Source organism: Actinotignum sanguinis (genome assembly GCF_003957255.1).
Lineage (GTDB): Bacteria > Actinomycetota > Actinomycetes > Actinomycetales > Actinomycetaceae > Actinotignum > Actinotignum sanguinis.
Map to the genome: position 1 here is coordinate 1 of NZ_QDIE01000018.1, position 43,847 is coordinate 43,847.

General features: G+C 61.2%; 34 protein-coding genes and 1 tRNA gene. 9 read left to right on the forward strand and 26 right to left on the reverse strand.

Annotated elements, in window-relative coordinates; genetic code table 11:
* Window position 1: 1 nt before the first annotated feature.
* Window positions 2-169 (forward strand): IS3 family transposase, encoded by a 168-nt coding sequence (locus DDD64_RS09185; protein WP_164545931.1) that lies wholly within the window; start codon window positions 2-4, stop codon window positions 167-169.
* A gap of 427 nt (window positions 170-596) precedes the next feature.
* Here DDD64_RS09185 and eno read toward each other — a convergent pair whose 3' ends face one another.
* The 6 genes from eno to DDD64_RS05625 form a co-directional block, all read right to left on the reverse strand.
* Window positions 597-1,877 carry a phosphopyruvate hydratase gene (gene eno, locus DDD64_RS05600; protein WP_126135420.1) on the reverse strand — a complete coding sequence of 427 codons (1,281 nt, stop codon included), beginning with the start codon at window positions 1,875-1,877 and terminating at the stop codon, window positions 597-599.
* 219 nt (window positions 1,878-2,096) lie between these two features.
* Window positions 2,097-2,441: a hypothetical protein gene (locus DDD64_RS05605; protein ID WP_126135421.1), complete on the reverse strand. Its 345-nt coding sequence runs from the start codon at window positions 2,439-2,441 to the stop codon at window positions 2,097-2,099.
* A gap of 138 nt (window positions 2,442-2,579) precedes the next feature.
* Entirely contained in the window at window positions 2,580-4,265 is a 1,686-nt protein-coding gene (locus DDD64_RS08920; protein WP_126135422.1) for an LPXTG cell wall anchor domain-containing protein, read from the reverse strand.
* A 298-nt stretch (window positions 4,266-4,563) separates the two neighbouring features.
* On the reverse strand, window positions 4,564-8,220 hold the full coding sequence (mfd, locus tag DDD64_RS05615) for a transcription-repair coupling factor (RefSeq protein WP_126135423.1): 3,657 nt from the start codon (window positions 8,218-8,220) through the stop codon (window positions 4,564-4,566).
* A 160-nt stretch (window positions 8,221-8,380) separates the two neighbouring features.
* On the reverse strand, window positions 8,381-8,968 hold the full coding sequence (pth, locus tag DDD64_RS05620) for an aminoacyl-tRNA hydrolase (RefSeq protein WP_126135424.1): 588 nt from the start codon (window positions 8,966-8,968) through the stop codon (window positions 8,381-8,383).
* 161 nt (window positions 8,969-9,129) lie between these two features.
* Complete coding sequence (locus DDD64_RS05625) at window positions 9,130-9,771, reverse strand: 50S ribosomal protein L25/general stress protein Ctc (protein ID WP_016443226.1); 642 nt, start codon at window positions 9,769-9,771, stop codon at window positions 9,130-9,132.
* Between the two features lie 1,562 nt (window positions 9,772-11,333).
* On the opposite strand from DDD64_RS05625, the gene DDD64_RS05630 reads away from it, so the two are divergent.
* On the forward strand, window positions 11,334-11,720 hold the full coding sequence (locus tag DDD64_RS05630) for a putative endonuclease domain-containing protein (RefSeq protein ID WP_126135425.1): 387 nt from the start codon (window positions 11,334-11,336) through the stop codon (window positions 11,718-11,720).
* A gap of 86 nt (window positions 11,721-11,806) precedes the next feature.
* Here the strand turns inward: DDD64_RS05630 and DDD64_RS05635 are convergent, their stop codons facing one another.
* The 4 genes from DDD64_RS05635 to DDD64_RS05650 form a co-directional block, all read right to left on the reverse strand.
* A complete protein-coding gene (locus tag DDD64_RS05635; protein WP_231366724.1) occupies window positions 11,807-12,568 on the reverse strand; it encodes a sulfite exporter TauE/SafE family protein in 762 nt (253 codons plus the stop codon).
* Window positions 12,569-12,810: 242 nt separating this feature from the next.
* Window positions 12,811-13,794: a ribose-phosphate diphosphokinase gene (locus DDD64_RS05640; RefSeq protein ID WP_016443229.1), complete on the reverse strand. Its 984-nt coding sequence runs from the start codon at window positions 13,792-13,794 to the stop codon at window positions 12,811-12,813.
* A 109-nt stretch (window positions 13,795-13,903) separates the two neighbouring features.
* Window positions 13,904-14,986 carry an NTP transferase domain-containing protein gene (locus DDD64_RS05645; protein ID WP_126135427.1) on the reverse strand — a complete coding sequence of 361 codons (1,083 nt, stop codon included), beginning with the start codon at window positions 14,984-14,986 and terminating at the stop codon, window positions 13,904-13,906.
* 68 nt (window positions 14,987-15,054) lie between these two features.
* Window positions 15,055-15,125, reverse strand: a tRNA-Gln gene (locus DDD64_RS05650).
* 70 nt (window positions 15,126-15,195) lie between these two features.
* On the opposite strand from DDD64_RS05650, the gene DDD64_RS05655 reads away from it, so the two are divergent.
* The 3 genes from DDD64_RS05655 to DDD64_RS05665 all read left to right on the forward strand — a co-directional run bounded on the left by DDD64_RS05655 (window position 15,196) and on the right by DDD64_RS05665 (window position 18,351).
* Window positions 15,196-15,936, forward strand: a complete 741-nt coding sequence (locus DDD64_RS05655; RefSeq protein ID WP_126135428.1) for a TetR/AcrR family transcriptional regulator — start codon at window positions 15,196-15,198, stop codon at window positions 15,934-15,936.
* Window positions 15,937-16,135: 199 nt separating this feature from the next.
* Window positions 16,136-17,161, forward strand: a complete 1,026-nt coding sequence (locus tag DDD64_RS05660) for an ABC transporter ATP-binding protein (protein ID WP_126135429.1) — start codon at window positions 16,136-16,138, stop codon at window positions 17,159-17,161.
* The gene (locus DDD64_RS05665) at window positions 17,161-18,351 is read left to right on the forward strand and encodes an ABC transporter permease (protein ID WP_126135430.1); all 1,191 of its coding nucleotides are present in this window, start codon (window positions 17,161-17,163) and stop codon (window positions 18,349-18,351) included. The genes DDD64_RS05660 and DDD64_RS05665 overlap by 1 nt, the downstream gene beginning before the upstream one ends.
* A 115-nt stretch (window positions 18,352-18,466) precedes the next feature.
* Here DDD64_RS05665 and DDD64_RS05670 read toward each other — a convergent pair whose 3' ends face one another.
* The 8 genes from DDD64_RS05670 to DDD64_RS05705 form a co-directional block, all read right to left on the reverse strand.
* On the reverse strand, window positions 18,467-20,323 hold the full coding sequence (locus DDD64_RS05670; protein ID WP_126135431.1) for an ABC-F family ATP-binding cassette domain-containing protein: 1,857 nt from the start codon (window positions 20,321-20,323) through the stop codon (window positions 18,467-18,469).
* Between the two features lie 27 nt (window positions 20,324-20,350).
* The gene (gene rsmA / locus DDD64_RS05675) at window positions 20,351-21,352 is read right to left on the reverse strand and encodes a 16S rRNA (adenine(1518)-N(6)/adenine(1519)-N(6))-dimethyltransferase RsmA (protein WP_407706479.1); all 1,002 of its coding nucleotides are present in this window, start codon (window positions 21,350-21,352) and stop codon (window positions 20,351-20,353) included.
* A 90-nt stretch (window positions 21,353-21,442) separates the two neighbouring features.
* Complete coding sequence (locus DDD64_RS05680; protein WP_126135432.1) at window positions 21,443-24,115, reverse strand: hypothetical protein; 2,673 nt, start codon at window positions 24,113-24,115, stop codon at window positions 21,443-21,445.
* Window positions 24,116-24,223: 108 nt separating this feature from the next.
* A complete protein-coding gene (locus DDD64_RS05685; RefSeq protein WP_126135433.1) occupies window positions 24,224-24,859 on the reverse strand; it encodes an ABC transporter ATP-binding protein in 636 nt (211 codons plus the stop codon).
* 72 nt (window positions 24,860-24,931) lie between these two features.
* Window positions 24,932-25,243, reverse strand: a complete 312-nt coding sequence (locus DDD64_RS05690) for a hypothetical protein (protein ID WP_126135434.1) — start codon at window positions 25,241-25,243, stop codon at window positions 24,932-24,934.
* A gap of 32 nt (window positions 25,244-25,275) precedes the next feature.
* A complete protein-coding gene (locus DDD64_RS05695; protein ID WP_126135435.1) occupies window positions 25,276-25,674 on the reverse strand; it encodes a Fic family protein in 399 nt (132 codons plus the stop codon).
* Complete coding sequence (locus DDD64_RS05700) at window positions 25,674-25,865, reverse strand: hypothetical protein (RefSeq protein ID WP_126135436.1); 192 nt, start codon at window positions 25,863-25,865, stop codon at window positions 25,674-25,676. The genes DDD64_RS05695 and DDD64_RS05700 overlap by 1 nt, the downstream gene beginning before the upstream one ends.
* Window positions 25,866-25,963: 98 nt before the next feature.
* A complete protein-coding gene (locus DDD64_RS05705) occupies window positions 25,964-27,103 on the reverse strand; it encodes a resuscitation-promoting factor (protein ID WP_126135437.1) in 1,140 nt (379 codons plus the stop codon).
* A 329-nt stretch (window positions 27,104-27,432) separates the two neighbouring features.
* On the opposite strand from DDD64_RS05705, the gene DDD64_RS05710 reads away from it, so the two are divergent.
* Window positions 27,433-28,287 carry a hypothetical protein gene (locus DDD64_RS05710; protein WP_126135438.1) on the forward strand — a complete coding sequence of 285 codons (855 nt, stop codon included), beginning with the start codon at window positions 27,433-27,435 and terminating at the stop codon, window positions 28,285-28,287.
* Window positions 28,288-28,317: 30 nt separating this feature from the next.
* On the opposite strand, the gene DDD64_RS05715 is transcribed toward DDD64_RS05710, so the two are convergent.
* Together DDD64_RS05715 and metG are read right to left on the reverse strand one after the other, a co-directional pair.
* Window positions 28,318-29,316, reverse strand: a complete 999-nt coding sequence (locus DDD64_RS05715) for a TatD family hydrolase (protein ID WP_126135449.1) — start codon at window positions 29,314-29,316, stop codon at window positions 28,318-28,320.
* 75 nt (window positions 29,317-29,391) lie between these two features.
* Entirely contained in the window at window positions 29,392-31,203 is a 1,812-nt protein-coding gene (gene metG, locus DDD64_RS05720) for a methionine--tRNA ligase (protein ID WP_126135439.1), read from the reverse strand.
* 137 nt (window positions 31,204-31,340) lie between these two features.
* On the opposite strand from metG, the gene DDD64_RS05725 reads away from it, so the two are divergent.
* The gene (locus DDD64_RS05725; protein WP_126135440.1) at window positions 31,341-32,153 is read left to right on the forward strand and encodes an isochorismatase family protein; all 813 of its coding nucleotides are present in this window, start codon (window positions 31,341-31,343) and stop codon (window positions 32,151-32,153) included.
* A 30-nt stretch (window positions 32,154-32,183) separates the two neighbouring features.
* Here the strand turns inward: DDD64_RS05725 and DDD64_RS05730 are convergent, their stop codons facing one another.
* The 5 genes from DDD64_RS05730 to rsmI all read right to left on the reverse strand — a co-directional run bounded on the left by DDD64_RS05730 (window position 32,184) and on the right by rsmI (window position 38,330).
* Window positions 32,184-33,149 carry a helix-turn-helix transcriptional regulator gene (locus tag DDD64_RS05730; RefSeq protein WP_164545932.1) on the reverse strand — a complete coding sequence of 322 codons (966 nt, stop codon included), beginning with the start codon at window positions 33,147-33,149 and terminating at the stop codon, window positions 32,184-32,186.
* Between the two features lie 225 nt (window positions 33,150-33,374).
* Window positions 33,375-35,105, reverse strand: coding sequence for a YfcC family protein (locus DDD64_RS05735; RefSeq protein ID WP_126135442.1), 1,731 nt, complete (start codon window positions 35,103-35,105; stop codon window positions 33,375-33,377).
* Window positions 35,106-35,123: 18 nt separating this feature from the next.
* Complete coding sequence (arcC, locus tag DDD64_RS05740) at window positions 35,124-36,080, reverse strand: carbamate kinase (protein WP_126135443.1); 957 nt, start codon at window positions 36,078-36,080, stop codon at window positions 35,124-35,126.
* 124 nt (window positions 36,081-36,204) lie between these two features.
* Window positions 36,205-37,200 (reverse strand): ornithine carbamoyltransferase, encoded by a 996-nt coding sequence (gene argF, locus DDD64_RS05745; protein WP_016443245.1) that lies wholly within the window; start codon window positions 37,198-37,200, stop codon window positions 36,205-36,207.
* Between the two features lie 278 nt (window positions 37,201-37,478).
* On the reverse strand, window positions 37,479-38,330 hold the full coding sequence (rsmI, locus tag DDD64_RS05750; protein WP_126135444.1) for a 16S rRNA (cytidine(1402)-2'-O)-methyltransferase: 852 nt from the start codon (window positions 38,328-38,330) through the stop codon (window positions 37,479-37,481).
* Window positions 38,331-38,392: 62 nt separating this feature from the next.
* Here rsmI and DDD64_RS05755 point away from each other — a divergent pair, with 62 nt between their 5' ends.
* Together DDD64_RS05755 and DDD64_RS05760 are read left to right on the forward strand one after the other, a co-directional pair.
* Window positions 38,393-40,162, forward strand: coding sequence for a dolichyl-phosphate-mannose--protein mannosyltransferase (locus tag DDD64_RS05755; protein ID WP_126135445.1), 1,770 nt, complete (start codon window positions 38,393-38,395; stop codon window positions 40,160-40,162).
* A 159-nt stretch (window positions 40,163-40,321) separates the two neighbouring features.
* Entirely contained in the window at window positions 40,322-41,896 is a 1,575-nt protein-coding gene (locus DDD64_RS05760) for a S1C family serine protease (protein ID WP_126135446.1), read from the forward strand.
* A gap of 182 nt (window positions 41,897-42,078) precedes the next feature.
* On the opposite strand, the gene DDD64_RS05765 is transcribed toward DDD64_RS05760, so the two are convergent.
* Complete coding sequence (locus DDD64_RS05765; protein ID WP_126135447.1) at window positions 42,079-43,269, reverse strand: cobalamin-independent methionine synthase II family protein; 1,191 nt, start codon at window positions 43,267-43,269, stop codon at window positions 42,079-42,081.
* Window positions 43,270-43,847: the final 578 nt, after the last annotated feature.

Below are 43,847 nucleotides of genomic sequence, written 5' to 3' on the forward strand. Positions count from 1 at the left end.
GATGAAAACCGAGATTTATTACGGGAAGAAGTGGGCTACAACTGATGAGTTATGCGAGGCGATAGACGAGTATATGCTCTTTTATAACCAGAAGCGTATTACCTTGAAGTTCGATGGTTTAACTATCGCGGAGCACCGTCAAACGGTTTTAAGCAATAATGTCCAATAAACAGTCCGCACCCCCTAATGTAGTTGCCGTTGCACTTTGATTTCGGGCAACCGCGACGACCAGCCCCCGAGAATCTCACGAGTCTCACGAAGCGCAACAGCCACACGAACCCCTGCCGGGGCGGTATGTGTTTTCTGAGCTGTAGTGCAGATGTCGTACATGCGAAGTACACCTCAGAAAAACACCTCTTCCCCGCCGGCATGCCGAGCCGGCATGCCGAGCCGGCACAGCGACTCTGAGCAGTGATTCGGCTTTACGCACCACCGGCATGGCACACACCAAACGCACCACCGGCACGGCGCACACCAAACGCACCACACAACAAAGTGCCGCCCCTTCCCGATCAGGGAAAGAGCGGCACTCAGCGCTATGAGCAGGCCAGCAACACTGGCCAACTAACCGGCTAGCTAAACCCTAAGCCGTAGCCTTAGGCCTTGAAGCGCGGAAAAGCGGCACGACCGGCGTAGACTGCGTCCTCACCGAGTTCATCTTCGATGCGCAGCAGCTGGTTGTACTTGTTGATGCGCTCGCCGCGGGCCGGAGCACCCGTCTTGAGCTGGCCTGAGTTGGTGGCCACCGCGAGATCCGCAATCGTGGTGTCCTCGGTTTCGCCGGAGCGGTGCGAGGTCATCGTGCGGAAGCCGTTGCGGTGCGCGAGCTCCACGGCCTCGAGGGTCTCGGTCAGCGAACCGATCTGGTTCACCTTCACCAGGAGCGCGTTCGCGGCCTTGGTTTCGATGCCCTTCTGGAGGCGGGTGGGGTTGGTGACGAAGAGGTCGTCGCCAACGATCTGAACGCGGTCACCGATTTCGGAGGTGAGCTTCTTCCAAGCGTCCCATTCGTCTTCCGAGAGCGGATCCTCAATGGACACGAGCGGGTACTTCTCCACGAGCTCTTCGTAGTAGGCGATCATTTCGTCCGAGGACTTGGTGCCGCCTTCGAACTTGTAGGAGCCGTTCTCGAAGAATTCGGTGGCGGCAACGTCCAGGGCGAGGCCGAAGTCCTTGCCCGGGGTGTAGCCGGCGCGCTCGATAGCTTCGACGATGAGGTCCAGAGCTTCGGCATTGGAATCTAGGTTGGGAGCGAAGCCGCCCTCATCGCCCAGGCCGGTGGCCAGGCCGCGTTCCTTGAGAACGCTCTTGAGGGTGTGGTACACCTCAGCACCCCAGCGCAGCGCTTCCTTGAAGGTTTCCGCGCCGATCGGGGCGATCATGAATTCCTGGATATCAACGTTGGAATCGGCGTGCGATCCACCGTTGAGGATGTTCATCATGGGAACGGGCAGGATGTGCGCGTTCGGGCCGCCAATGTAGTGGTAGAGCGGCAGGCCTGCCGATTCGGCGGCGGCGTGCGCCACGGCGAGGGACACACCCAGGATGGCGTTCGCGCCGAGCTTGCCCTTGTTATCCGTGCCGTCCAGGTCAATGAGCAGCGCGTCGAGAGCGCGCTGATCGTTGGCGTCCATGCCAATGATTTCCGGAGCGATGATTTCGTTCACCGCTTCCACTGCCTGCTCGACACCCTTACCGAGGTAACGACCCTTATCACCGTCACGCTTTTCCACGGCTTCAAAGGCGCCGGTGGACGCGCCGGAGGGAACCGATGCGCGCTTGTAGGTGCCATCATCCAGGACAACTTCAACCTCAACGGTGGGGTTGCCACGGGAGTCGAGAATTTCGCGGGCGTTAACTGCCTCAATGAATGCCACAGGTACTCCTTCATATAGACCGTGCCACATAGTTGTGGCTACCTGCGCGGAATATCCGCTGTTTCTATTGTCTCTCAAAACACCCGCGCGCGTCATGTTCAGGCCGTGATTAACTCGGCGTTTTCGCCCTGAGCCGCGAAGATTTTCGCACACTCGGGACTTTGGCACCGCGCGCGAACCGCCCGGGTGCTAACTAGCTCACGCACTTGCGCGGAGAGTTTAGTGCGCCGCGGTTTCTTCCCCTGCGCCGTTAGGTACGACGACGCCGCCCGCCCCGCTTTCTTCCTCTTTGACCACCGAGGTCAGCACGGGGTGGGCCAGGAAGGCAATCAGCGCAGCAATCCCGACCAACTGCAGGGTAAAGATGTCCATGAGCACCTTGACCACATAGGCCAGGCCAACCTTGACCGGATCCGCGGTGCCAGCGGGAAGCTCATTGAGCTCCAGCATGGCGAAGGGCCCCGCAATCTGGAGGAAAATCGCGATGACCAGCAGCGCCCCCGCGACGCCGTACGTGCGCCGCGCAAAATTTTTTAGAAGATTCGGACTCACGTTCATCGTCATAACAACTCTTTTGTTGTAGTTCCCATCATCCTAAAGCAAAAAACGAAACGCCACCATTGTTCAAAAATGGGCCCGGCACGCGCTTATATTTCGCACGTGCCGGGCCCACCCGAGCCTCAGCTCATTTAATGGCCGCGTTTAGGCAGCACGACGACGCCGCACCGCGAGCGCCCCACCGGCGAGCAGAGCGCCGGAGAGGAGCGCCAAGGAAGCGGCTTCCGCACCGGTATTCGGGAGCTTCTTCGCCGACTTCTTCACCACGGTCTTGCCGGGCTTAGCAGGAGTGGCCGGTTTGGCGGATCCTGCCGGGGCCGGGTCCGCGGGTGCCGGCGCAGTGGGCTGCGCCGGCACGGTCGGATCTGCGGGCTGGGCAGGCTTGGTCGGATCCGCCGGCGTAGTCGGATCGCTAGGCTGGGTCGGATCCGCGGGTGCGGTCGGATCCGCCGGCGTAGTCGGTTCCGTGGGCTGCGTCGGTTCGGCAGGCTGCGTGGGTTCGGCAGGCTGGCATTCCTTGAGGGAAGCGACATTATGCACCGCACCGCGTACGGTGGCGGCATGCTCGGCGCTGATCGCAGCAAGCACGCCTTCGTCCACAACCGGCTTGAGCTTATCGAGCGCCGCCGCCGTGGCTGCCTTAATATCCGTTTCGGCCTGGGTACGCGCGGCTTCCGGAGCGCACTCCAGCGCTGCCAGCGCCTTGAGCTGGGCAGCCTGTTCGGCTTCAATAGCGGCCTTCGCCTCCCCGAGCTTAGTAGCCCAGGCATCGAGAAGCGGAAGCACCGTGGAGAAGGTATCGGCAGCGTAATTATCCGGCGCCGCATCGAAAAGCTGCTGGGCGGCCGCGCGCACCACCGGGTTCTTCAAGCTGGCAATAAGCGCCGCAGTATCGGCATTGGCTTTGAGGGCACCGGCCTTACGCACCAGATCGCGCACTCGGTTCGAGCTCTCCCCGTAGGTGGTTTTTACGCCGTTGAATTCTTTTTCACCGGAGATAATCCAGCGCAGCTGCTCGAGGCGAGCGTAATCGGCATCGCCAAGCGGGGTAATGGTAGCCGGATCAATATCCTTCCACCAGGTCTTACCGGTCAGCTTCTCAGCTTCGGGGCGGTAGGCAGCCGCTTCACGCAGGTAGGCAACGTCTTTCTTGAGCTGGGCGAGGGTTTCCGCGTCGATGTAGGAAACATCCCCGTTAAGCACCGCATCACCGGCGATAATCATCTTCTCGTAAGCTTCGAGGTTCTGCAGCACGATAATGCCGTTGAGGCACTGGTTGAATTCCTTGCTCTTGCCCTGCTTAGCGAGGTCAATACAGGAACGAATCTTCTGGACAACTTCGCTCTTATTTCCAGCTGCGGACTTCTGGAATTCTTCGTTGACACGCCGATCCATTTCCGCAACGGTCTTGGCCGTTTTGGTCACTTCAACGATGGCCTTATCCAGATCGGAAACCCCGTTGGAGTAGGCGTTGACATAAGCCTGCGCAGCCTTGACAAAGCGCTGGTCCACATAGGCTTTCGAGTAGTGCGAGGCCTGATTCTGCAGCGCACCTACCATCCAGGCATCGGCCTGCTCGGCAGGGGTAGCACCCAGGGCTTCATTAATCTTTCCGGCAGCGTACTCAGCAGTACTGGTATCCGCAGCGGCCGGGGTCTGCGCGCCCGGATCGGTTGCGCCCGCATCGCCGGCACCGGAAGGCCCTTCCGCACCAACAGGAGTGGTAGCCCTGGCCGGGTCGGCCGGTTCTGCAAAAGCTGCACTCGCTCCGCCCAGCAGCACCGTGCAGGCGGTCGCGGCAGCCACGACACCTCTGAGAATTTTCTTCATATTCTTCCTTACGCTAAAAGCAGCCACGCCACAGGTAGCCGCCACCATCGGTGCCGTTGCGTCATCCCATTTCTTGGACTTAGGCGCCTTAACGAACATAAGCACACGAGCACGCCAGCTTTCCATGCGGGTGCCGCAGCCCATCCCATCTATTCCACCGCCACAACGTACGGTTTAATTTATCAAATTACGACAGGATTAATAAAGGTACGTCAAATACAAAACCGTCACAGAGGAAACAATATCGGCAGGTCAGCGAGCCGGGTATTCCCGCGGCACGGCCTAGAACAGCCCGGAGCTAGCCCACCGAGGAAATAAACACCGCCGTCACGAGCCGGGATACCCACTCGAGTAATTCGTCACCTTCCATGGGAGCTCCGGTTCCCAGGCGCGCGGACGTCTGCGCGGCACCCATAACGCCCGGGCGCGCACTCATCGCCCCGCCCACCTGCGCCGGCGGCACCGGAACCATGAGTACCCGCACGGCGGGCTTGAGCATGGCACCCGGGTACAGGCGCTTGAGGCGGGCTTGCCGTGAATCCGGCAGCGCCACCGGCGCGAAACGCACATTGCGCCCCATCTGGGTAATTTCCTCCAACCCGGCGCTGCGCGCCAGGTCACGCAGCTGCGCGATCCGGAAAAGCCGCGCGGCCACCTCGGGAATCTCCCCGTAGCGGTCGCGCAATTCCGCGCGAATTTCCTCGCGTTGGTCCTCCCCGCGCGATGCCGCCAACTTGGTGTAAATTTCCAGCCGCAACCGCTCGGACGGCACGTAATCTTCGGGTAGGTAGGCTTCCACCGGCAGCTCGATGCGCACATCGCTGCTGGCGTCGTCGTCGCTAGGAATCTCCCCACGTATTTTCGCGACCGCTTCGGAGACCATGCGCACGTACAAATCGAAACCAACGCCCTCGATATGGCCGGATTGTTCCCCGCCGAGCATATTGCCCGCCCCGCGAATTTCAAGATCCTTCATCGCGACCTGGGTGCCGGCCCCGAGGTCGGTATTCGCGGCGATGGTGCGCAGGCGTTCCAGGGATGTTTCCGTGAGCGCGCGGTCCGGGTCGTACAGGAAATACGCGTAGGCGCGCTCGCGCCCGCGGCCCACTCGCCCGCGCAGCTGATGGAGCTGGGAGAGCCCGAGCTTATCGGCATTATCCACGATAAGCGTATTCGCGTTGGAAATATCGAGCCCCGTTTCCACGATGGTGGTGCAGATGAGGACGTCGATCTCATGCTCCCAGAAATTCTGAATAACATTTTCCAGATCGCGTTCGCTCATTTTTCCGTGGGCGACGGCGATGCGCGCCTCGGGCACCAGCTCACCGAGCTGCGCGGCCACCCGGCCCATATCCCCCACCCGGTTATGCACGTAAAAGACCTGGCCGTCACGCAGCAGCTCGCGGCGAATCGCAGCGCTGATCTGGCGATTCTCCCGCGCGCCCACGTAGGTGAGAATCGGGTGGCGTTCTTCGGGCGGAGTGGCCAAGGTGGACATCTCCCGCACCCCCGTGACCGCCATTTCCAGCGTGCGCGGAATCGGGGTGGCCGACATCGACAGCACATCGATATTTGGGTACATCTGCTTGAGGGTCTCTTTATGTTCGACGCCGAAACGCTGCTCCTCGTCGATCACCACCAGGCCGAGGGCTTTGAAACGCACATTCCCCGTGAGGAGGCGGTGGGTACCGATCACCACATCAATGGTGCCGTCCGCGAGCCCGGCGATGACCTCCTCTGATTCGCGCGCGCTCTGGAAACGCGAGAGCGCCGCCACCCGCACCGGGAACCCGGCGTAACGCTCCTCGAAAGTTTCCCGATGCTGCTCCACCAGCAGGGTTGTCGGCACCAGGACCGCCACCTGGCGGCCATCCTGCACCGCCTTGAAGGCCGCCCGCACCGCGATCTCCGTTTTGCCGTAGCCCACATCCCCGGAAATAAGGCGATCCATGGGGACCGGCTTTTCCATATCGGCTTTCACTTCGTCAATGGTGTGCAGCTGATCGGGGGTTTCCACGTAGGCGAAAGCGTCTTCGAGCTCGCGCTGCCACGGGGTATCCGGCGAAAATGCGATACCCGGGGTAGCCATACGCTGGGCGTAAAGGCGAATAAGCTCAGCAGCAATTTTGCGGGTGGCCGCGCGGGCCTTCGACTTCGTTTTCTCCCAATCGGCCCCGCCCATTTTATTGAGGCTCGGGGATTCTCCGCCCGAATACTTGGAGACCTGGTCGAGCTGGTCGGTGGGCACCCAGAGCTGATCGGACGGCCCGCCGCGCCGCGAGGGCGCGTACTCCAGCACAATATATTCGCGCTGCCCGCCTTTACCGCCAATTGCGCGCTTTTCCATACGCACGAAGCGGCCCACCCCGTGCCGATCATGCACCACAAAATCCCCGGGAGTAAGAGACAGCGGATCGACAGCATTCTTGCGGCGCCGCTTGGGCAGGGCACGCATATCCCGAGTGGAAGAACCGCCCCGCCCGGTCAGATCCGCGCCCGCGTACACCCCGAGCTGCTGGCCTTCCAGCACGAAGCCCTCCGCGATAGGTGCGGCCACCACGTAGACCACCCCGGAGTCGAGATGCGCGGGAACCTCCGCTACCGCACTAGCGGGAACGCCCAGCTCACCGAGCTGTTCCGCGTAGCGGCGCGCCAGGCCCGGCCCGTCCACCACGAGCACCTGGCGCACCCCGCGCCGTGCCTGCTCCCCGATAGCGGCGAGAGCCTCATCAACTTTCCCGAGGAATTTGCGCGGTTCGCGCGCCGCGACCGCGGCGCCGGCGTCGTCGTTCCTGAAAGTACCGGCGGTGGAGGTGACGTGCCCAGGTAAAGCGTTCCCGGATAAAGCGTTCCCGGAAAAGCCGCCGAGCGTCCACCACGCTTGCCCGCGCGTGAGCGCCGCTTCCCGAGTAGCCGCCACGCTCGCGAAACTCGCCGCATTGGCCTGCACCGGAGGCGTGCCCCCGGCTGCCGCCGCGCTCCACGCTGCCGCCAGGAATTCCTCCGTGGTGGCGATAAGGGATTCAGCGCGCTGGTCTACGCGCTCCGGCTCGATGATGAGGAGGCGGGCATCCGCGGGAAGCACATCCACCACCGCGTCCATGCCGTCCACGAGCACCGGCGTGAGGGATTCCATGCCTTCCGGAGCGATGCCGGCGGCGATTTTGTCGAGCATATCGGTGGCGCCGGGCAGTTCGCTGATAAGCGAACGGGCGCGGGTACGCACCGATTCGGTGAGGAGAATTTCGCGGCAGGGCGGGGCGTAGAGTTCCTCGCGTTCTTCCATGGAGCGCTGGTCACCCACGGAGAAGGTGCGGATTTCATCCACGGTATCGCCGAAGAATTCCACGCGGATCGGGTGGCGTTCCGTGGGCGGGAAGACGTCGAGGATTCCGCCGCGCACCGCGAACTGGCCGCGGCGTTCCACCATATCAACCCGGGTGTAAGCGGCGTTCACCAGCGCGTTTTCCACCTCTTCCATGGGGGCATCCTCACCGAGGCGGATCCGCACCGGCGCCAGATCGCCCAGGCCGCGGGTAATGGGCTGAAGCAGTGCGCGCACCGGCATAATGAGGAGGCGCAGCGGCTCGAATTCCTCCGGGTGAGCCAGGCGGCGCAGGCTGAGCAGGCGCCGGGCCACCGTATCCGAACGCGGGGAAAGGCGCTCGTGCGGGAGCGTTTCCCAGGAAGGGAACACCGCGATCTGCTCGGCCGGAAGGTAGGCGCGCATCGCGCCCTCAAGGATTTCGGCCTCCCGCCCGGAAGCGGTAATGGCCACGTGGAGAGGATGTGCGGCGGTCGAGCCTGTTGGGCCGCCGCTGCCGGCGAGGTACGCCAGGGCCGGGGGCACAACCCCGCGCGGCATCGGAATATCCAAGCGGGTGGCGGTCGAAGCTGCGGCGCTGCTCAGGGCGGGATCCGCGCCGATGAGCGGCAGCAAGGATTCTAATTGCACGGGACGCTCGTTTCCTTCCTCGTCCTTCTAGGGTTGTGGTTCTCGCGTTACGGTTCTCGCGTTACGCGGCGCGGCGCCGCGCTACTCGCAGCGGTGCCCGCCGAGGCGCCGCACTACTCGCCGCGGTTCCAGCGCGGTTACGCCCCGGTTCCACGGCGCGCTAGTGCTTCGTGTGCAAGCGCATCGTGGCGCTTTCCAACCCGGTGCGCAGCACATCCTCCACGGCATCCGCTGCCTGCGCGATGAGCACGTCAAGTTCCTTACGCTCCGCCGAGCTAAAGGGGCGCAGCACAAAATCCGAAGGGTCCTGGCGCCCGGGCGGCCGGCCAATGCCGAATCGCAGCCGAATATAATCCTTCGAGCCCGTCGACTGCGAAATCGACTTGAGTCCGTTGTGCCCGCCTTCGCCCCCGCCGCGTTTGAGACGCAGGGTCCCGAATGGCAGATCAAGTTCATCGTGAACCACAATAAGGTTCTCCACCGGGCAGTCGTAATAGCGCAACAGCGCGCTCACCGGCCCGCCCGAGGTATTCATATAGCACTGGCACGTCGCAAGAATGACCTGCTCACCTGGCTGGCCGGGCGCCACACCCACCCGCGCGGAGAGCTGGTTCGTCTGGGTGGCGCCGTGCGAGCGCAACTGCCCCCCGCAGCGCGCGGCAAGCTCCGCCACCACCATATGCCCACAATTGTGGCGAGTTCCGGCATAGGTAGCACCGGGATTACCTAATCCAACTACAGCGTACATGCGTTCCTCCTGTGCATCTTCAACCGTACCCGCTTACCCGAGATTGTTCCGCACCTGCGTGCCTCGTATTTTTCACGACGACGCCGAATGGCACGCGGCCGCGGACATTGCGTCCGCGGCCGCGTGAGAGTCACTCCTGGCGAGTGAGGTGCATTGCTGATTTACTCGCCGGCACCTTCGGAAGCTGCCGCTTCTTCGGCTGCTTCTTCCGCCTGGGCTTCGGCCATAGCGGCATCGGCTTCTTCCAGCGCCCGATCAACCTGGGGCTCCATGACCAGGGAGACGATTTCTTCGCCGTCGACCAGGGCTTCCACATCCTCGGGAAGCTGGAGATCCGCAACGGTGATACGCGCGCCATCTTCGAGGCCTTCGACGTTGACCTCGATGGATTCCGGAATATCGATTGCCGGGGCAGACACCAGAATATTGAGGAGTTCGAGGGTGTTGATGAGGCCAGGAGCCGGTTCGCCCACAACAACCAGCGGAATTTCGACCTCGACCTTTTCGTCGCGCTTGACGCGCAGGAAGTCAACGTGCTCGATGGAGCGCGAGAGCGGGTTGCGCTGAATATCCTTGACCAGGGCCAGGCTCAGTTCACCATCAATGGTAAGGCTGACCAGGGCATTCGGATTGCCCTTGACCGCGAGGAACATATCGTGGGCGTCCAGGTGCACGTGCACCGGCTCAATTCCGTGCCCGTAGAGCACCGCGGGAACGCGCCCATCGCGGCGCAGGCGGCGAGCCGCACCCTTGCCAAATTCATCGCGGGTTTCGGCAGTAAGCTTCGCAGCATCAATAGCCATGATTCTCCTTCGTCAATTAACGGTCACCCCAGTGGCGGGCTGACCTCGATATTTCGATATAAACACCCGCCGCGCAAGGCGCGCATAACCGGGTGGTGGCCTCGTAAAGCAGGCCACCCGAAGGAGCGCCTGCCGCGTCGATAACGGAAGAGTTCGTGAGCGCGCATGCATCCCCAGCTCACCCGCACCGCAGGTTCACCGGGCTCCCAACCCGCAGGTCAGATAATTCCGCGCTTCGAGCTCCTTCCCTCGCCGAAGCAACGCCGTCAATTTTAGGGCGACGGCGGCAAAAAACAAAGTTTTTTGCCGCGCCTCACACGCCTCGCGCGCTTCCTGCGCCGCCAGCGCATCGCCGCTGGACGCCCCGCGGCCCGCTCAGCTGGCATACCCCGTGACCCCGACCCGAAAACCCCTCCACACCAATGCACTTACACCAACCTGACCTGGGCCTACACATGCAGCCATGCCGCCGGCGCCGCTTGACCTCAAAATAGGCCCGCTGCCACGCCACCCAACCTGCCAGCAGCCACCCCGCCAGCTGGCGCCGTCGTCGTACCACCCCTACCGACAACAAAAAGCAACGCCACACACCTCGGGCTCACAAAATGTAACCTCACGTATCTTGGGGGAATAGAATGCATCATGCCAGCGGAATCGCAAGCAGAATGCAACCTCTGAGCAGCTTAGGCCCACAAAAAGCAACGCTAGCGGCGCACCCGCGACAAGATGCAACGTCAGAACACAAAATCCAAAACTTAATGTGTTTGCCGTTGCTTTTTGTAAACCGGGGTCTCTTGTGGACACTGCACAAGCCCTGTGGAAAGCACGTTGACGGTTCCACAGGCATCCTCCACACTCGGGGCATGACCCAGCAACCTCGTGTCTCAACAACACCGCAGATGCCAGCTACCAACAATGCTGTGGAACCGATGCCAACTGAACAAGCACACTCAATACTGCTCCCGCCTATAGTTAGTAAGGCGCAACTCTTCGCACTCGGGAAGCCCATGCATGTTCTGCGACATCGTAAACTCCAGCGCGTCGCCCCCAATATGTACCGTGATATAAACCGTGAAATCACAGAACTTGATCTTCTTATTGCGCTCCAACATAACTATCCCGAAAGCACCATTACGGGATTATCAGCAATGCGACTCTGGCATATGCCCCTACCGAAGCATTTAGGACAATGGACAGAGGGAACGCTGGTCGACATAACATCAGCTAATAATCAATATCACCGTGCTCATCCACTCGCTCGCTGGGACCGCAGCCGACTCCTTCCCGAAGATGTCACGGAACTCAATCTTGAGCAGGGAGTTCTCCGCGTTGTCTCACGCCCTCGGGCTCTCTTGGCGAGCATCCCCGAACTTCCTTTTTACCGTATTATCGCCATCCTGGATTCTCTACTGCGCTCACCGCGTCCACATTTCGAAAACAGATCAGCTCCACACGCAACCCTTCACGATCTTAGCGAATTCACAGCGCGACACCCGGGATGGAAATCCGTTAACAGGTTCCGCGCGGCGCTGGCCTGGGCGCGGGTGGGTGCGGATTCACCGATGGAAACCCTACTGCGGCTCATTATCGCCATGGCGGGATTCCCGGAGCCGCGCCTCAATCATCGACTTATCGCACCCGACGGCCGCTCGCTCGGCCAGCCCGATATGCTCTTCGAAGAGCAGCGCATCATTGTGGAGTACGACAGCGCACCTCACCGAGACACCTCTCAGCAGGTCAAGGATCGCCAGCGGCGCGAGCTCCGCACCAGCTACGGCTGGATCGAACTGCAGGTTTTCCATCCCGACCTGCGTCTGCCATCGCAATTGCGGCGGCTACTCCTCACCCCCGGAACAACGAAGTTCCCACAGTTCTCTCCCGATGACGTGCCTGTTACCGCCAATTTAGCGCGCGCATTCCGCCAGCGCGGGTGGCGGGTGCGGGAATGAGCCGGTAGAGGTAAGGACCTGAGTCGGTGGCCGACCAGGAATTACGGCAGCCACACACATTCTCGCAGGGCTTGCTCGACGCCGCCCTACCCCAGCGCGCGCAACAACAACCAGATCGCGAGTGCGGTTCCGAATATGCCGACCAGCCAGCGCACCACACCGCCGGGGAGGAAACGCTGGAGGTGAGGGCCCACCATTCCGCCGAGCAACCCGCCGAGCATCATAGTGAGCGCCGCCGCGTAGTCCACTTCCCCGGACCAGATGAAGAAAAGTAGGGCCGTGAGATTAGCGCAACCCAGCACCGGGGATTTGAGCAGCAGCGCTTCGTGGGTGGTCATCGGGGTGAGGATCGCGGCGATGCCAAGATAAACAACCGCGGAGGCCGCCCCGAAATAACCTCCGTACACGCCCAGCACTCCCACCAGCACCAAGAAAGTGGGAACCGGAATATTAGCGTGAATGCCGCGTCGCTCCAGGTAGGGGCCGATCAATGTGGAGAGGGTGGCGATGAGTACCAGCCAGGGCACCACGAACTCGAAAACTTTTGGGTCGAAAGCCAGGAGCAGCACCGCGCCGATAGCTCCGCCCACCGCGCTGATAAACATCTGCGGCCACAGCGGGTAGGCCTGCACCGCCCGCATGGACCGCCAGCCGGTGAGCACAGACCCCAGGCTGCTCCCGAAATTATTTATCGCATTCGTGACATTGGCGGTAATCGGTGGGAATCCGAGGGCGAGGAGGGCCGGGTAGGTGACCAACGATGCCACTCCGGTTAGGTACCCCACGATGCCGCCAACCAGGCCAGTAGCAAAGACAAGTACGGACAGCGCCCAAGTCGATGTGACCACCACGTGCGTTATCTTCCTTCCTAGCCGCGTCAAGTACTGGTTCCCCAGCCACATTGAGCGCTGGCTTCTTAGCCGCATCGAGTACCGGCTTGCCGCCGCATCGCGTATTGGCTCCCCAGCCCCGGAAAGTACCGGGTTCCCACCAAGCACCGGGCCCCACCAAGTACCGGGCTACCACCACAACAATGAAGGCGCCGGTACGCTCCAGCGCACCAGCGCCTCCTCGTGAGGCTACCTCACACTCAGTACGCGCCGTCAAACAGCGAGGTCACCGAGCCATCCTCGAACACTTCGTCGATAGCACGGGCCAGTGTGGGAGCAATCGAGAGCACCGTCAGGCCCTTAAAACGCTTCTCATCGGGAATCGGAACGGTATCGGTCACCACAAGTTCGCGAATCGGAGCGTTCGAGAGCCGCTCCACCGCTTCCCCGGAAAGCAGCGCGTGGGTGGCCGCCACGATCACGTCTTTGGCACCGGCATCCTTAACAACGCGGATCGCGCCGACCAGCGTGCCTGCCGTGTCAATCATGTCGTCAACAATAATGGCGGTTTTACCGGCCACATCGCCAACCACGCGGTTGGCCTTCGCGGTATTCGCTTTCTCGATATTGCGGGTCTTATGCACGAAAGCCAGCGGAATCCCGCCCAGGCGCGAGGACCACTGCTCGGCCACCTTAATACGGCCGGCATCGGGTGAGACCATAACGGCGTCGTCGCCGGTAATAATGGAGCGGACGTATTCGACCAGGGTGGGCATCGCCCACAGGTGATCCACCGGCCCATCGAAGAAACCCTGGCTTTGCGCGGCGTGCAAATCCACGCTCATAATGCGGTTCGCGCCGGCCGTCTTGAGAAGATCAGCCACCAGCCGCGCGGAAATCGGTTCGCGGCCCTTGTGCTTCTTATCCTGGCGGGCGTAGGGATAATACGGCGCCACCACGGTGATGCGCTTGGCCGAGGCGCGTTTAGCGGCATCCACCATAAGCAACGTCTCCATCAGCCACTTATTAATGGGGCTGCTGAAGGCCTGCATAATAAAAACATCCGCCCCGCGGATGGACTCCTCATAGCGGATGTAAATTTCCGAATTCGCGAAATCGTAAATGGTGGTGGGCAGCATGCTGATATGGAGGCAGCGCGCAACCTCCTCCGCCAGCTCCGGATAAGCGCGGCCCGTGGCTAGGACCAGCCGCTTATCGTTCGATACCCGCATTCCCGTGCTCATTGTGCTCCCCCGATGTGTTTCGCCTGCTTGGGTTTTTCGACGTTGTCAGCTTATGTGATCGCGGCGCTACCCGCTACCTGGTAAACGGTGTTTACCAGCAGAACAATGTTTACCCGCCACAGCGGTGCCGCGGCGCCTCCCCGAGAACCACCGCGTGCCGGGCGCATTTCCCGGCTGGGATCAGGCAATCGCGCAGGTACACGTGCCGCGCCCGCGCGCCCTCTTCCACGATGACGTTGGCAAGCTCCCCGGGCCCCACATGCCCGAACCGCGCAACCCGCGTGGTCCCGCGCAAAATAGTATGAGGTTCGACGACGCAATCCGGCTCCAGCTCCACCTGGACGTCAATCCACGCCGTGGCCGGATCAATAATGCTCACCCCGCTGCGCATCCACCGCTCCCCGATGCGCCGATTCATTTCCCGGCGCAGGGCCGCGAGCTGGACAAGGTCATTCGCACCTTCCGCAGCCAGGTAATCACTGCTCACGTAGGAGCCCACTCCGGCGCCGAGTTGATAGGCCCGCGCCACAACATCGGTCAGGTACATTTCCCCCTGGGCGTTATCCGTGCCCAGGCCCGCCAGCGCCTCACGCAAAAATACGGCATCGAAAATATATGTGGAAGTATTTATTTCGTTGATGGCACGCTGCTGCGTACTTGCGTCTTTATCTTCTACGACGGCGCAGATGGTTCCTTCCCCATCGCGCACAATCCGCCCGTAGCCAGCCGGATCTGGCACCCGGGCACTCAGCACGGTGACAGCGGGGCTGGCGGGAGTAGCCAAGGCGGTAGCTGCGGCGTCGTTCCCGCCACCACCGTTCCCGTGGGCGCGCGCGAGCTCCCCGAGAATCTCCCCACCCAGAAGCGGGGTATCCCCGGCCATAACGAGAACCGGACCGGTCACGCTCGCACCCAGGGCTTCCATTCCGCACCATACAGCGCGGCCTGTCCCCTTGATTTCATCCTGGTCAGCAATAATGACCGAATCGTCTAGTTCAAGCGCGTGGGCGGCTACTCGGTCCCGTTCGTGGCGCACCACCACCACGATATGCTGGGGATTCAGGCTGCGGGCAGCAGTGATGGCGTGCCCGAGCAGCGTGCGGCCGCACACCTCATGCAAAAGTTTCGGGGTGGCTGATTTCATGCGAGTTCCCTGGCCAGCAGCCAGGATAACGACAGCGGAGAGATCCATGCCTTCCCTTTTCCGGCGGCGATGCGCCCTATATTTCGCCACGGACGCTGACGCTGCGCCCGAAAACGTTCCGCCACTAGGATTCGAACCTAGAATAACGGTTCCAAAGACCGCTGTGTTGCCGTTACACCATGGCGGAGAACTGCCGACGCGCGGGCCGGCACCGGTATAGTCTAGCTGACCGAAGCGCTCCTGGCATAATACTAAGTATGAAACAGACCTCGCCTGAGGGTACGAACGGCGTCGATGCCGCCCGCGCCGCCGACAACACGCTCACTGACCCCACCCAGAACACCGCTGCCACCACCGCACCTGCCCCCGCCTCGGAAAAGAAACGGGTGCGCATGTCGCGGGCAGACAGGCGTAAACAATTGGTGGGCGTGGCGCGGGAACTTTTCGCGGCGCAGGGTTTTGACGGGGTCTCCATTGAAGAAATCGCCGCGGCCGCCCAAGTATCCAAGCCCGTTGTGTACGAGCACTTCGGTTCCAAAGAAGGCATTTACAACGTGGTGGTGGATCGCGAGCTCGTCACCCTCACGGAATTACTCTCCGCGCGTATGAACATTGGGCTGCCCGAGCGCGAAGTGCTTGAGTCCATCGTCGTCGCCGTGCTGGATTATATCGAGCATAACGACGACGGTTTTCGCCTCCTTGTGCAGCGCTCGCCAGCTACGCTCGGCGGGGATTCCTTCTCCACCGTGATCGCGGATGTGGCTGATTACGCCTCCGATTTACTCGCGCCCATGCTCGGGCGCAACGGTATCTCTCCCCAATACGCACGCATTTACGGGCAGACGCTGGCCGGGGCGCTCGGCCAGGTGGGCCAGTGGTGGGTGGATGTGCGCCAACCCGATAAAGAAACCGTGGCGGAACACGTGGTGAACTTTATGTGGAACGGCTTGCGCGGGCTGGAATCGCAGCCGCGCCTGCTCACCCGCGGCGGGCACTAGCCGCAATCCGGCCCGTCTCCCTTTCTTATTCTAGGTTTCACCTGGGCTGTGGCATAGAATGGACGGCGACACGCAAATAGAACGATGGCGCTCTAGGTGACGTCACCGGTCTTGCACGCGGCGGTTGCCCGTGTCTGGGCGCGTGGCGTGCTACCCCTAGAATATTCATCAATCGCACGATAGCAAGGACGTACCCCTTATGCTCTCCGTTGAGAACATCTCCAAGAGTTTCAGGTCGCGCAAAGTATTGCAAAATCTCACCTTCACGGTTCGCCCCGGTGAAATCTTCGGTTTCGTCGGCTCGAACGGCGCTGGGAAAACCACTGCAATGCGCATTATGCTCGGCCTCCTGAGTAAAGATTCCGGGCAGGTGACTTGGAATGGTGGCCCTATTGATTTCGCGGCGCGCCAGCGTATCGGCTATATGCCTGAAGAGCGCGGTCTCTACCCTAAAATGCCGGTTGATAAGCAGCTGATGTATTTCGCGCGCCTGCACGGGATGAGCCCGGATGCGGCGCGGGCCGCCATGGAGCGCTGGACTGATCGCCTCGGGGTGGGTTCACGCCGGGAGGATGCCGTCCAGAAACTTTCCCTCGGTAACCAGCAGCGCGTGCAGCTGGCCGCCGCCCTTATTCACGATCCGGAACTGCTCATTCTTGATGAGCCTTTCTCCGGGCTGGATCCGGTAGCGGTACGCACCATGAGCGAAACGCTACGCCAGAAGGCAGATGAAGGAGTCCCGGTTATTTTCTCCTCGCACCAGCTTGACCTGGTGGAACGCCTATGCGATAGCGTAGGAATTCTCGCGGGCGGAAATATCGTGGCTCGCGGCACCGTTGATGAATTGCGCAATGCCGGGAATCCGCCCTACGCGCTGGCGGTACGGGCAGCAGAAGCCACGCTGCGCGAGGCCCTCACCCAGGCCGGATTTACCGTCCAGCCCGATCCGCTGGCCGGAACGTCAGAGGCGCCGCTGAGCGCGGGAATTACCCGCGTGCTCGTGGAAACCCCGGCCGCCGCGGGAACCGCCGACCCCACCGCCGCGCTTCTCAACGCGGCCCAGCAGGCCGGCACCGTGGTGGAATTCGCCCAGCGCCGCCCTCACCTCACGGAATTGTTCCGCGACGTCGTTCAGGTGCCTTCCACGGAAGAAGAAGGCGATGCGGCCACCTCCAAGAAAAAGCGTGGCCTGTTCGGCTCGCTGTTCGGAAAGAAGGCTAAGTAATGGTACGCATTGTTTTCGCACGCGAGTTCAAGAACGTTTTTGCCTCCCGCGCCACCATGATTTCCCTGGCGGTGATATGGGTGATTGCTATTGTGGCAGGTTTCGCGGGCCGCGTTTTCCTGGGCGGGGATGATGAAGCCGCCGGAGCAGGGCCGGCCCCGCAAGCCCAGGGTATTTACCTGGAGGCCGGCGCCGCGGAGCTCCAGCCCTATCTCGAGAGCGCCGGTTTCTCCGCACTCCCGACCTCCAATATCGCTGCCGAGCTGGCGGCTGACGAACCGGAAGCGGAGATCGGCATTTCCGGTACCGCGCTCGACCCGCAGATCGTGGCCACCTCCCCGGACCCGAAGGAGCTTCCCGCTCTCAAGAAGATCCTGAGCACCTACCTGCTGGAGGAATCCGGGGTGGATGCCACGGTCCTCGCCCACCTGGATGCGATTAATAATCTTCAGGTGCAGACGGTGAATTACACTCCCTCCGGCATCGGAGCTAATCCCATCGGTTTCCTGATCGGCTCGGTCAGCGCCATGCTGATTTTCTTCATGGTGATGGGCGGAATCGGCGCGGTTGGCGCCGGCGTCGTCGAAGAAAAATCTTCGCGCGTAGTGGAAATTATTTTGACGACGGTTCGCCCGCGCGTCCTGCTCCTGGGCAAGGTGCTGGGCTTGGGAGCCGGCTGGGTAGTCATCCTCTTCGGCTATATCGGCGCAATTATTACCGGTGCGGCGATTTCCGGGCTGGTTCCCGATCTCAGTTTCCTCCAGGAATTCGGGCTGGCCGGGATGGTGGCGCGCACGGTCCTGTGGATGGTGCTCGGCTACTTCACGGCCACCGCGCTGGTGGGCGGACTGGCTGCCACGGTGTCCCGCCAGGAAGACCTGGCCGGCATCAACACCCCGGTCATGTTTATCCAGTTCATCCCCTTCTACACCGCGATCTACCTCATTCCGGCGCTTCCGGAAGCCGCGATCACGAAGATTCTCTCCGTGCTGCCCTTCTTCGGCCCGTTCATGATGCCCATGCGCACCGCGATCGGCGAGGTCCCGCTCCTGGAAGAACTGGCCGCCGTCGGCATCAATGCCCTCGGGGTCTTCCTCCTGGCGATCCTGGCCGGCAAGATTTACGAACGCTCGATTTTGCGGATGGGTGAGCGCGTCAAGCTCACGCAGATTTTCCGTAAGGCTGCCTAGCCTTCGGATTTCGTACGACGACGACAAGTGTGGCGCCCCGGGAAGGTTCTCCCGGGGCGCCACCCTTGTATTCGGCTGGCCGGTGGGCGCCCGCGGCCCGCGAGGCAGGTCGGCCTTATCCCTCAGCTACTTCAGCTGCCTCCAGCCACTGTTCTTCCAGCTCGTCAAGCTGGCCGCTTGCCTCACTCAGCTCTTTACCGATCCGCGCGAGTTCCTCATAGTCCCCGCTCACCGCGCAAGCGGCACTGCGCTCATCCAGCTTGGTAATCTGCTCCCGCAACCGGCCCATGCGTTTTTCGATGCGTTGTACTTCTTTGCGGGCTTCGCGCTGGAGGGCACTCGCACTTTTTTCAGATCCTGCCCCGGAAGTGGCAGCTGTAGCCCCGGAGTTGCTCACGCCGCCGGCACCTCCGGCGCCCTCACGCTCTTCTCGTTCCTGTTGGCGCAGCCGTAAATACTCATCCACCCCACCCGGCAGGTCCCGCACCTGGCCATCGAGCACCGCGATCTGGCGGTCCGTCATGCGTTCGAGCAGGTAGCGGTCGTGGGAGACCACAATGAGGGTGCCCGGCCAGCCGTCGAGCACGTCCTCCATCGCGGCGAGGGTATCGGTATCCAGGTCATTGGTCGGTTCGTCCAGGAGTAGCACATTCGGTTCGGCCATGAGTAGGCGCATGAATTGCAAGCGGCGCCGCTCCCCACCCGAGAGTTCACTGACCCGCGTCCAGGCACGTTCGCGGGTGAATCCCATCCGCTCGGTCACCTGGCTCGCGGTGAGTTCTTTCTTCCCCACCTGCACGCGAGCTGCGACGTCGTTCACGGCCTCCACCACGCGCAGCTCGGCCACCTCATCGAGTTCGCGGGTGTGCTGGGATAGTTCCGCGAGTTTCAGAGTGGCACCGCGTTTGACGTGGCCGGCCGTGGGCTGGAGCCGACCGGCGATCAGCGCGAGCAGCGAGGATTTCCCGGCACCGTTCGCACCTAGAATCCCCACGCGTTCACCCGGCGCAATCCGCCAGGTCACCCCGCGTAAAATGTCCGGCCCGTTGCCGTAGCGCAGGCTGACATCCTCCAGATTGACCACTTCTTTGCCTAAGCGGGAGGCGGCCATGCGCGTCATTTCCACGGTATCGCGCGGGGCCGGAACGTCCGCGATAAGGCTTTCCGCCGCTTCGATACGGAAGCGCGGCTTGGAGGTGCGGGCCGGGGCGCCGCGCCGCAACCACGCCAGTTCCTTCCGCAAGAGGTTATTGCGTTTTTCTTCGGCGAGCGCGGCCTGGCGTTCGCGTTCGGCGCGCTGGAAAATATAGTCCGAATACCCGCCCTCGTAGGTTTCTACCCGGCCGGGAATCTGCCCGCGCGGGCCTTCCACCCCGGGCACCACTTCCCACAGCCGCGTGGCCACCGCATCCAGGAACCAGCGGTCGTGGGTGACAGCCACGAGTGCCCCGCGCGGGCGCGGCCCACCGAAACGCTCCTTAATATAATTCGCCAGGAAGGTAATTCCTTCAACGTCCAGGTGGTTGGTCGGCTCGTCGAGAATAATAATATTCGCCTCGCGGGTGAGGGTATGGGCCAGGGCTACCCGCCGGCGTTGCCCGCCGGAAAGCTCACGCACCCGCGCCTCGAGGGGAATATCGGGGAGCAGCCCGGCATGCAAACGCCGCACGTGTGCGTCACTGGCCCATTCGTGGCGGGCGGTGCCCGCGTGAATCGCTTCCAGCACCGTGGCATCGGGGAGCTCATCAGCCTGGGTGAGCGTGGCAAATTTTGCGGTATTGGTGGGAATCACCTCGCCGCTGGTGGGCGCGAGCGCCCCGGTGATGAGGCGCAGCAGTGTGGTTTTCCCTCCCCCGTTCGGGCCGACGACGCCTATGCGGCTACCGTCTTCTAAACTCAGGGAAACGTTGCTGAGAATATCGCGACTTCCCAGGCTGACGCCCACGTCATGTACCGAAAGTAAATGTGCCATAGCTGGTGGTCCTTGGAGTGAGGGATTCTAGTTGGCGAGGTCGCGGGCCTGCGCGATCCGCACATAGTCGTCAATGGTGAGGGTTTCCCCGCGTGCCTGGGGCGATACTCCGGCCCGCTCGAGGATAGTTTCGGCCGCAGCCGGGCTGCCGGCCCAGGAGCCCAGGGCACTGCGCAGGGTTTTCCGGCGCTGAGCGAAAGCGGCGTCGATCACCTGAAAAACACGCTCGCGCAGTTCATCGTTACCGGGCGCGGGCCGCAAGCGCAGGTGAACGAGGGCGGAGTCCACATTGGGTTCCGGGTAGAAAACGTGGCGGGAGATTTTCGCACCGCGGCTGGCGTTGCCGTACCATGCGGCTTTCACAGAGGGCACCCCGTAGGTGCGTGACCCGGGTGCTGCGGCCAGGCGGTCGGCCACTTCCAACTGCACCATCACCGTGATGGTCTCCAGGCTGGGCAGGGCTTCCATGAGGGTGAGGAGCACCGGAACCGCCACGTTATAAGGAAGGTTCGCGACCAGAGCGGTGGGGGCGAAGGTCTGCCTGGTACCGGGGCCGGTCTGGCCGGTGCGGAGTGCGGGCGGGCAAGCAAGTTGTTCGGGCTCGGTGATGCTCAGGGCATCCGCGTGCAGCAGCGCGAAATTTTCCGGGGCGCTGTGGCGGCGCGCCACCGTATCGGGGAGCGCGGCGGCCAGGGCGGCGTCGATCTCCACCGCGGATACGTAAGCGCCGCTTTCCAGGAGCGCCAGGGTGAGTGAGCCCAGACCCGGGCCAATTTCGAGGACCTTATCCCCCGGGCCCACCCCGGCTTCCCGCACGATTTTGCGCACGGTGCCGCCATCGTGCACGAAGTTTTGCCCCAGGGTTTTGGTGGGGCGAATATTCAGGGCCGTGCACAGCGCGCGCACGTCCACCGGGGTGAGGAGGGCAGTTCCAGCCGGGGTGCGACCATCCGCGGTATCACCGGCCGGGCCACTACCGGCCGTGCTGTTACCGGGCGAATCCTGTTGAGCAATATGATTGGCGACCACAGATGCAGTGTACCCGGCTAACTCACGTTCTCGGAGCAAGGCCCGGTGGAAAGGGGTGCTTCCCGGACTTACGGGAGACCCTCCCATCTCTCAGCGCTGCAAACGTCGACTCGTACGAAACCGGCGTGGGGAAATTGATGGACTTACACCAAGAGCGTTCATGACCACCAAGATGACAGCCGTCGAAGAAAAAACAATCCAATACAGGTCATGGTTCATTCCAGCTCCGATCATTGTCACAGAGACGATCCAACCAACCACGGCACAGCATATAACTACGATGAATGAGACACCTACCTGTGCGGTACGGATCCTCTTTTTACTCCAACCCAAGTTCCAGTACACAAACTCTTTGAGATCCCGCACAGCGGTTTGTTTCCTGCGCGCCAGGAGAAGCAACACGCTCACTGCCAGGCCCGCCGCTGCCGCCAGGATTACAAGCACAGGTAGTAATACTTCAACAAGGGCTTCACCAATATCTAGTCCGCGGGCGCCTTTCCGGAACCACACGATCATTGTTGCTACTTCACCAAGTAGCGCGCAAAACACTCCGATAAACAGTCCCTCAGCAACGGTTAACCAGCCTAGAAGAGAGATTCGCGGAAGATTCGAGCCACTCCTTCGATTGGCGTAACGAAGCGGAAGGATAAGAAGGAGCGCATAGATAACAGCCCCACAAACAAGTGGGATGCCTGCTAGTAATCGAGGCTGTTCCGCCACTGAAAACAGTGCCGTCGTTACAAGGGCACATGTGAGAAGAATCAGCCCCCATGTTTCTTCCCGAAGAACGGTTGCAAGACATGAGGATGAGGACCAGCCTTGATTTTTGAGAACATTGAATCTGGTTCGTCTCGCAGCAAATTCCACCGCTCCCACCACCGCGATCACGCCGATGATGAGGAAGCCGCCAGCCTGCGCGATGGAGTGCACCAGAGTAGTGAGGAGGCTTGCCATGAAATCCGCCGCTCCTAGCACAACATAGCGATGATCAACCCAGCCAAGCGCTTCCACTTCTTGACGGCCGGTCTCGTTATCGGTTTGGCCCGCAGTTTGCGGTACCCAAATCTTCGCAGTCCCAAGTGACGAGCCCGCCACTACCCTGGCATCTACACCTAAGGACCGGATTCGATCAGCCACTTTACCGATGGCTACTAGCGCATCCTCCCGCGTTAGACCCTCAAGATTCGCGACTCGTACCCTAATGGCGTTGATCGGGAGTTCCCCCGCAAGAGCTTCCGCGCTTCCGTAAGACACCACTGCCGATGGCGGATTCAGCGCAACACCGAGTCCCGAGCGGAGGTGGTCGATGCGTTCGCTTCCCTGCATCAGGTGATTTGAAGAATAAAGTCCGAGCGCTCCGAGAGGATCCGTGCCAGGTATGCCATCCGTTTTTGTTTCCTGCGGAGTAAACTCGCCAACCTCAAAGGGTGCGCCACCATCACGCACAACCGAACCGAGAGAGGTATCTAAGGGAGAGGTCGCACGATACGTGATCTCCGCGCCACGCTCCTGCGGAGTTACTTGCGCGGCTAGAGAACCATACTCATTATAAGAAGTATAGAGGGGAGCAATTCCTACGGGATTCGCCACAAAGCTAGCCCGATATTCCTCGTCAGCCTGAGCTCGCCGCGAAGCTTCATCTTCCGCCACCGTTTCACCCGCAGGAACCGGAGTGAGTTTCGGAGCGAAAACGTTATCGGCAGTAACATAGACACCGTTGGTATAGGTCTCAGTTATTCGCCCGTAAGTTTCCCCTCCCTGTTCTGGAAGAGGCAGCAAAAACGCACGCGAGCCAAAGGGGCCATTGTCATGCGCCAGATCAATGCGTTGCTCGACTGTGCCTACCGTTTTTCCATGCTCGTCGACGCTCTCAATAGCAACAGAAATAGAGATATTCGGTGAGAAATCCTGATTGGCAACGTATCCAAATATCTGAGAATTCATCCCATATGCCCGCCACGGCACCGGGCGGCTACGTTCTGCCATTCCCGGCATTGCAGCGAGCGGCGCAATCACCTCGTTTTCTTCTCCCGATCTTGCTTCCTGTGCCAGAGCAAGGTCTTGCTGAGTAACTACAACGCCGTTGGGAAGAGCCGCGAGGTCATCTGCACTTAGAGGATCTCCAAGGCCCAATTTACGTTCAACTACCTTGTCGAATTCAATGAGAGGATTGAGCCATTCTCCCGACAATCCCAAAAGTTCACGTTCCGATACGGGATCTACTACTGCGACACTGGTTGCCACATCGGGCAGCGCAAAAGCCGTGAGAAGAAGCGAGTTTTCATCCGGGATGGCGATACTTGGATAGTGATACCGGTAGAGCTCTGGCCGCATGGCTATGTGCGACTGAATTCCAGTGGGTTCACCGCCGGTGGGCGTGGGCCGAGCAATGATTCCTGTGGCGTCGAGGTCATATTGCGCCGTCCCTTTATCCAGAACCTTAGTTTCTGACTCAAGCACTTGCCATGTGACACGATAGCTCTTCACAGGCGACTTTTGGAAATCTATTCCATCTGAGGCAATTTGCGGAAGTACCCAAAATCCTTTGTAACTGCCGAGAAAACCGACCGGTGCCGCGACTGACACACTCTCAATTTTTCTCACTTCTTCTAGTATTCGCGATTCCAACTCCGGCAAGGTCTGCGCTGCATAGTTTTGTTCCAGCAGCGTCATTCCGGCTTTATCATGTGAGGAATAGAGGGCTTCGCCTGCCTTTTTATCTGTGACCAGAATGTCGTAACGTCCGCGCCATTCGTCATCCATTTTGGCCCCGGCAAGGGAGTATGCCGTGTGCGAGGCAAAGACCCACGCGAAGCAAAACAGCGCTATGAGCACGTAAACAGAACTGCGCTTCCAACTGGGCCGGAACATTTACAGGCTCACTTTCGTGTCAGCAATTGCTCCAATCACGTCATCGTGAGTGGCGACAAGAATACCGGCTCCCCGCCGTGCCTCCAGCTGTAAAATCTCGGCAACCGTTTGCGCGTTTCCCAGATCAAGCGACGAGGTGGGTTCATCCAAGATCAAGAGATTAGGTTGCTTTGCAAGCGCCCGTGCCAGCGCTACCCGCTGAGCTTCACCACCCGAAATCTTCGCTCCCCGACTATCCGAAATATCTGCAACACCAAGCTTTTCCAGCCATGAGTGTGCAGTAGTCTTATCAACGCCCCCGCACATAACGTTCTTGAGAACAGTAAGGTCGCCTAGTAAAAGCGCTTTCTGGTCCACGTACCCAATATTTGCGCGCCGGATATGTTGCGCTTCGCTTTCACGCAAAAAGCCGAGATCCCTATCGCACCAGGAGACTCTTCCCGAACTGGGAGGCAGCTTTCCATACGCCACATCGAGGACGGTGCTTTTCCCGGAGCCCGAACGACCAACTACCGCCGTAATGCTCCCGGGCTCCACCGAGAAAGTAAGATCATCAAAAATAACCTTATTCGGCTTTCCCGATACCGAATACACCAAGCTCACAGCTTCAAAACTTATAAGGGTCTTACAATCCATTTTTACCGCCTCCCTTCGAACATCTACTTACAGAGCCTGCGATCTCCTACAATGCATCTATACTCGGCTGTGTCACGCCCACACAATTAAGAAGAAATACACAAGAATGAGAATCACGGCCGCCACCGCCGCGATCAGTAGGGCACGTGCGCGGCGTTGCTGCCGGCCAGCTGCGCCACGGGAACCAGAAGAACGCCCCGTATCCTCAGAACCCCGTGACTCCCCCGACTCCTCGGCGAGGAATTTACCCCACACCAACCCAGCACCCACCAGGATCACAAATTGAATAATCCAGGCGTACCAGGGTAGACCCACCGACCGCAGCCCAACCATCGACATAAGTGTCATCCCGCCGGCCAGCACCGTGCTTCTCACCACACTCATGACGTAACTGTATACCCGGATAGTCACGTTTATTAAGATTCGGGCGCTGCATGCGAACCGATGACGAACTCCGAACGCGAATTTTCTCTAAGCAGCTCAGTTATCTGCCTCTGATCCCGTAATTGCCCTCCAGCGACAGCGAAACACATGTCTGCTAGTGCGTCGTCGTTCACCACCAATTCGAAGCCGAACTCGTTGAGGATCGCTTCGCATAGCAGCGCCCCGAGCCGCTTATTTCCGTCAAAAAGCGGATGCTGGGTTTCTACTTCCAGCAAGATTTTCGCGGATTTTTCGTGCGGACTCGGGTACAGTTCCACCCCGTAAATTTTCCCGAAAGCACCCTGAAAGCAGGAGCGCAGCCCGGACCGGGAGCGCATATAAAACCCACGCCGCGTCACCCAGCTTTCCACCGAAAATTCATTGAGCCGCATCAGTTTCCCAAACGATCCATCGCGGTAGCACGCTTGGAATACAGCGCATCAAGCTGGTCAGGTACCTCAAGCTCACTGCAAAGAGCCGCCAGACTTTCGCGTAAAACCTGTTCCTTACTCATGCCGTAGCGAGCCGCGGTATCGGCAATATCGCGCGCGAGTTTTTCACTAATTGTTATCGTGGCGCTCATAATCATGAGCGTATAAGCGCCGCAACGCGAGCGCAATACCGCGATTGGGTGACCGCGGTTGCGTAACGGATCAGGGCTGCAGGCTTAGCGCTGCAGGCTTAGTACCACCCGCGGGAATTAGAGTGCCCGAGCGCGGCGCAGGGGCTGCCGTAGCGGCCTTCGATATAGCCCAGGCCCCAGCGGATTTGGGTGGCCGGGTTGGTCTGCCAATCAGCTCCGGCCGAAGCCATCTTGGAGCCGGGCAGCGCCTGCGGAATACCGTAGGCACCCGAGGAGCTATTTTCCGCCAGATGATTCCAATTCGATTCCCGATTCCACAGCGTCACCAGGCAGGAGAACTGATCCTGCCCCCAACCGTAGGCGGAGAGCATACCCGAGGCGATTTCCTGGGCGGTACCGGCCGGAACCACACTGGCTACCGCAGCCGCTCCGCTCCCATCAGCACCTGCGCCCGCCACGGCGGCGGCGCTTTCCGAGGTCCCCACCTTGACCACTTCATCCACGCGGGCCTGCTTGACCGCGGAGAAAGTCAGAGTGCGAGCAACTTCCTTGCCGTTTTCCACCCGGATTTCATAGGTATTGGCAGAAATGCCATCCTTACCTTCCGTTTCCACCTTGGTGGTGCCTTTGGCGAGTGCGGCGTCGTCCACCTTGGTGGAGCCGTGCGCATCCACCACTTCTTCGGTGACCACGCGCGTTTCCACCCGAGTAATCGTGACCTTCGAGCCCGGGACAACCGGCGCGGCGAGGCTCTGCGAAACAACATCATCCCCGGATACCGTAATCCCGGCTTCTTGCAGCGCATCCCCGAGGGTGCCTGCCGTGGTGGTGAGGGTACGTTCTTCGCCCTCAAAATTAACGGTGAAAGAGTATTCGGATACCGTGGCTCCCGCGGTGCGAGCCACCGGGAAACCATCCGCATAAGCATTGGCGGGCATAGACATATGCGACATCAGGCCAATACCGCTACCGGCCAGTAGCACAGCACCGAGCGCGGCAACCCCGCGCCGGCTGAGCGGGAACGAATTGAGCTGGGCGTTCGCGGCGGTATCCTCCACGGCGGCGGGTGCCTGGAAAGCGGTGCCGGTGGCCTGCGGCCGAGTGGCCAGCGCGGCCTGAACGGCCTCATTCACCGCGCCGCGTTCCATCATGAGAGCCCGCGACCGCGGACCCGGGGTACGAACCTCAGCCCGAACGAATTGCTCGAGTCCCATTCCCTGTGCGCTGTGACGCCCCACTAAACTTCCTCCGTTGCTTGCGCGAGTACCCTCCGGCCCCGCTTTTATAACGAAACTATATCGAGTGTAACCATTTCGTAACATTCGGACAATGATTCGGAGGGAAAAGCTCGCTTTTCTTGAGATTTTTAGGAGCGCTCAAATGGTCAGTACGTGACTTTCCCGCGGATTCTCAGGGTTTTTACGCGTATCGCACGACGGCGCCGCCAGCCGCCACATCGTAATCTGAGCGTTATTTCACACAACTGAAGAAGGCTGAAGAACCCCGTTCGGGGAGACAAAGCTAACGCACCCCCAGCGCGGGCGTTACATCGATTACATTTAAGGCTATGAGCACTCAATATCCCGGATACGCACAGCAGCCTGTCCCTCCGAGCTATCCCATCCCCTCCGCACCGAAGCGCGGCACCGGCGCGCTGCGCGGCCTGGCGGCTCTTACCACCGCACTGAGCATCGCTCTTATTATCTTGTGCTTCACACCGGCCCTAGCCCGGGGTGAGGATAATGCCTCTATTATTGGGCTGGCGAATCCGGGTGGCGTGTGGCTGCCGGTGCTTGTGTACGGCTGCGGTGTTCTTCTGGCGCTGCTAGCGGGAGTGCTAGGTTTGTTCACCACTGGCCGGGCAGCCCAAGCCTTTTCTTGGTTGGCACCGCTGGGCGGTGCGATCACCCTGGGCGGGCTCGTAGCGCTTTCCCTGGATAGTTCGGTCGGCGCTCTTCGCGAATTCGGGGCGCAGTACACCGCGCTCTTCTGGGTGACCGGCGCACTGGCCTTGATTCTGGCGCTAGCCGGCATCGCGCAGGGAGTGGCCGCAGGAACAGCCGCGAAGAAATCCGCGTACCCCGCGTACCCGGGCTACCCGAACTATCCCGGTTACCCCAGCCCGGCATCGCAACAGACGTATGGCCAGGGCTACCAGGGCTACCCGGGGCGGGGTTATCCCGGTCAGGCCGGCCCCGCAGGCCAGGGTTACCCGGCCCAAAGCGCACCTATGCAGGGCTATCCCCAAGGTTACGGCCAGAGCTATCCGGGCCAATCTCAATATCAAAGCCAGCCAGCTTATCAGGGGCAAACCCAGCCGTACCGGCAGGCATATGCGCAGCCCGGGCAGAACTATGGCCAGCCAGCTGCCCAAACCGAGCCTTCCGGCCAGACTCCCGAATCTGAAAGCCCCCAGAGCTAGGCGCAGAGCAGAGCTCGGGGCAGCCGCTAGCTAGACTGCGCCCAGTTCCCCGTACACTGCCCGGGTGTTTTCCAGGAGCTGGGCGCACCACTGCGCTTCAGCCAGTTCGCGCAGCTCAGCTCCGAAACGCACCGTCCACGCCATCACGTAGGGGGCGTTTGGGTGGCCGCGCCACGGAACCGGCGTCAGGTAGGGTGCGTCTGTTTCCGCGAGGATGAGCGCGGGATCAAAAGCGTGGAAAGCAGCGCGGAGCTCATCATTGGCAGGGTAGGTTATTTGCCCGCCAAAACTTCCGTACCAGCCTTCGCGGTTACACAGCTCGGCAAGCGCGGCGTCGCCGGAAAACGCGTGGAAAACCACCCGGCTCGGGGCACCGTCACGGCGCAGCACCTCCACGCAATCGGCGTGGGCCTCGCGGTCGTGAATCTGAACGGGCAGGTCAAGCTCGCGCGCGAGGGCAAGATGAGCGCGGAACGCCTCAATTTGCGCGGCGCGGCCCTCCTCAGAAGTACGGTAATAGTCGAGTCCCGTCTCCCCAATAGCAACGACGGCCTTCGAGCGGGCCGCCTCTGCCACCCGGTCGATGGCCTCCTCCAGACTGAGGGAATGGTGCGCGGCGAGCTCCTGCGCTAAACCATCCGGGCCCGTCGCGGTGATTCCGCGATGCCGGGCAGCTTCATTGGGGTGAATAGCAAGGGCTGCGGAAAAGTGGACCGGGTCCGCTTCAGCCACCGCCACCGTGGGCAGAAGGTCCGGGACCTCACACGCACAGGTAATGGCGTGGCACACCCCGGCAGCCTCCATGGCGGCAGCTTCCTCATTCGGCAGCATCCGCCCGCGCGGCGGGGTAAGCGCAGCATCCGAGTGACCTGCCTGCGCTGCCCCCGCCGGCACCCAAATATGGGTGTGGTTATCCACCACCGGACCGGCGAGCTTTTCCGGGAGATCGGGCAGGTACCAGCGGCGGGCCCGCTTTTTCTCCTTCGCGGAGAGCGCCGCGAATTCCTCCGGCGCTAATTCGTTGCGCACGGCGCCATTCGGAACCGCTCCATTCGGGACCGCGTCACGCGCCGCGCCGTCCCGTACCGATTCATTGCGCACGCTTTAGGCCTCACCGAAGCCGAGGCGCTCCAGCTCTTCATCAACCACGCTGGCATCCAGCTTGGTGAACACCGGGGACGGCTTGGCAATCGGGGTACCGACCTGCACCTCCACCCGCTCCCACGGGTGCGGATTAGAATAATCCCCGGTAATAATCGGGTAGGGCTTACCTGAATCGATGTCGGTAACCTCCTCCAGGCGCGGCATCGGGGCAATATCACCGGCCCCGCCCAGCACCCGATCCACCGCGTTCGAAGAATGCGGGAGGAATACGCTCATCATGGTATTGAGATCGGAGACCGCCTGGATGAGGGTGTGGAGCACCGTGCCCAAGCGTTCACGCTGGGAAGGATCCTTCATCTTGAAGGGTTCGGTAGCGGAAACGTACCCGTTTGCCTCCCCCACCAGACGCATAATTTCCGTGAGCGCAGCGCGCTGGCGGTGCGCGGCAATGGAATTACCCACGGTGGCGAAACCGGCTTCCACCGTATCCAGGAGCTCCCGATCCACCGCCTCAAGCGGCCCGGCCGCCGGAATTTCCCCGAAGTTCTTGGCGATCATGGCCGCGGTGCGATTAACGAGGTTCCCCCATCCGGCCACCAACTCAGAATTATTGCGCCGCACAAATTCCGCCCAGGTGAAATCAGCGTCGGAGGTTTCCGGGCCGGCAATGGAAATAAAGTAGCGCAGCGCATCGGGCTGGTAGCGCGAGAGCACGTCGCGCACGTAAATCACCACGCCCTTAGAAGAGGAGAATTTCTTTCCTTCCATGGTCAGGAATTCGGAAGCCACCACCTGGGTGGGCAGGTTGAGCTGCCCTAAATCACCGGGCTGGCCGCCCCGGCTTCCTTCCCCGTTATAGGCGAGGAGTTCGGCCGGCCAGATCTGGGAATGGAAAACAATATTATCCTTCCCCATAAAGTAATAGGAGCGGGCCTCCGCATCATTCCACCAGGCACGCCAATCTTCCCGGCTTCCGGTTCCCGCGGCTTCACGCCGGCGGGCCCATTCAATAGAGGCGGAAAGGTAGCCGATAACGGCGTCGAACCACACGTACAGGCGCTTGGAGGGTTGGTCTTCCCAGCCGGGGACCGGAATGCCCCAGGTAATATCCCGGCTCATCGCGCGCGGGCGCACATCCTCGAGGAGGTGCTTGGAGAATGAAATAACATTCGGGCGCCACTGCCCGGATTCTTCCACCTCATCAAGCCACTGCCCCAGGCGCTCCGCCAGCGCCGGCAAATCCAAGAAATAATGCTCGGTTTCCCGGAATTGGGGTGTTTTCCCGGAAACCTTGGATACCGGGTCAATAAGATCTTGCGGATCGAGTTGGTTACCGCAATAATCGCATTGGTCCCCGCGGGCCGGGCTGTAGCCGCACAGCGGGCAGGTGCCTTCGATATAGCGGTCCGGGAGGGTGTTACCGGTTTCCGGATCGATAGCGACCGGCGTGGACTGCACCACCATATAGCCGTTATCGCGGCACACCTCAAACATTTGCTGCACAACCCGCTCGTGATTAACGGTGGTGGTGCGGGTGAAAAGATCATAGGAAAGCCCCAGAGCCACGAGGTCCTCCACAATAATGCGATTATTGCGGTCCGCGAGTTCTTCCGGGGTGATTCCCTCCGCGTCAGCCGAAACCAAAATAGGGGTACCGTGCTCATCGGTGCCGGAGACCATCAGCACATCCTCCCCCACCATGCGCATGTAGCGGGAGAACACATCCGAGGGAACACCGAATCCAGCAACGTGACCAATATGGCGCGGGCCGTTGGCATACGGCCAGGCAACAGCGGAGAGAATATGAGTCATAGCCACCATTCTACTAGCGCGCCCGCTAGCGTGCCCGCATCCCCGCGCCTAAACTATAAGGGCGCGGTTTCGCCACAGCGATTGACCATCCGGCCGCCGCGCACCGCGTGATGACCCGCTTCATCAGGAGGATGACTATGGATGAGACCCGCGCACTCATCATTGTTGATGTGCAACCCACATTCTGCGAAGGCGGCAGCCTCGGGGTGGATGGCGGTAATGCCGTTGCCGAACGTATTGCCGATTTCGTCACTGATAACGCCGAAGAATACGCTCTTATCGCCACCACCCAGGATTGGCATATCGATCCGGGCCCGCATTTCTCCGAGAATCCGGATTTTGTGGATAGCTGGCCGCCTCACGGCGTGGCCGATACCCCGGAGGCAGAGCTGCACGAATCCATCGCGGCTCTCCCCATTGATGTGCAGTTCAAGAAGGGCCAGTACGCTTCGGGCTATTCCGGTTTCGAGGGTACCGATCCGCAGGGTAACCTCCTCGAGGACGTGCTGCGCACCGCCGAGGTCACGGATGTGGACGTGGTAGGCATCGCCGAATCGCATTGCGTGCGCGCCACCGCGATCGACGCGGTCCGTAACGGTTTCCGCACCCGCGTTTTTTCCGACCTCACCGTACCGACCTCCCCGGAACTCGGGGCCGCGGCTCGCGTGGAGATGGACGAAGCGGGCGTGGAGCAGCTGCAATCCGCGGATGCTTTCGGTTTTTACGAAGAGTCCGAGGTTCCGGACGAATTCGACGATCCGTACGACGACGCCGCAGCTGCCGAAGCGGAACTCGAAAACCTCGATGAGGATTACGAGCTCTACGAGGATGATGATTTTGACGACTACGCCGAGGAGGATGAAAATATCGACTTTTCGGATGAGGTCAATGAGGCTGATTTCGATTTCTCCGATATCGACTACCGCCCTGGAATGGACTCCGCGAAGTAAAGCGGGTTCCGGCTCCGGCTCGCAACCACGCTAGACCGAGCGCCAGAAGTCTTTGACCAGCTCCTCGCGGTTAGCCACCTGGCTTTTCTTGAGGATATTGTGCACGTGCACCTTCACCGTGGAGGGAGACAGATACAGCTCCGTGGAAATCTGGGTATTTGTTTTCCCGCGCATGAGGTAGCCGAGCACTTCTTCTTCGCGTTTCGATAGCCCGCGTGCCTGGGAATAGAACATCAGGGAGGATTCGATGAAATCCTCCTCCAGGTGATTGACTGTTTCCGGGGGCCGGTCGAAATGGATACGCAGCACCCGCACCCCGAAACGCATCACGTGGATCACCCAGCAGATGTACATGAGGTTTTCCAGGAAATTGCGTTCGGGAAGGAAGGCAAGTGCGGAAGCGCTATGCGCCTGGGGAGCCACGAGGAAAATAAAGGTGATATTCCAGGCGAAAGTCCCCAGTACGGTAACCCAGGTGGTGACGTACAGCCAGCGGTGGCGGCGCTGGCGAATTTTCTCCACCCCGGTGGTGGCGCGTAGGTAGTTCCATGTTGCCATGCTAAGGATCCCGATGACCACGATGCCGCGCACGGAGAAGAACACAAACTCCCGCCAGGCCGGGTTGGTGATCATTAACGCGCCGGCGCTCCCCACGATGAAAATCCCGGCCGGGATAAGAGCGCTGCGCCACTCCACTTTCGCTTCCGGTTCCGTCATGAAGGTGGCGTAGGTCAGCCAGATGAGGCCCATGAGCAGCGCGCCCAGGGTGATTGATTCTACGGGCGCGGTGATGTGGTAAACGCTGTCAATATTGCGCGGATGGGTGAAGTCCGTGCGGGCCACGGTTGCGACGTCGAAAAAATAGGTGAGGAAAAGAGCGGCGCAACACAAAAACATGCGACGGCGCGAAACGAGGTAACACGCAAGCGCCGTCGCTGAACCCATGAGGATGAAAAGCCCTACCACCCAGGTGTAATAAAACAGCCCTATCGTCATCGCATAGCTCCGTTGCGTTCCCCACGCGATCCCGCCGCGGTTACCCGTCTCGGTTTTCCGCCTCGGGATCACGGGCGCGAGTTCCCCGCGCCGTACTGTCATATTATAAAAGCATTAATCGCCACTGCCAGAATTCCGGGCGAGTGGAATGCACGCGGCGGCCCCGGCGGTACCAAGCCCGCCGGAGCCGCGCGTTTCGGCTAGTGATAGCCGTATTCTTCGCGCCTATGCGCCGTAGATGAGCACCTGGGCCACGCAGGCCGCCCCGCCGAAGCCGAGTACGAAGAGCACCATCGGCCACACGAAGCGGAACCAATGCTGATACTTCATATCGAGCATCTGCAGCGTTGCCATAACCAGACCCGTCGGTGCCAGGAAGAGCATCGCGTACTGACCCCATTGATACGCACATACGATGATCCACCGCGGGATACCCACGGCATCGGCCAGCGGCGCCATGATCGGCATGGCCAGCACGGCCAAACCGGAGGAGGACGGCACCACGAAACCGAGCACGAAGAAGATCAGCAGCATAATGATGATGAAGAGCGGGCCGGACATCCCCGACACCAGGTTCGTTGCCGAATGGAGCAGGGAATCGGAAATCAGCCCGTCGTTCATCACGATATTGATGCCGCGCGCCAGCCCGATGATCAGCGAAACACCCACGAGGCTGGAGGAGCCTTCGATAAAAGCGTCCGTTAGTTGCTTCTCATTGAGCCGGTCCTTCCCGAAGAGGGAAATCGCCATAACCGCGATGGTGATGGTGAGGAAGGAGGCCGCCATGGTCGGGAACCACCAGCCCATCGCCATCACGCCCCAGACCATAATCGGGAAGGCGGAAACGAAGAGCACGAGGATGAGTTTCTTCTGCCAGTTGAAGGCCGGCACATCATCCGAGTGGGTGGTCATCGCCCACTGTTTCTCGAAAGCTTCGTGATCTTCGTACACATAGGACTTCGTAAAGTCCTTCTTAATCATTTTCGCGTAGCGGTGCAGGTACCACACCACCACAATGGCGCCGACGATACACCCGCCCACGCGCCAGATAATGCCGTCCGTGAAGGGAATGCCGGCAGCATTGGAGGCAATCACCACGGAGAAGGGATTGATCGTGGAGAACGTGGTTCCCATGGACCCGGCCAGGAAGATCGCGCCCACGCAGATAATCGAGTCGTATCCCATCGCCAGGAATATTGGCACGAGGATCGGGTAGAAGGCCACCGCTTCTTCTTCCAGGCCGCACAGCGATCCGCCCACCACCATAAAGACGGAAACCGCAAAGACCAGGAGGAATTCGTGCCCCTTAGTTTTCTTCGTCAGCGCGATGAGCCCTGACTCAAAGGCACCTGTTTTTCTCACCACCCCGATGAGGCCCCCGAGCACGAAGATAAAGACCATAATGTCTACCGCTTCGATCGTGCCGTGCACCATGGCGACCGGAATATCGGAAACACTGGCCGGGTTCTGCTCGAGGGACTCATAGGACCCGGGCACGGAAATCGGCTTGTTGAGCGCCCCGGAAGTGAACTGGGCGATATCAATATCCATCCCCAATTCGCTCAGGGTTTCCTGGGTACCCGGGTATTCGGTGGTATCCCCGTGTGGGCTGAGCACGGAGAACGTGCCGGTATCGGAACTGTAGCTCAGCTTGGCGTAGGAACCGGCCGGCACCAGCCACGTGGCGATAGCCGCCACGATGGTTAGGAAGAAGAGAATCGTGAAAGCGCCCGGGATGGTAATACCGCGCCGCTTCTTGCGTGTCTTTTTCGCACCGGAATCGCCGTCACCGGGCGCGCCACTGCCTGCGGTTACGGCTTCGCTTTCGTTATCCGCGACGACGACGCCCGCAGCGTCCTCCCGGCCGCTGCGGTGTTCGCGCCCGTCCGGGGCGAGGTTGTTATCCATGCCGCCGGCCCCATTGCCGGCTGTGGCATCGTTTGTGCGTGTTGTCATGATGGTAGTCCTTCGGGCTTAGGCGGTGATCGCGGTGCCACTCTCCCCGGAAATACCCTGTTCGGCCTTTTCCAGAGAGGTAATAATGGCGCGTTTGCCAGCCGCGCCGTCCACGAATTCGAGGCACGCTTCCACCTTGGGCAGCATGGATCCGGGGGCGAACTGCTCCTCCTCGATGTACTGGCGGGCCTCACGCACCGTCATCTCGCGCACATCGCGCTGCGTGGGTTTATTGAAATCAATGGCGACCACGTCCACGGCGGTGAGGATGAGGAGAGTATCGGCGTCGACCTCCCGCGCGAGCAGCGCGGCGGTGCGATCCTTATCGATGACGGCCGCAACTCCGCGGTATCCCGAACCGTCCTTGACCACCGGGATGCCGCCACCACCGGCCGCGATCACGATGGTTCCCGCATCGATAAGCGAGCTGATAACATCGCGTTCCACGATGGAGACGGGGAGCGGGGAGGCCACCACCCAGCGCCAGCCGCGCCCGGCATCCTCCACGTACTTGTTTCCGGTTTCCTCCATGAGGGCCCGGGCTTGTTCTTCGGTGAAGAAGGCCCCGACCGGCTTGGTCGGGCGGCCAAAAGCGGGATCTGCGGCGTCGACCTCAGTCTGGGTGACCACCGAAATAACGAGGCGGGCAAGCTGCCGCGCCGCGAGTTCAGCTTCGATGGCCTGCTGGAGGTGGTAACCGATATAGCCCTGGGACATGGCGCCGCATTCAGCGAAAGGAATCGACGGTGTTTCCCCGGCGGCCGCGGAATTATCGGTCGCAACCTTGATCATGCCCACCTGCGGGCCGTTTCCGTGGGTGACAACGACGTCATTGCCGGCTGCCACCAAATCCACGATGGAACGTGCGGTTTCCTTAATGAGTTCCAGTTGCTGCTCCGGGGTTTTCCCGAGTGCATTGCCGCCCAGCGCAACCACAATTTTTTCGCCGGCGGTCTGTGTATGTTCCTGTGTCATAATTCAGTCCTTATTTTGCGCGCGGGCGACGCGCCGCGGTGCGGCCCTGCTACCTGCGGCCAGCTCCCCGGCACGTCGCCCGCGCTTATCTCGGCACGGCCGCGCGGGCGCGTGCCTGTACCCCCTAGGAGAGGGTTGCGTACATAACGGCCTTAATGGTGTGCATGCGGTTCTCCGCTTCGTCAAAGACGCGCGAACGCGGCCCTTCGAAGACCCGGTCTTCCACTTCCATTTCCGTCACCCCGAACTTCTTGGCGATCTCCGCGCCGATGGTGGTGTTGGTGTCGTGGAAGGAGGGCAGGCAGTGCATGAAGATCGCTTCCGGATCTGCCTTGTCCATGAGTTCCTGGGTGACGCGGTAGGCTTCCAGCTCGGCAATACGCGAGGCCCACACCTCGTCCGGTTCGCCCATGGACACCCAGATATCGGTGTAGAGCACGTGGGCGCCGGTGGCGGCCGCCGCAGCATCTTCGGTGAGCGTCACGCTGCCACCGGATTCCGCCGCGAGTTCCTTGCAGGTATCCACCAGCCACTCTTCAGGCATGCGATCCTTCGGGCCGCAGGCCACGAAGTTGAGGCCCAGCTTGGAGCAGACCACCATGAGCGAGTTTGCCACGTTATTGCGCGCGTCCCCGAAGAACACGAACTTCTTGCCCTTGATGCCGTCCTCGAAGTTTTCCTGCACGGTGAGGATATCGGCGAGCATCTGGGTGGGGTGGAAGAGGTCGGTCAGGCCATTCCATACCGGCACGCCGGCCTTGGCGCCCATTTCCTCCACGAGTTCCTGGGAGAAGCCGCGGTATTCGATACCGTCGTACATGCGGCCGAGCACCCGGGCGGTATCCTCAATGGATTCCTTCTTGCCCATCTGGGAGCTGCCCGGATCCAGGTAGGTCACGCCCATGCCCAGGTCCATGCCGGCCACTTCGAAGGAGCAGCGGGTGCGGGTGGAGGTCTTTTCGAAGAGCAGCACAATATTCTTGCCTTCGAGGTAGCGGTGCGGGGTACCGCTGAGCTTGAGTTCCTTGAACTGCGCGGACAGACGCAGCAGGTAGCGGATTTCATCGGGCGTAAAATCGAGCAGCTTGAGGAAATTGCGTCCGCGGATATTGACAGCCATTGTCGTTCCTTTCCTAGCGCGGTCCGTGGTCCCGTTCGGGCAGACCGGCCAGCGGTAACGGGGTCATCTTCGGCCCCTGGGATCACTGTTGGCTGTCCAACCCGTACCCGCCTCGCGGCGAGAGGATCATGTCCCGGCCCCGGTTCCCCGGGGGTTGTTTTTACTGTGCATGATCTGGGTCACGTGCGCTAGGAAAGCGTGGGTGGAGTGCGGGTGGAACGTGGTTTAGCTGCGTTTTTTCGGCACTAAACCCCACTAAACCCGCGTATTTTCGCGCTTTATTCGCCCTCGCTGAGCGCGGCGCGGTAGAGCTCATTCGTGCGCAATCCGGTGCGAGCGGCCACGAAAGCGGCGGCATCTTTGCGGCGCAGGCCGAGCTGACACAGCTGGGCGACATCGCCCACGGCCCGCGTGCGCGCCCGTTCTTCCCTCTCAGTCACGCTACTTCCGGTAACGACGACGACGATCTCCCCGAGCGCCCCATCCGCGAAACGCCGCGCGAGTTCGGCCAGGGGCCCGCGCACAATTTCCTCGTGCGTCTTGGTGAGTTCGCGGCATACCGCGGCTTCGCGCCCACCGCCGAACGCGGTGACGAAATTGGCGAGGGTGGCCCCGAGGCGGCGCGGGGATTCGAAGAAAATCATGGTGCGCTCTTCACTGGCCAGGGCCGCGAGCGCGGCGGCTTGTTCCCCGGTTTTGCGCGGGAGGAATCCTTCGAAAGTAAAACGGTCGGTGGGAAGGCCGCTCGCGACAAGCGCGGTGAGCGGGGCGGAGGGGCCCGGAACCACCGTCACCGGAATACCGGCTTCGCGGGCGCGCACGACCAGGCGGAAACCGGGGTCGGAAACGGCGGGCATTCCCGCATCGCTGACCATGAGAACCCGAGCGCCGGCGCGAGCCAGGTCAATGAGGTGGGCGCCGCGTTCGGCTTCATTATGTTCGTAATAGGAGAGCACCTGGGCGTTCACCTCGATGCCGAGGCGCGCGGCGAGCTGGTAAAAACGGCGGGTATCTTCCGCGGCCACGGTATCGGCCCGCGCAATTTCGGCGCGCAGGCGCGGCGAGGCATCGGCGTCGTTTCCAATGGGGGTGGCGGCAAGAACAATTCCCGCGTGTTGACCTGTGCTCATTCTGCTATTCTGCCACGCGCAGCACTACGGCGCGGGCGCCTAGTTATCGATAGAATCCGCACGTGAGCGAAAAACGAAGCGAACCCATCGGGCGCCTCCCGCGCGAGTGCGCGGAGCGCTATGAAGACGAGCTGCGCGGCCGGCTCGGGCTGGCCCCGCGCGGATTAGAGTGGCTCACCCGCGCCGAAAAACGCCTGGGGTGGTGGGTGACCGGAGCGGTGACGCTTATCGCCGCGTTGACCAGGTTCTTCCGCCTGGGCTTCCCCGACCGCCTCATGTTCGACGAAACCTACTACGTCAAAGGCGCGAATTCGCTGCTGCGCCTGGGCTACGAAGTGGATTGGCAGGGCGGCACGGAGTTCGACGCCGCTTTCGCCACCGGCGACTTCTCCCATACCTCACCGGCCGGCGACTACGTGGTTCATCCTCCGCTCGGGAAATGGATCATGGCGGTCGGCCAGGCCATTTTCGGGGAAACTTCCCCCTTCGGCTGGCGCTTTATGGTGGCGCTGGCCGGCACGCTCGCGGTGGCGCTGCTGGTTCGCATCGCCCTGCGCCTCTTCCTCAACCCGTGGCTGGCCGGGGTGGCCGGGATCGCGATGGCCCTGGACGGCATGGGGATCACCATCTCCCGTATCGGGATCCTCGATAACCTCCTGGCTTTCTTTGTGCTGGCTGGATTCTGGGCGCTGCTGCGGGATCGCGATTGGACCCGGGAGCGCCTAGCCCACCGGGTCGCTACCGGGCCGGTGCGCGCGGACGGGCGCCCGGTTGCCTGGGGCCCGCGGGTGTGGTGGCGCCCGTGGATGCTGGCCACCGGGGTATTCCTCGGGCTGGCCTGCGGGGTGAAATGGTCCGGGATTTACGCCGTGGCGGTTTTCGGCCTGGTGGCCTTCGCCTGGGGCATGGCCGCCCGCCACGCGGTGGGGCTGCGGCTGTGGGTAGGTGCCGCGGTTTTCCAGGAGGGAATCCCCGCTTTTATACACCTGGTTCCCACCGCCGCGGCCACGTACGTGGCCTCCTGGTTCTCCTGGTTCCGCGATAGCCGGTCCTGGGGGCACGGCTGGGCGGCCGGCGTACGCGAAAGTACCCCCGAGGCTCTCCCCTTCCCCTGGCTCCCCAATTCTTTCAACGACCTGGCGCATTATCACAGCCAAATGTGGGACTTCCACAACGGGCTCTCCACCCCGCACACCTACCAATCCTCGGTCTGGCAGTGGTTTGCGCAGTGGCGCCCGGTCTCTTTCTGGTGGCCGAGCTCCGAAGAAATGGCCGGGCAGTGCCCGAGCGGCGAGCGTTGCGTGCAAGCGGTCACGTCGGTGGGTAATCCGGTGGTGTGGTGGCTGGCGCTCCTCGCCCTTGCCGTGGTGCTCTGGGTGGCCTTCACCCGTTTCGACTGGCGCGCCTGGGCGATTCTGAGCGGCTATCTTGCCATGGCCGCGCCGTGGTCACTGTATATGGACCGCACCATTTTCCAGTTCTACGCCATCGCTTTCCTCCCCTTCGTGGCCCTCGCCCTCACCTACGGCATCGGCTATATCACCGGCGCGCTCGGTGCCCCGCACGCGCGCGGATGCGGGAGCGTGCGCGCGGATTTATACGACGACGGCGCCTGGGGCCACGCGGACTTCGCCTGGGATAAGCCGGTTGGGATATGCGCCTCTCCAGTGCGGTGGTGGCGATGCCGGATAGGCCGCCGCACGCTGACGGCGTGCGGCGTCGTCGTCGTTCTTATTGTGCTGGCGGCACTGTTCTGGTACCCGATCTGGACCGGGCAAACCGTTTCCTATGAGTTTTGGCGCCTGCACATGTGGCTACCTTCGTGGATTTAGCGCGGGTGGGCACGGCGCAAGCGCGCACCTGGCGATGCTCGCATTTTCGGACAACGTTCAGAAACTTTCCAGAATCGGCGGGCATGCTACCCGATGTGACCGGACCACCGCGGCGGCCGTGGCGGCGGCTAGGTGCGGAGTGAGGAAAGGACGTTTCACATGACAGATGAGTGGCGTAATGACGCGGGCGAACCGGGCGCGCAGCAGCCGAATGCGAACCATGCCGGCCCGGGTCAATCGCACGTGAATCCGAGCCAGCCCGGTGCAAACCAAGGCGGCGGCGCGCAAAGTGCGTGGGCGCAGGCTGGCAGCTCGCAAGGTGCGTGGACGCAGGCCGGCGGCGCGCAATCGACTAGCTACACGAATGCGTACCACTACCCCAGCGCTCCCTCCGCAGGGTATGCCTCCGCGCAGCCGCCCTATCCGAGTGGCTACCCCGGCGCCTCCCAGCAGCAGTACGGATACGGCTACGGCTACGGCGGGCAATTCGGTGCCGGAACGCAATTCGGAGCGGCACCGCAATTCGGCGGCGCACCACAATTCGGGGCAGCGCCGGTCAAGCGGCGTTCAAAAGGAACCACCGCCATTCTTGTCATTATCGGTATGGTGGTCGCGCTGCTCGTGGGCACCGGAGTGGGGTATTTCGGCCTGGCTCCCGAACCGCAGGCGAGCTCACCTTCCGTCAAAGACCCCTTTAGTTTCCAATACAATGACGGACTGACCGCCCCGAACGACGGACGCCAGCAGGGCGGGGCGGAACCGTATATGCCGATCCCGCGGGATTTCCCCACCCAGCTGCCGGGCGGCAACCACGGTGCGGACGGGCCTATTGACCGGGGCGAAAAAGTTAGCCCGGCGGGTGTGGCCATTATTAATGCGCGGATGGGTTCCGGCATGGGGGCCGGCAGCGGGATTGTCCTCACGGCGGACGGCCAGGTGCTCACGAATTACCACGTGGTTATGGGATCGGATGCCATCCAGGTCGAGATCCCGGCAACCGGGAAAACCTATGCGGCCAGTGTTATCGGGCATGACGAGAAGCGCGACGTCGCCCTTTTGCAGCTCAAGGACGCTTCCGGGCTCACTCCGGCAAAAATTGCCAGCACCCCGGCTAAGCAGGGCGATAAAGTGAGCGCGGTGGGCAACGGGCGCGGCCAGGGCTATCTCACTGAAATTAAAGGCGAGGTGACCGGGCTGGGAATGGACGTGCGGGTGGCCACTGAGGATGGCCTGAGCTTTGACACCCTCAAGGATATGATCGTCACCGATGCCGATGTGGTTCCTGGTTATTCAGGTGGACCGATGATGAACGCCCAAGGCGAAGTGGTGGGGATGAATAGCGCGGCCTCGCAGGGCACCACGTCTGCCCAGGTGTACGGCTTTGCTATTCCTATCGAGCGCGCTCTGTCCATCGTGGAGCAGATCCGCGCCGGGAAGAGCGACGATAACGTAACCGTGGGTAAGAATGCCGCCCTCGGGATTACCGTGGGGCTCAGTGAGCAAAGCCGCGTGACCGTGCTGGCCGTTGGTCCGAATTCCGGGGCGGCGAAAGCCGGTGTGAAGGAAGGCGATACGATTCTGAGCCTGGATGGGCAATCGGTTTCCAGCCCCGCCCAGGTCGCCAAGCAGGTACGCACCCACAAGGTAGGCGACACCATCACCCTGGAAATTTCGCGTGGCGGCGGTGCCCCGCAAACCATTGAGGTAACGCTAGGCGAATCGCCGGTGAACTAAACGGTCGGAGGCACCTTGAAGCCGCACTCCGCATAAAAGTGGACCACCGGACGCGGACGGAATACCAGAAGGGGACCTGAACAGCTGAGCTGTCCGGGTCCCCTTCGGTGTTCCACATGGAGCGGCAGGCCGCTCCGGTCCTTCAAGACGCGGGTGTGTTCAGGCCCGCGGCCTTGGAGCCTTTACTTCGAGGCGAGGCGGGCGCCTTCCACGAGCGTTTCGAGCTTCGCCCAGGCGATAGACGGGTAGATGCGCCCGCCCAGGCCACAATCGGTCGAGGCGATCACGCGTTCGGCACCCACCAGCGAGGTGAAATGCTCGATGCGCTGCGCCACCAGCTCGGGATGCTCCACCACATTCGTGGAGTGGGAGACGACGCCCGGGATGAGTACCTTGTCATCCGGCAGGGCAATATCTTCCCAAATCTTCCATTCGTGGGCGTGGCGGGCATTGCCCGCTTCGAAAGTCAGGCCGCGGGCCTTCACCTTCAAACACAGATCCACGATATCCCGGAAGGGAATATCGGTGGTGTGCGGGCCGTGCCAGGATCCCCAGCATACGTGCAGGCGCACAAGATCCGGGTCGATGCCTTCCAGGGCGTAGTTGATCGCTTCAATACGGCGAGCCACCCAGGTGCGGTAATCGGCAACGGCCGGTTCCGGATTGACCTGGTCCCAGCCTTCAGCCAGCGAAGGATCGTCAATCTGGACGGTCAGGCCGGCATCGGTGATGATCTTGTATTCCTCGTGGAGGGCATCGGCCATCGCGGTGAGGACTTCATCTTCCGACTTGTAATGCGTATTGGAAATACGTGCCGCGGACCCGGGAGACAGCGCCGCGATAAACCCGGAGGATGCATCAAGACCATTGGCCTTGAGTGCCTTGAGGGTAAGGTCGACGTCGCGCTGGGTTTGTTCGGCACCGATGTAGGTCACGGGGCCGGTGATGGTGGGCATGGCCACTTCCTGGCGCTTGGCCTGGTGAATTCCCGACTCCGGATCCGTGTAGGCATCCTTGAAACGCTGCCAATCCCGGCGCTCATCGAAGGGAACGAGCTCGACCGCTCCCCCGCCCGCGGTAGCGGCCGCGTGGAATTCGTTATCCGTGAATTCCAGCCCGCCCAGGCGCGAGAATGAGTACCACCACCAGGAACCGTAATTAGTTACTTCGGTCATGACGTGGCCGTATTCGCCGTCGTTAATAATATCGAGGCCGATATCCTTCTGGCGCGCAACAACGCCAGCAACTTCTGCGTCGAGCTTTTCTTTGAATTCGGCGTCGCTAATCTGGCCGTTTTGGTGTGCTTCGTTGGTCGCGCGCAGCGAATCGGTGCGCGGAAGGGAGCCGACATGAGTGGTCTTGATCTTCGTCATTATAAAGTCCTTTGTACTGGGTGTGGTGATGGAGATCGGTCCGACTCAGCGTATCCCATCAACGATACGACGCCGCAGCGGCGGGTGCTCAGTGAGACGTAACGGACCGGGGCGAGACGTCCTCGCGCGCGGAATCGCCCGAAGGCCAAGTGGAATCCGCGCTAGCCCAGCATTCGCATTCGGGCGGCGGGCATCGTCATGGCAGAGCGAGGATCATTGAGAACCATGGTGCATCCTTTCCGTCCGAATCGGAGCGCCGGGGCCGTGCCGCCGGCGTTACTTTGAGGTGGTGCCCCTTGTGGGCGCCTACCTCCAGTAGCCTAGAGGGAATTATTAAGCCACGTCAACTTGTTGCCCACTATATGAGATAAGAGTTCTTAGACCGGATAGTGCAAGGGCAGCGCAAGGGCAGCACAACAAAAACAGAATGGGCCCGGGTAAAAACCCGGACGGGTAAATAGACAGAAATGGTTGCTAATACCCAGACTTTCCCTCGCTATACCAACACAAAGTCCGGGTCGTTGAGCTTTCCGGCCTCAATAGCCTTGCATACTTGACAAACACCGGGATATCCACAT

Bases quoted from the DNA above. Each gene is read 5' to 3' on its own strand.
- DDD64_RS09185 (WP_164545931.1), top strand. From the start codon at position 2: ATGAAAACCGAGATTTATTACGGGAAGAAGTGGGCTACAACTGATGAG.
- DDD64_RS05605 (WP_126135421.1), bottom strand. From the start codon at position 2,441: ATGACGATGAACGTGAGTCCGAATCTTCTAAAAAATTTTGCGCGGCGC.
- DDD64_RS08920 (WP_126135422.1), bottom strand. From the start codon at position 4,265: ATGAAGAAAATTCTCAGAGGTGTCGTGGCTGCCGCGACCGCCTGCACG.
- pth (WP_126135424.1), bottom strand. From the start codon at position 8,968: ATGTACGCTGTAGTTGGATTAGGTAATCCCGGTGCTACCTATGCCGGA.
- DDD64_RS05625 (WP_016443226.1), bottom strand. From the start codon at position 9,771: ATGGCTATTGATGCTGCGAAGCTTACTGCCGAAACCCGCGATGAATTT.
- DDD64_RS05630 (WP_126135425.1), top strand. From the start codon at position 11,334: ATGGAAACCCTACTGCGGCTCATTATCGCCATGGCGGGATTCCCGGAG.
- DDD64_RS05640 (WP_016443229.1), bottom strand. From the start codon at position 13,794: ATGAGCACGGGAATGCGGGTATCGAACGATAAGCGGCTGGTCCTAGCC.
- DDD64_RS05645 (WP_126135427.1), bottom strand. From the start codon at position 14,986: ATGGATCTCTCCGCTGTCGTTATCCTGGCTGCTGGCCAGGGAACTCGC.
- DDD64_RS05655 (WP_126135428.1), top strand. From the start codon at position 15,196: ATGAAACAGACCTCGCCTGAGGGTACGAACGGCGTCGATGCCGCCCGC.
- DDD64_RS05660 (WP_126135429.1), top strand. From the start codon at position 16,136: ATGCTCTCCGTTGAGAACATCTCCAAGAGTTTCAGGTCGCGCAAAGTA.
- DDD64_RS05665 (WP_126135430.1), top strand. From the start codon at position 17,161: ATGGTACGCATTGTTTTCGCACGCGAGTTCAAGAACGTTTTTGCCTCC.
- DDD64_RS05670 (WP_126135431.1), bottom strand. From the start codon at position 20,323: ATGGCACATTTACTTTCGGTACATGACGTGGGCGTCAGCCTGGGAAGT.
- DDD64_RS05680 (WP_126135432.1), bottom strand. From the start codon at position 24,115: ATGGATGACGAATGGCGCGGACGTTACGACATTCTGGTCACAGATAAA.
- DDD64_RS05685 (WP_126135433.1), bottom strand. From the start codon at position 24,859: ATGGATTGTAAGACCCTTATAAGTTTTGAAGCTGTGAGCTTGGTGTAT.
- DDD64_RS05690 (WP_126135434.1), bottom strand. From the start codon at position 25,243: ATGAGTGTGGTGAGAAGCACGGTGCTGGCCGGCGGGATGACACTTATG.
- DDD64_RS05695 (WP_126135435.1), bottom strand. From the start codon at position 25,674: ATGCGGCTCAATGAATTTTCGGTGGAAAGCTGGGTGACGCGGCGTGGG.
- DDD64_RS05700 (WP_126135436.1), bottom strand. From the start codon at position 25,865: ATGAGCGCCACGATAACAATTAGTGAAAAACTCGCGCGCGATATTGCC.
- DDD64_RS05710 (WP_126135438.1), top strand. From the start codon at position 27,433: ATGAGCACTCAATATCCCGGATACGCACAGCAGCCTGTCCCTCCGAGC.
- metG (WP_126135439.1), bottom strand. From the start codon at position 31,203: ATGACTCATATTCTCTCCGCTGTTGCCTGGCCGTATGCCAACGGCCCG.
- DDD64_RS05725 (WP_126135440.1), top strand. From the start codon at position 31,341: ATGGATGAGACCCGCGCACTCATCATTGTTGATGTGCAACCCACATTC.
- DDD64_RS05730 (WP_164545932.1), bottom strand. From the start codon at position 33,149: ATGACGATAGGGCTGTTTTATTACACCTGGGTGGTAGGGCTTTTCATC.
- DDD64_RS05735 (WP_126135442.1), bottom strand. From the start codon at position 35,105: ATGACAACACGCACAAACGATGCCACAGCCGGCAATGGGGCCGGCGGC.
- arcC (WP_126135443.1), bottom strand. From the start codon at position 36,080: ATGACACAGGAACATACACAGACCGCCGGCGAAAAAATTGTGGTTGCG.
- argF (WP_016443245.1), bottom strand. From the start codon at position 37,200: ATGGCTGTCAATATCCGCGGACGCAATTTCCTCAAGCTGCTCGATTTT.
- rsmI (WP_126135444.1), bottom strand. From the start codon at position 38,330: ATGAGCACAGGTCAACACGCGGGAATTGTTCTTGCCGCCACCCCCATT.
- DDD64_RS05760 (WP_126135446.1), top strand. From the start codon at position 40,322: ATGACAGATGAGTGGCGTAATGACGCGGGCGAACCGGGCGCGCAGCAG.
- DDD64_RS05765 (WP_126135447.1), bottom strand. From the start codon at position 43,269: ATGACGAAGATCAAGACCACTCATGTCGGCTCCCTTCCGCGCACCGAT.